This window comes from Paenarthrobacter sp. NPDC056912 (assembly GCF_042786555.1).
GTDB lineage: Bacteria > Actinomycetota > Actinomycetes > Actinomycetales > Micrococcaceae > Arthrobacter.
Map to the genome: position 1 here is coordinate 1 of NZ_JBHUCD010000025.1, position 57,548 is coordinate 57,548.

The 57,548-nt window shown below is 63.6% G+C and carries 50 protein-coding genes (1 of these 50 running past the window's edge); 26 read left to right on the plus strand and 24 right to left on the minus strand.

The genetic code is table 11. The annotated features are described in order from the left end of the window. Positions 1-206: 206 nt before the first annotated feature. The 8 genes from ACFRJ9_RS21090 to ACFRJ9_RS21125 all read left to right on the plus strand — a co-directional run bounded on the left by ACFRJ9_RS21090 (position 207) and on the right by ACFRJ9_RS21125 (position 11,288). Positions 207-623 (plus strand): acyl-CoA thioesterase, encoded by a 417-nt coding sequence (locus tag ACFRJ9_RS21090; protein ID WP_377672110.1) that lies wholly within the window; start codon positions 207-209, stop codon positions 621-623. A 31-nt stretch (positions 624-654) separates the two neighbouring features. Further along, on the plus strand, positions 655-1,422 hold the full coding sequence (locus ACFRJ9_RS21095) for a copper homeostasis protein CutC (RefSeq protein WP_377672112.1): 768 nt from the start codon (positions 655-657) through the stop codon (positions 1,420-1,422). 252 nt (positions 1,423-1,674) lie between these two features. Further along, on the plus strand, positions 1,675-4,761 hold the full coding sequence (locus ACFRJ9_RS21100; protein ID WP_377672115.1) for a glycoside hydrolase domain-containing protein: 3,087 nt from the start codon (positions 1,675-1,677) through the stop codon (positions 4,759-4,761). A 1-nt stretch (position 4,762) separates the two neighbouring features. Next, complete coding sequence (locus ACFRJ9_RS21105) at positions 4,763-6,700, plus strand: DUF5107 domain-containing protein (RefSeq protein WP_377672118.1); 1,938 nt, start codon at positions 4,763-4,765, stop codon at positions 6,698-6,700. A gap of 85 nt (positions 6,701-6,785) precedes the next feature. Continuing rightward, positions 6,786-7,388 carry a DUF1349 domain-containing protein gene (locus ACFRJ9_RS21110; RefSeq protein ID WP_377672120.1) on the plus strand — a complete coding sequence of 201 codons (603 nt, stop codon included), beginning with the start codon at positions 6,786-6,788 and terminating at the stop codon, positions 7,386-7,388. Between the two features lie 62 nt (positions 7,389-7,450). Then, positions 7,451-9,685: an McrB family protein gene (locus ACFRJ9_RS21115; RefSeq protein WP_377672123.1), complete on the plus strand. Its 2,235-nt coding sequence runs from the start codon at positions 7,451-7,453 to the stop codon at positions 9,683-9,685. A gap of 115 nt (positions 9,686-9,800) precedes the next feature. Further along, positions 9,801-11,009 (plus strand): McrC family protein, encoded by a 1,209-nt coding sequence (locus ACFRJ9_RS21120; RefSeq protein ID WP_377672259.1) that lies wholly within the window; start codon positions 9,801-9,803, stop codon positions 11,007-11,009. Positions 11,010-11,042: 33 nt separating this feature from the next. Beyond that, positions 11,043-11,288: a PLDc N-terminal domain-containing protein gene (locus ACFRJ9_RS21125; RefSeq protein WP_377672125.1), complete on the plus strand. Its 246-nt coding sequence runs from the start codon at positions 11,043-11,045 to the stop codon at positions 11,286-11,288. Between the two features lie 13 nt (positions 11,289-11,301). On the opposite strand, the gene ACFRJ9_RS21130 is transcribed toward ACFRJ9_RS21125, so the two are convergent. Then, positions 11,302-12,972, minus strand: coding sequence for a sensor histidine kinase (locus ACFRJ9_RS21130; RefSeq protein WP_377672128.1), 1,671 nt, complete (start codon positions 12,970-12,972; stop codon positions 11,302-11,304). 99 nt (positions 12,973-13,071) lie between these two features. On the opposite strand from ACFRJ9_RS21130, the gene ACFRJ9_RS21135 reads away from it, so the two are divergent. After that, the gene (locus ACFRJ9_RS21135; protein WP_377672131.1) at positions 13,072-13,815 is read left to right on the plus strand and encodes a response regulator transcription factor; all 744 of its coding nucleotides are present in this window, start codon (positions 13,072-13,074) and stop codon (positions 13,813-13,815) included. A gap of 10 nt (positions 13,816-13,825) precedes the next feature. Here ACFRJ9_RS21135 and fdxA read toward each other — a convergent pair whose 3' ends face one another. From fdxA to bioB, 16 genes are all read right to left on the minus strand, one after another. Then, positions 13,826-14,110, minus strand: coding sequence for a ferredoxin (gene fdxA / locus ACFRJ9_RS21140; RefSeq protein ID WP_144647967.1), 285 nt, complete (start codon positions 14,108-14,110; stop codon positions 13,826-13,828). Positions 14,111-14,116: 6 nt separating this feature from the next. Further along, a complete protein-coding gene (locus ACFRJ9_RS21145; protein ID WP_377672133.1) occupies positions 14,117-15,601 on the minus strand; it encodes an aldehyde dehydrogenase family protein in 1,485 nt (494 codons plus the stop codon). A 25-nt stretch (positions 15,602-15,626) separates the two neighbouring features. After that, complete coding sequence (locus ACFRJ9_RS21150; RefSeq protein WP_377672136.1) at positions 15,627-16,439, minus strand: SDR family oxidoreductase; 813 nt, start codon at positions 16,437-16,439, stop codon at positions 15,627-15,629. After that, positions 16,439-17,374, minus strand: a complete 936-nt coding sequence (locus ACFRJ9_RS21155) for a dihydrodipicolinate synthase family protein (RefSeq protein ID WP_377672139.1) — start codon at positions 17,372-17,374, stop codon at positions 16,439-16,441. The genes ACFRJ9_RS21150 and ACFRJ9_RS21155 overlap by 1 nt, the downstream gene beginning before the upstream one ends. A gap of 32 nt (positions 17,375-17,406) precedes the next feature. Further along, positions 17,407-18,213 carry an enoyl-CoA hydratase-related protein gene (locus tag ACFRJ9_RS21160; protein WP_377672141.1) on the minus strand — a complete coding sequence of 269 codons (807 nt, stop codon included), beginning with the start codon at positions 18,211-18,213 and terminating at the stop codon, positions 17,407-17,409. After that, positions 18,210-19,493 (minus strand): CaiB/BaiF CoA transferase family protein, encoded by a 1,284-nt coding sequence (locus tag ACFRJ9_RS21165; protein WP_377672144.1) that lies wholly within the window; start codon positions 19,491-19,493, stop codon positions 18,210-18,212. The genes ACFRJ9_RS21160 and ACFRJ9_RS21165 overlap by 4 nt, the downstream gene beginning before the upstream one ends. Beyond that, positions 19,490-20,854, minus strand: coding sequence for an FAD-dependent oxidoreductase (locus ACFRJ9_RS21170; protein WP_377672147.1), 1,365 nt, complete (start codon positions 20,852-20,854; stop codon positions 19,490-19,492). Before ACFRJ9_RS21170 ends, ACFRJ9_RS21165 begins: the two co-directional genes overlap by 4 nt. Positions 20,855-20,864: 10 nt before the next feature. Then, the gene (locus ACFRJ9_RS21175; protein ID WP_377672149.1) at positions 20,865-22,193 is read right to left on the minus strand and encodes an MFS transporter; all 1,329 of its coding nucleotides are present in this window, start codon (positions 22,191-22,193) and stop codon (positions 20,865-20,867) included. A gap of 164 nt (positions 22,194-22,357) precedes the next feature. Then, positions 22,358-22,957 carry a helix-turn-helix domain-containing protein gene (locus ACFRJ9_RS21180; RefSeq protein ID WP_377672152.1) on the minus strand — a complete coding sequence of 200 codons (600 nt, stop codon included), beginning with the start codon at positions 22,955-22,957 and terminating at the stop codon, positions 22,358-22,360. Between the two features lie 90 nt (positions 22,958-23,047). Next, a complete protein-coding gene (locus ACFRJ9_RS21185; protein WP_377672154.1) occupies positions 23,048-23,428 on the minus strand; it encodes an Hpt domain-containing protein in 381 nt (126 codons plus the stop codon). A 336-nt stretch (positions 23,429-23,764) separates the two neighbouring features. Continuing rightward, entirely contained in the window at positions 23,765-24,247 is a 483-nt protein-coding gene (locus tag ACFRJ9_RS21190) for a very short patch repair endonuclease (protein WP_377672156.1), read from the minus strand. Positions 24,248-24,256: 9 nt separating this feature from the next. Next, positions 24,257-25,414 carry a cytochrome P450 gene (locus ACFRJ9_RS21195; RefSeq protein ID WP_377672159.1) on the minus strand — a complete coding sequence of 386 codons (1,158 nt, stop codon included), beginning with the start codon at positions 25,412-25,414 and terminating at the stop codon, positions 24,257-24,259. Then, positions 25,411-26,094 (minus strand): dethiobiotin synthase, encoded by a 684-nt coding sequence (gene bioD, locus ACFRJ9_RS21200; protein ID WP_377672161.1) that lies wholly within the window; start codon positions 26,092-26,094, stop codon positions 25,411-25,413. The genes ACFRJ9_RS21195 and bioD overlap by 4 nt, the downstream gene beginning before the upstream one ends. Further along, positions 26,091-27,248, minus strand: coding sequence for an 8-amino-7-oxononanoate synthase (locus ACFRJ9_RS21205; protein ID WP_377672261.1), 1,158 nt, complete (start codon positions 27,246-27,248; stop codon positions 26,091-26,093). The genes bioD and ACFRJ9_RS21205 overlap by 4 nt, the downstream gene beginning before the upstream one ends. 8 nt (positions 27,249-27,256) lie before the next feature. After that, positions 27,257-28,591: an adenosylmethionine--8-amino-7-oxononanoate transaminase gene (locus ACFRJ9_RS21210; RefSeq protein WP_377672163.1), complete on the minus strand. Its 1,335-nt coding sequence runs from the start codon at positions 28,589-28,591 to the stop codon at positions 27,257-27,259. 193 nt (positions 28,592-28,784) lie between these two features. Continuing rightward, positions 28,785-29,819 (minus strand): biotin synthase BioB, encoded by a 1,035-nt coding sequence (gene bioB / locus ACFRJ9_RS21215; protein WP_377672166.1) that lies wholly within the window; start codon positions 29,817-29,819, stop codon positions 28,785-28,787. Positions 29,820-30,014: 195 nt separating this feature from the next. On the opposite strand from bioB, the gene ACFRJ9_RS21220 reads away from it, so the two are divergent. Then, a complete protein-coding gene (locus ACFRJ9_RS21220) occupies positions 30,015-31,742 on the plus strand; it encodes a purine-cytosine permease family protein (protein ID WP_377672168.1) in 1,728 nt (575 codons plus the stop codon). A gap of 74 nt (positions 31,743-31,816) precedes the next feature. Here the strand turns inward: ACFRJ9_RS21220 and ACFRJ9_RS21225 are convergent, their stop codons facing one another. Next, positions 31,817-32,002, minus strand: coding sequence for a CsbD family protein (locus ACFRJ9_RS21225; protein WP_018777112.1), 186 nt, complete (start codon positions 32,000-32,002; stop codon positions 31,817-31,819). Between the two features lie 186 nt (positions 32,003-32,188). Here ACFRJ9_RS21225 and ACFRJ9_RS21230 point away from each other — a divergent pair, with 186 nt between their 5' ends. The 13 genes from ACFRJ9_RS21230 (at position 32,189) to ACFRJ9_RS21290 (ending at position 44,111) form a co-directional block, all read left to right on the plus strand. Then, complete coding sequence (locus ACFRJ9_RS21230; RefSeq protein ID WP_377672264.1) at positions 32,189-32,611, plus strand: hypothetical protein; 423 nt, start codon at positions 32,189-32,191, stop codon at positions 32,609-32,611. Between the two features lie 123 nt (positions 32,612-32,734). Next, entirely contained in the window at positions 32,735-33,166 is a 432-nt protein-coding gene (locus tag ACFRJ9_RS21235; protein WP_377672170.1) for a hypothetical protein, read from the plus strand. 27 nt (positions 33,167-33,193) lie between these two features. Further along, positions 33,194-33,817, plus strand: coding sequence for an SIS domain-containing protein (locus tag ACFRJ9_RS21240; RefSeq protein ID WP_377672173.1), 624 nt, complete (start codon positions 33,194-33,196; stop codon positions 33,815-33,817). 106 nt (positions 33,818-33,923) lie between these two features. Then, the gene (locus tag ACFRJ9_RS21245; protein ID WP_377672175.1) at positions 33,924-34,592 is read left to right on the plus strand and encodes an SRPBCC domain-containing protein; all 669 of its coding nucleotides are present in this window, start codon (positions 33,924-33,926) and stop codon (positions 34,590-34,592) included. Positions 34,593-34,671: 79 nt separating this feature from the next. Next, a complete protein-coding gene (locus tag ACFRJ9_RS21250; protein WP_377672177.1) occupies positions 34,672-35,742 on the plus strand; it encodes an alkene reductase in 1,071 nt (356 codons plus the stop codon). A 114-nt stretch (positions 35,743-35,856) separates the two neighbouring features. Continuing rightward, the gene (locus ACFRJ9_RS21255; protein WP_377672179.1) at positions 35,857-36,555 is read left to right on the plus strand and encodes a GntR family transcriptional regulator; all 699 of its coding nucleotides are present in this window, start codon (positions 35,857-35,859) and stop codon (positions 36,553-36,555) included. 274 nt (positions 36,556-36,829) lie between these two features. Then, positions 36,830-37,831 (plus strand): sugar phosphate isomerase/epimerase family protein, encoded by a 1,002-nt coding sequence (locus ACFRJ9_RS21260; RefSeq protein ID WP_377672182.1) that lies wholly within the window; start codon positions 36,830-36,832, stop codon positions 37,829-37,831. Between the two features lie 3 nt (positions 37,832-37,834). Further along, positions 37,835-39,583, plus strand: coding sequence for a dihydroxyacetone kinase family protein (locus ACFRJ9_RS21265; protein WP_377672184.1), 1,749 nt, complete (start codon positions 37,835-37,837; stop codon positions 39,581-39,583). 2 nt (positions 39,584-39,585) lie between these two features. Beyond that, on the plus strand, positions 39,586-40,068 hold the full coding sequence (locus tag ACFRJ9_RS21270) for a ribose-5-phosphate isomerase (protein ID WP_377672186.1): 483 nt from the start codon (positions 39,586-39,588) through the stop codon (positions 40,066-40,068). A 2-nt stretch (positions 40,069-40,070) separates the two neighbouring features. Further along, on the plus strand, positions 40,071-41,051 hold the full coding sequence (locus ACFRJ9_RS21275; protein ID WP_377672188.1) for a 3-hydroxyacyl-CoA dehydrogenase family protein: 981 nt from the start codon (positions 40,071-40,073) through the stop codon (positions 41,049-41,051). Between the two features lie 19 nt (positions 41,052-41,070). Next, positions 41,071-41,835: an SDR family NAD(P)-dependent oxidoreductase gene (locus ACFRJ9_RS21280; RefSeq protein WP_377672191.1), complete on the plus strand. Its 765-nt coding sequence runs from the start codon at positions 41,071-41,073 to the stop codon at positions 41,833-41,835. A 143-nt stretch (positions 41,836-41,978) separates the two neighbouring features. Beyond that, on the plus strand, positions 41,979-43,328 hold the full coding sequence (locus tag ACFRJ9_RS21285; RefSeq protein WP_377672193.1) for an MFS transporter: 1,350 nt from the start codon (positions 41,979-41,981) through the stop codon (positions 43,326-43,328). A 39-nt stretch (positions 43,329-43,367) separates the two neighbouring features. After that, entirely contained in the window at positions 43,368-44,111 is a 744-nt protein-coding gene (locus ACFRJ9_RS21290) for a triose-phosphate isomerase family protein (protein WP_377672267.1), read from the plus strand. Between the two features lie 28 nt (positions 44,112-44,139). Here ACFRJ9_RS21290 and ACFRJ9_RS21295 read toward each other — a convergent pair whose 3' ends face one another. Next, positions 44,140-47,700 (minus strand): TM0106 family RecB-like putative nuclease, encoded by a 3,561-nt coding sequence (locus ACFRJ9_RS21295; protein ID WP_377672195.1) that lies wholly within the window; start codon positions 47,698-47,700, stop codon positions 44,140-44,142. A 106-nt stretch (positions 47,701-47,806) separates the two neighbouring features. Here ACFRJ9_RS21295 and ACFRJ9_RS21300 point away from each other — a divergent pair, with 106 nt between their 5' ends. Continuing rightward, positions 47,807-48,262 (plus strand): nucleoside deaminase, encoded by a 456-nt coding sequence (locus ACFRJ9_RS21300; protein WP_377672198.1) that lies wholly within the window; start codon positions 47,807-47,809, stop codon positions 48,260-48,262. Between the two features lie 89 nt (positions 48,263-48,351). Here the strand turns inward: ACFRJ9_RS21300 and ACFRJ9_RS21305 are convergent, their stop codons facing one another. After that, positions 48,352-50,580 carry a hypothetical protein gene (locus ACFRJ9_RS21305; protein WP_377672201.1) on the minus strand — a complete coding sequence of 743 codons (2,229 nt, stop codon included), beginning with the start codon at positions 50,578-50,580 and terminating at the stop codon, positions 48,352-48,354. 349 nt (positions 50,581-50,929) lie between these two features. Between ACFRJ9_RS21305 and ACFRJ9_RS21310 the strand changes: the two genes are divergently transcribed. Beyond that, entirely contained in the window at positions 50,930-51,364 is a 435-nt protein-coding gene (locus ACFRJ9_RS21310; protein WP_377672203.1) for a CBS domain-containing protein, read from the plus strand. Between the two features lie 66 nt (positions 51,365-51,430). On the opposite strand, the gene ACFRJ9_RS21315 is transcribed toward ACFRJ9_RS21310, so the two are convergent. Beyond that, positions 51,431-51,727 (minus strand): hypothetical protein, encoded by a 297-nt coding sequence (locus ACFRJ9_RS21315; RefSeq protein WP_377672206.1) that lies wholly within the window; start codon positions 51,725-51,727, stop codon positions 51,431-51,433. An 87-nt stretch (positions 51,728-51,814) separates the two neighbouring features. Between ACFRJ9_RS21315 and ACFRJ9_RS21320 the strand changes: the two genes are divergently transcribed. Further along, positions 51,815-54,172, plus strand: coding sequence for a Tex family protein (locus tag ACFRJ9_RS21320; protein WP_377672208.1), 2,358 nt, complete (start codon positions 51,815-51,817; stop codon positions 54,170-54,172). A gap of 44 nt (positions 54,173-54,216) precedes the next feature. Here the strand turns inward: ACFRJ9_RS21320 and ACFRJ9_RS21325 are convergent, their stop codons facing one another. From ACFRJ9_RS21325 to ACFRJ9_RS21335, 3 genes are all read right to left on the minus strand, one after another. After that, positions 54,217-55,407, minus strand: coding sequence for an MFS transporter (locus ACFRJ9_RS21325; protein ID WP_377672210.1), 1,191 nt, complete (start codon positions 55,405-55,407; stop codon positions 54,217-54,219). 196 nt (positions 55,408-55,603) lie between these two features. After that, entirely contained in the window at positions 55,604-56,680 is a 1,077-nt protein-coding gene (locus ACFRJ9_RS21330; protein WP_377672212.1) for an AAA family ATPase, read from the minus strand. Continuing rightward, on the minus strand, positions 56,670-57,548 hold the 3' portion of the coding sequence (locus ACFRJ9_RS21335; RefSeq protein ID WP_377672214.1) for a ThiF family adenylyltransferase. It continues 219 nt past the right edge of the window; only the last 879 of its 1,098 coding nucleotides appear in the window; the start codon falls outside the window, past its right edge — the gene reads right to left on this strand; it ends in the stop codon at positions 56,670-56,672. Before ACFRJ9_RS21335 ends, ACFRJ9_RS21330 begins: the two co-directional genes overlap by 11 nt.

Below are 57,548 nucleotides of genomic sequence, written 5' to 3' on the forward strand. Positions count from 1 at the left end.
GGCAAGATCGTGGAGCAAGGCAACCACACCGAGCTACTCACCCTCCAAAGCGCCTACTACCGGCTATACATGTCCCAGTTCGCCGGTGAGGAAGAGACCGCAGTGGACGACTCGACGGCGGTGCACAGCTGAGCACGGTTCCGCTGAGTACTGAGTCGGCAGACCCGGCATCCACGGCACCCCGGCGCATAGAGGTCCTTGTACCCATGCGCTGGGGTGACATGGACGCTTACGGTCACATCAACAATGTCCAGATTGTGCGCATGCTCGAGGAAGCCCGCATCGCCGCCTTCGGGCCTCCCCGCGGTGCCGGTCTTCCCGGCGTAGAGCCACCGGCGGCCCTCTTCAACGATGTTGAGGAGGGCACCATGACCCTCGTGGTGGAGCACAAAGTCCGGTACGTCCGGACGTTGGAATACCGCAACATCCCGGCCGTCGTGGAGATCTGGGTGGGCGCCATCAAAGGCGCGAGCTTCGATCTCCACTACGTCATCAAGGACCCCGTCACTCGGGAAGAGTGCGTCAAAGCCACCACGCACCTGGCATTCGTTGCCGAGGCCACGGGCAGGGTCCTGCGGCTCACGCCGGAGCAGAAGGAGAAGCTGGAGCGGTGCCGCGCCTGACGCCGCGGCCCGGGGCCCGTAGAGTTTCAGCATGAAACTTGAAATTGCCGTGGTGAGTGCTGCTGGTGCCGGGACAGCCGCGTCCGAAGGCGCAAATCGTGTTGAGCTCTGCAGCAGCCTTGAGCTGGGAGGCATCACACCCAGCCAAGGACTCATGGAAGCCAGCATGGAGCACGTGGACGGGCGCCTGGAGATCCATCCATTGATTCGCTCCAGGCCCGGTGATTTCCAGTACTCCGCATCGGATGTGGACACCATGGTGCATGAGATCCGGCACCTGCTTGCCCAAGGGGCGCACGGCGTGGTCATCGGAGCGCTGACCCCCGAAGGCAATGTGGACACCCGCGCCATCCGGCGTCTGGTGGACTCGGCCCGGGAAGCCAACGCGGACGCCCAGGTGACCTTTCATCGCGCCATTGACCAGTCCCGTGATCCGTTCGCGGCACTGGATGAGTTGTTGGATCTCGGCTTCACCAGGGTCCTCACGTCGGGGCACCAGGCAACCGCGGGCGCTGGTCTGGAAACACTGTCCGACATGGTGGACAGAGCAGCCGGTGCCTTGGAAATCATGGCCGGCGGGGGACTGTCCCTGGACGATATCCCGGCGATGCATGCAGCGGGCCTGTCCGCCGTTCACCTTTCTGCCAAGAAGACAATCTCCACGCTGGGCGTCGGGGCCATTTCGCTCGGCGCCCAGGACGGTGCCGACCCCACGGCGTACACCGTGACGAATCGCGAAATTGTCCGTGCAGCGAGGGCCGAGATCAACGCGCTGGAGTTGGGTGCACCGCCGGCGTGAAGGCTTTCCCACAGGCCTGGCCCTTGCTGGACCTTTGTGCCGACATCATGAGGCTGTTTTTGCGGACCCGCCCCACATACGTGGACAGGCGCGTCTTGCTGCTTAACGAGCAGGCTGCAAGTTCCCGTGATCGCTGAATGCCAGTGAGTACGCATCGTAATGACCCTTTACGATTCCACGGAACGCCGGGATGATGTAAGGATTCACCAACTCGGTGAAAAGCCTCGGAAGCTACCTTCAGGAGTCCCAGCGATGCCGCTGCCCTCGCCGGTTTCATCGGCCACCATTTCCTCTCCGGCAACCAGTCGAAACGGCAAACCCACAACGGGCCACCCGGAGGTGGATTGTGGCACCGGGACGTGGGACAAACTGCTCTACGGGAACCACCGGTTCGTGGTGGAAGTGCCGAAACCTGGAAGCACCGGAGTAACCCCGGCCCACAGGGTTGTCCTGCCTTGGCGTCGGCAGGACACGGACCCTGCCGCTGTAGAGGTCATCGTCATCTCGGAAACAACAGGCACCAGGGTCCGGAACATTCTCGTGGAAGAAGCCACGCGGGAGTCGGGAACCATCGTTTTCGAAGCCATTGACGGACCAGGAAGCTACTTCTTCTACTACCTGCCCTACGCCATGCTCGGAAAGCCCCACTATCCGCAGGCGCAGTACCTCCCGCGGCGTCCAAGCGCAGAACCGGCGTGGGCCGCCGTCGTCGGGGCTTCCGCATGGTGGTTGAACACGCAACCGGAGCTGCCCAACGCCACTGCCCTCCGCTACGAGGCTGCCAGCGAGCGTGACTCCTTCGCGCCCATGAACTTCACGGCCCGCGCTGACGAGCTGGAAAGCCTTCACAGGAGCTACGCGGACAGTGCTTTCCTGGTCTTCCCGGAGGACCGGCTGAACCCGGTTTCCCTGCGCGGCGAAGTCCCGGCGCACTGGGCGATCAACGGTCCGGCGCGAACATTCCACGGGACAGCCCAGCCCGGGGAGGACTACGTGGTCCAGCTTGGGCTGTACGCGCTGGTGGACCTGGAGAGCATCACGGTGGACGTGAATGCCCCGTCAGGCGGGCACTGCATCAACACCGACGGCGTCGATCGCCTTGGCGAGCCATGGCACAGGAGCCTGGCCGTTCGTGGGGGAAAGGTGCAGGCACTGTACGTCATCCTGCCCGTGCCGCGGGACGCGACCGGCCAGACGCTCACCGCCGTGGTCACCATCAACGCGGCCGGGCATGCCGGGTACGCCGGGCAGGAGATCGAGGTTGCGTTGGACGTGGCTGCCGGCGAGGAATCCGACCCGGCAATCCTGGCGGGCGGCTTCGGCGACCCGCGATTCCTGCGGCGGTTGGCGTGGCTGGATTCGAAGGTGGCCCAGGACGCGGAATTGGTGCACCCCTTCACAGCCGTCACGCTGGATGAACCGGCAAGGACGCTGGGGATCCTGGGCAGGGAGCTTCGGCTGGCCGAATCCGGGCTGCCGGCGCAGGTGACGTCCACGTTCACCGCCGCTGTCACAGCCACGGACGGTCCCGCCGTCGAGCTTCTCGCCTCTGAAACGCGACTGGAGGTGGAGGGCATCCACTGGGCGTACTCACCGCTCCGTTTTACGGTGGAAGGTCCGGCACGGATCTCCTGGCGTTGCCACTGGAGCGGACAACAGGATGGCAAGGCCGCGGCCTTGCTGGAGCTGACTGGCGTCCTCGACGCCGATGGTGCAGTGTCGTACTCGCTGCGGCTCGGTCCGGCGCGGACTTTGGATGTGCCCGACGTCGGCTTGCAGCTTGGGTTCCATAAAGCTGCGGTACCGCTCGCCATGGGTTTGGGGGTCCCGGGTGGGCGACGACCGGAGACCCTGGACTGGACGTGGGACGTGGCGTCGAAAAACCAGGACGCGTTGTGGCTCGGTGGCACCAACGCCGGGGTTCAGTTGGCTCTGCGCGATGGCAGCTACGAACGGCCGCTCAACACCAACTTTTACCGGGAAAAGCCGCTGCTGGAACCGGCCTCGTGGGCAAACCGGCAGGAGGGCGGTGAAGGCACTGTCCGCGGCGGGGTCACGCTCCGAACCACAGACACCACCGTGCAGCTCAGTGCTTCCAGCGGCCCCCGAACGCTGAAAGCAGGCGAGCCACTCGAGTTCGATTTCCGCCTCCTGTTGACACCGTTCAAGCCAATCCAGCCAAGCGCGCACCTGGGCAAGCGCTATTTCCATGAGCCTGCCGAGCCAGCACTTATCAAGGGCACCGGGGCCACCATGGTCAACATCCACCACGCCACAGCCCCGGCTCCATACATCAACGACCCCCTGCTCACGGAGGGTTCGCTGCGGAGTTACGTGGCCGAGTGCCATCGGAACGGACTCAAAGCAAAGATCTACAACACGGTCCGCGAGCTCACCTTCCACAGCCCCGAGCTGTTGCCGCTGCTGCAACTGGACCACGAGATCTTCAGCGATGGTCCGGGAGCAGGCCACATCTGGCTGCAAGAGCATGCCGGAAGCGGCTATGTTTCGGCATGGTTCGCGCCGAACGTGGAGGACATCGCCGTGGTGACTACGGGCGAGTCGCGGTGGGAGAACTTCTATGTGCGCAGCCTCCAGGAACTTGCCAGCGGCGAGGACGGGATCGACGGCATCTACCTGGACGACATCGCCTACGACCGGCATGCCATGCTGCGCGTCCGCAAGGTCCTGCAGCGTGCTTGCGAGGCACGCGGGGTGGAAGGCCCGGAAATCGACCTCCACTCCGCCAACCAATTCACGGCCCATGACGGCTACGCGTCATCGGCCAACCTGTACATGGAGCAGTTGCCTTATGTGGACAGGCTATGGCTGGGGGAGTACTTCGACTACGACACCACCGATCCCGACTACTGGCTGGTGGAAGTGTCCGGCATCCCGTTTGGACTGATGGGCGAAATGCTGGAAGGCGGCGGCAACCCATGGCGGGGCATGGTGTTTGGCATGACCGGCCGGGCGCCCGCCGTGGACAACCGTCCCCTCTGGGAATTCTGGGCAGCCAACGGACTGGACCGCGCGCAGATGGTGGGGCACTGGGACCCGCAAGCGCCGGTCCGGACCAGCCACCCCGACGTCCTGGCCACCACCTGGCTAACGGAGCGCGGCATAGTTGTAGCGCTGGCCTCGTGGGCCGAGCACACTGAGCATGTGACGTTGATTTTCGACGACGCTGCCGCCACCGCGAGCCACCTCAAGACCGCAGCAGCGAACCCCATGGAAGCACCCGCGATCCGCGGCTTCCAATCAGCCGCGGCCTACGCGCCGGGCGAATCCCTCACCATCGAGCCGCAACGCGGCCTTCTCCTCCTGATCGGATACTGACGTGGCAGACACAACAACGGCCAACCTGACCGTCACCACCATCTCGCTGACCATGGCAGAGATCGGACTTCTGAATCCCCTTCCAGTGGTCGCAGCTGAACTGGACCAGCCGTACACCGTGGGCGAGGGCGTGCCGGAGGAACTCCAAGCGTCGGCCCGGTACGGCGTGGTCCCCAACGTCTACCCCTACCTCATGCAGGACGGATACAGCCGCGAGGCAGCACCCCGGGAGGTGCCCGCCGTCGTGCTTGAAAACTCCAGGATCAAGGTGACCGTCATCCCGTCCTTGGGTGGACGTATCTGGGAAATCTTCGACAAAGAGACCGGAAAACAACTCCTCCACACCCACGACGCACCGCAACTGGCCAACATCGCACTGCGCAAGGCGTGGTTTGCCGGCGGGCTCGAATGGAATATCGGCACCCGCGGCCATTCGCCCACCAGCTGTGATCCGCTGCACACGGCGATCGTCCACACCCCCGACGGCAAGCACATCCTGCGCGTCTGGGAGTACGAACGACTGCGCCAAGTGGTGTTCCAAGTGGACATCTGGCTGCCTGCCGACTCAGCGGTGGTGTTCGCCGCCGTCCGGCTGCGCAATCCGAACGATCACGACGTTCCCATGTACTGGTGGAGCAACGCCGCCATCCCCGAGACCAACCGCACCCGCGTCATCGCCCCCGCTGATGAGGCTTTTGGAAGCGACTACACCACGGACATCACCAGGGTCCGGCCCACCGCCCACAACGGCTACGACGGCACCTGGCTGGTCAACAGCCCGCACGCCGCGGACTACTTCTTCGACATCGACCCCTCCGAGCGGCGCTGGGTGGTGGCCGCCGACGACGACGGCGACGGGCTGGCGATGCTGTCCACGGGGTTGCTGAGGGGCAAGAAACTCTTCGTATGGGGCCAAGGACAGGGCGGCAAACGGTGGCAGGAGTGGCTAAGCCCCGGAGCGGGTCCCTACGCCGAGATCCAGGCGGGCCTCGCCCAAACACAATTCGAACACCTGGTGATGCCCGCCGGTGCGCAGTGGGCCTGGGTGGAGGCCTATGGCAACGGAAAACTGGACCCGGACACCTCCCACGGCACTGACTGGGATGCCGCCGTGGCCCAGGCCAGCCAACGCCTGGAAGAACTCCTCCCGCACGAGGAACTCGAAGCCATGCTCCCGGAGGCCATAGGGAACGCCGACGTACCGCCGTCGAAAATGCTGTTGCACGGCAGCGGATGGGGGGTGGTGGACCGTGAAAGGCGCCGGAAGGCCGGATTGGCCTGGATCGATGAGAGCGGCACGCCGTTCGTTGACGAGAGCGTGACGGAGGAGCAGCAACCCTGGCTGGACCTCCTGGCAGGAAAAGCGTTCGACGGCGCGCCCGGTTTCGTCGCCGGTGCGGACTGGGAGGCGCTCCTGTCCGGCCAGGACAGCCCCGAAGCGATCTTCCACCTGGCCACCATGAGGCATGCCCGGCAGGACCTGGAGGGTGCCAAGGACGGCTACGGACAAGTAATCGCCGCAGAGGGTGCCAGGCCCCGGACCATAGCGCTCGCACACCGCGGCCTGGGACTGGCCCTGCTCGCAGCCGGGCAGGACCCTGAAGGCCTCGCCGAGCTGAGGAATGGCGTGGAAGCTGACTCCGCCAACACGGCGCTGCTCACGGAAGCCATCACACTCAGCATCCGGCACGGCGATCCGGCCCTGGCGCTGGAACTCAACGAATCGGCACCCAAGGCCGGTGCCGGCGTCGGACGTATGACGTTCCTCAGGGCGCTGGCGCTTGCACGAACCGGGCACGCCGCGGAAGCCGCCGCGATCCTGCGCGAGGGCGTCGAGATTCCGGATCTCCGGGAAGGGGAGGACGCGCTGGCGGACCTCTGGCAAGAGGTGTGCCCGGACGACGCTGTGCCGGCGGCGTACCAGTTCGGAATGCATTGACCGGTGCTCCGGTGTGGCCTCCCGCACATCCGGGGCAACCTCTGAAAGCGTGTTCTGGACGCAGCCACGACGAACGGAGCACGCCTTGATCCCCGAAGTAGCCGGACTTCCACCCTTGGAATGGACGTCATCGCCTGGCCACTCGAGCTATGACCAAGCGGAGGGAACCTTGACGCTCACGGCAGCGCCCGGCGTCGACTGGACCAACGATTCCCTCGGGGGAGAGGCCCAGCACGGCGCCACCGCGCTGGGCTTCCAGGCCCCGGCCGCCTTCTCGCTCTCGGCACGGGTACTGGTGGCCTCGCCCAGGACAACGTTCGACGCCGGCGCGCTGAGTCTGTGGGCGGACAGCGAGCACTGGGCCAAGCTCTGTTTCGAATACTCTCCGCAAGGGGAGGCCATGGTGGTCAGCGTGGTGACCAACACGTACTCGGACGACTCCAACGGGCCCGTGGTGACGGCTCCCTGGACCTACCTGCGCGTCAGCAGGGTAGGCCAGGCCTGGGCGTTCCACTCCTCAGCCGACGGCCGGGAGTGGTCCTTCGTGCGCCTCTTCAGGCTGGACACGGACAAGCCCGTGCACGTTGGTTTCTTGGCCCAAGCACCCTTGGGGGAGAGCTGTGAAGCACGTTTTGACGTCATCGAATTGAGGGCGGAACCTCCAGCGGATCTGCGGGACGGCAGCTAGCCGTCCCGCAGTCGGGCTGTGGATATCCAGATGCTTGGCTAATCCAAACAAGGTAAGTTGGCATGGTGACCCCCTCCGTGAAGCCTGCCATTGACCGTGCCACCGGAATCTCCAAGGAGATCGAGGATGCGGCCTGGTATGTGCTCGGTCCGGCGCTTCAGGGGAGACCGTCAGCGCTGGACGGAACCACTCTGACGTGGACCGCGGACGCGGCCGGGGAGCTGCTGGAACGGCTTGAGCGCGGGGTGGCGGATTCCAAAGCCCCCATGATGACCAACCTCCGGCAGAACCTGGACGGCGCTTCCCGCGAAGCCAAGCTGTTGGCAGTGGAGCTGCTGTTCCTGCAGTCCTTGCCCCTGGCCCATGAGGTCAAGTCCCTGCGGGTCAAGCGCGCCCGCGTTGCCGAGGCAGCGTCCTGGGTTGAGCCGTCCATCGAGCTGCCCGAAGAACTGTACGAGGGCATGACGGACCACGGCGTGATCCGCGACCGCACCGCCGAGTTCAACTGGACCATCTGGGACCACCTCGCCTGGCTGTGCCGCTTTGTCGCCCACGTGGACAGCCAAAGCACCCAAACCATCAACCACGCGCTCGCAGATCCCTTGGCGTTCCATGAACTCGCTGTCGGCACGCCCGAGGACCAGCCGGCCCTGCGTCGGAGCATCGAATACCTGGTGTGGCCCAGCTATTTCGAACCCGTGGTGGCAGACGTGGAGCGCCGGGAAATCCGAGACGCCTTCGCCTCGCTCGTTGGCGGTGCCAAAGGCGATACGGACGAGGACACCACGGCGGACATCCACCGCATCCGCCTGCACCTCGACGAGCAGGCCGGGCAACGTATCGACTGGTACGCCCGCCAGCTGGTGAGCCAGTGGCGCAAGGTCGGCGACCCCGGCCGCCGGTCGTGGCTTTTGAGGACCCACCAGGACAATGCCGAGCTCCTGGCCGCGTGGGTGGCCGAAGAAAAGGCCACTTTGGACGTCCAGCACCTGCGCGCACTCACAGCAGGCGTGACGGCGGGCGTTGTCCAGCATGCCGTGGACGAGGACTACAAGCACCTTGGCTACGTGGAGCGGGAAGACACCAAGACGGCCGTCTTCGCTTTCCTGACGGTCATGAAGCCCGGTGACCTTACCCTGTACCAGCACGCCGGGAGGGTTCGCGTAGGCGTGGTCCTTGGCGAGCCTGAGCACGATGAGGACAACCGGCGCATCCGCCGCAAGGTCCGCTGGTTCGATGACAGCTACGCCATCCCCGAGCTTCCCCGCCATGCACAGCGCCAGCTCTCCACCCCGGGCATCCTCGTGGACGTCACCAGGGTCATCCAGGCCCTGCAGGAACTGCTCCCCGTAGAAGCCGAAACCGACGGCGAGGACGAGGCACCGCCCACCGCCGTCGTCGAGGTTGTCCAGCAAGGTTTCCGTCCCCTGACCGAAGAATTCGCAGCATCGCTGCACATGGATCTGGAGCCGCTGAAGGAGATCGCGGAACTCCTGGAAGAGAACCGCCAACTGGTCCTTTACGGCCCTCCTGGTACAGGCAAGACCTACCTGGCCAAGCACCTTGCCGCCGAGCTGGCGGGCGACAGCACCGACGAACGCGTGAAGCTGGTGCAATTCCACCCCTCGTACGCGTACGAGGACTTCTTTGAGGGCTACCGGCCGGACAAAACCGACGACGGCCAGGTCTCCTTCAAGCTGGTGGCCGGTCCGCTGCGCAGGCTTGCCGAGGAAGCCGCCAAGCCGGAAAACTCGCACAAGCCGTACTTCCTGATCATCGACGAGATGAACCGCGCCAACCTGGCCAAGGTCTTCGGTGAGCTGTACTTCCTGCTGGAGTACCGCGACGATCGCATCTACCTGCAGTACAGCCCCAACGAGCCCTTCAGCCTCCCGGACAACCTTTACATCATCGGCACCATGAACACGGCTGACCGCTCCATCGCCATGATGGACGCCGCCATCCGCCGCCGGTTCGCGTTTATCGAACTGCACCCCAATGTGCAGCCCGTCCAGGGAACGCTGCGCCGCTTCCTTCAGGCGCGCGGGTTGGACACGCTCAATGCCGATCTCCTGGATGCGCTCAATGCCGCCATCGACGATTGGGACAGGGACCTCATGATCGGGCCGTCGTACTTCATGAAGAACGCCGCCCAAAATCCTGTTGGCTTGCGCCGCATCTGGAAGTACGAGCTCATGCCGTTGCTGGAGGAGCACTACCACGGGCAGCTGAACCGGGCACAGTTGGAGGAACGCTTCGGCCTGGACCAGCTGCTGGGACGACTTGCGGCCCGCTAAGGCCATCCCGCCGCGGCCGGGAAGGGCGCCGGCAAGCGCTGTGGCGGGCAGGGTGCCGGCCACCGCCACGGGCACCAGTGCCAAAAAGGTCAACGCCGGGCCCCGGCATATCGTCATGGACGAGCTCTCCGGCGGTGTAGTGGACAAGCTCGATCCCGAGTCGGCGGCGTTCATCAACGCCAGCGGCCTGGCCAAGGCTTCGCCCATGGGCATGGGCCTCTTCAGGATCGAACCCGTGGGCAAGGTGGGCTCGGTCAGGACCGCCACCGTGCAGCTGGAAGTCCGGCCCAAGGACCGGCTTGGGCTCAGCCGCCTGCTGTTCCTCCTTAGCTACGCCGGCGAGCAGGGCTTCCGCGACCATTCAGTGGAGGCCGTGGAGCACCCGGATCTATGGAGTGCACTCGCTGAGTCACTGGCACAGTTGGCGGACAGGGCCCTTAGCCGCGGTGTCCTGCAGGGCTACCTGACCATTGACGAATCGCTGCGCACCGTCAAGGGCAGGATCCGGATCTCGGACCAGATCTCCCGACGACCCGGCATGATGGTGCCGCTGGAGGTGTCCTACGACGAATTCACCGAGGACATCGCTGAGAACCGCATCCTTCGGGCCGCTTTGGAGCGGATGGGCCAAGTCCCGGGGGTACGTGCGGACGTCCTGAGCCGCTTGCGGCAGCTCAAAGGAAAGCTCGACGCCGTGACCCGCCTCCAGCCGGGGGCACCACTGCCGCCGTGGCGGGCCAACCGGATGAACCTCAGGTACCACGCCGTGTTGCGCTTGGCCGAAGTGATCCTGCGCAACGCCTCCGCTGAGGCCGGCCAAGGGAAACAGCAGACAGCCTCGTTCGTGGTGGATATGGGCCAGGTCTTCGAGGAGTTCGTGGGAACGGCGCTTCGCCATGCCATGGCTGCCCACCCGGGGGAGATGCGCCTGCAGTACGGTGCCCTGCTCAACGAGGCAGTCCGCGACAGCGACCGCCTCACGGTCCGTCCCGACGCCGTGCACTTCCTGGGCGGCCGGCCCGTGGTGGTCTACGACTCCAAATACAAAGCCGCCTCCGACCATGGTGCGTCCCTCAACGGCGACCACTATCAGTTGCTGGCGTACTGCACGGCGCTCCGGGTCCCCACCGCTTGGCTGGTGTACGCCGGCCCGGGGGAAATGAAGCTGCGGCGCATCCTGAACACGGACATCGACATTGTGGAGTACCCGCTGGACCTGTCCATGCCGCCGTCGGAGATCCTGGCCGCGGTGGCCGACCTCGCCGAACAATCCTGGGGCGAGGTAGTGCGCCACGCTGTGGCGGGTCGCTCGGCGTCGGACTAGCCTGATACATAAACCTACGCAGATGGAGGCATCATGGCTCGCAGGAAATCATGGCGCGATATGAGCAAGGGCCAACGAATTTCCGTCATGGTCAGCGGTGTGGTGAACATGGCCCTGCTTGTGGCTGCGCAGCGCAGCATCGCCAAGACCCCCGACTCGACCATCAGGGGCAAGAAGGCAGTGTGGCGCGCTGTCTCGTTCATCAACTTCTTTGGTCCCGTGAGCTGGTTTGTCTTCGGCCGCCGTCGGGATGCCGCCACACTCAAGCCGGCAAGCTAAGAAACCCTGTAGCTCAGGCGGGCATCTTCACGGTGAAGGTGGTGCCCCGCCCTGGTTCGCTCTGAAGCGTGATGGTACCGCCGTGCGCTTCAACGATTGCCTTGCTGATGGGCAGGCCGAGACCGACGCCGGGGATGGTGCTGTTGCGGACGCCGCCAGCGCGGAAGAACTTGGTGAAGGCTTCGGCCTGCTCTTCCTCGTTCATGCCCATGCCGGTGTCCGTGACACGGCAAAAGACAAAGTCCGAGTCCTCCCAGGCAGCCACTTGGACGTCCCCACCGTCGGGGGAGTACTTGATGGCGTTGGACACCAGGTTGTCCAGCACCTGGGCTATGCGTGACGAGTCAACATGCGCTTCCAGGGCGTCCGGAACGTCCATGGAGAGCCGGATGCCGGCTTTCGCGGCGCGGGGTTCGGCGGAATTGACGCTGCCGCGCACCAGCTCGGCCACGTCCACCGCATGGGGCTGGATGACGATCTGGCCCGACCGCACGGCCAACAGATCCGAGACGAGCGTCAGGAGCCGCTCCGCGTTCCGCCGCACAATGTCCAGTTGATTGCGGGAGCCGGCGTCGAGTCCGTGGGGTTCATCGAGGATCAGCTCCACGTAGCCCAGGATGGACGTCAGCGGAGTGCGGAACTCGTGGGAAACATTGGCAACAAAGTCGTCCTTCGCCGCCAGCGCGTTCACCAGGTCCGTGACGTCGCTGAACACCACCACCGAGCCCGCGAACTTTCCGGAGTCCTCCACCATGGGCCGGGCGCTGGCGGTGAAGGCCCGCTGGTCCTTTCCGCTGCCGAGCCACACCAGCTGATCGGTGAAGCGTTCGCCCAGGACAGCGCGACGCACCGGGCGACGATCCACCTGCAGCGGCGTGGTCCTGTCCGTGTCGAAGACCAGCAACTGGGATTCGTTGGGGTCATCGTTGTCCGGCGGACTTGCCAGGCCGTGGGTCTGGCGTTGGCGGCGATTCATGAGGATGTCATGGCCATCGCCATCCACGGCCACCACGCCCAGGGGCAGGGCTTCCATCACGGTGTTAAGCAGGCGTTCCTGCTTGGTGCTGGCATTCAGCATTTCCTTGAGTGCCTCGTCCTTTTCCTCCAAAGCACGTTGCTGGCGCACCATGCTCAGCGTCAGCACGCTGACGGAGACGCCGATGCCGAGGATCAGGATAGGGAACAGCAGCGGCTTGGTGAGGGCCTGCTCGGTGACGGTTCCCCGGATAAACAGGGGAATCCAGACGATGGCCAGCGGGCCAAGAAAAGACAAAGTAATGGCCAGCCTCGGGTAGAGGCCAGAGGCGCACAACCAAATAACGGGAAGCACCACCAGCACGCTGAGGCCCGTCAGAGCTTCCTGGCCCCCTTCGCGTCCGAAGGCAATCGAGACCATGTCAAGAATGGGAATAGCCAGGAAACTCGCGAAGGGCAGCCGGTGCCACGGCACAATGATGCAGAGCGCCAAGAGGAGTGCCTGGCTCAGCAGGAAGATGAGAAACAGCGGATTTTCGAGGGTGGCAGGGAAAAACAGCCAGACCAGGACTGCCGAAATGCAGACACACACGGACAACGGCAATTGACTGAGGACAACCCTCATTCGCAAGGTATGTTCGTGGAACGAGCGCTGAAACACCAACAATTTCTTCTTTTCGCCAATATCCCAGGTCGAGGGGTGGGTCATGGCACAACCACCAAGGATGCAGAAGAAAGTCGGTTCATGAGATCAGCCTAACCATAATGGATATACTTCTGAGGTTATCGAAGGGGCTGAGGGGCTGCGATGAGTGAAGCACGTGTGGGTCTGGTCATTGAAGACGATCAGGATATTCGCGAATTAGTACGTGTAGTTCTTTCCCAAGCGGGATTTGATGTGCATGTTGCATCCACGGGATCTGCAGGTGTGACGTCTGCGCGAGAGCTGAATCCGGACGTTATTACCTTGGATCTGGGGCTTCCGGATATCGATGGTTTCGAGGTCGCGCGGCAGATCCGGAAATCGTCCGACGCTTACATCATCATGCTGACGGCACGTGCCGAGGAACTGGACACCCTGATGGGCCTGGAGGCCGGTGGTGACGATTACCTCACCAAGCCGTTCCGTCCCCGCGAACTGCGCGCCCGGGTTGAGGCCATGATGCGAAGGCCGCGCGCGTCGTCGGACTCCAAGAGCGTCCCGGAAGAAGTGGATCCTGAGGTGACCCACAACGGCTTGGCAGTGTCCGCAGGTTCACGCACCGCCGTCCTGAACGGGACGGAGCTCAAGCTCACCCGGACCGAGTTCGACCTTTTGCTGGCGTTGCTGGAGACCGGGCGGATCGTGCGGACCAAGGCAGATCTCGCCCGCCGACTGCGTAACGAACCCTACGACGTCGGCAGTTACGTCAGCGACGCGGACGAGCGCGCCGTCGAGGTACATATGGGCAACTTGCGCAAGAAGCTTGGCGACAGCATCCAGGCCCCCCGCTGGCTCGAAACCGTCCGCGGTGTCGGATACAGGCTCGCGCCCTTGGCCGTCAGCAACTAGCCGTCAGCCACTAGCCCACGCGCAAGGGTTCGGCCGCGACCACAGGATGGTCGCGGGCCGAATCCTCGAAGAACTCCGCGTTCGCACGGACATAGTCTGCCCACTCGTCCGGCACGTCGTCCGCGTAGTAGATCGCCTCAACGGGGCACACGGGATCGCACGCACCGCAGTCCACGCACTCTGATGGGTGGATGTAGAGCGAGCGTTCGCCCTCGTAGATGCAGTCCACCGGACATTCATCGATGCATGCTTTGTCTTTGACATCCACGCAGGGCTGGGCGATCACGTAGCTCATGGTGTACTAAACACCCGTGTAAACGGTCTTGCCCCACGTGAAGAAGTCCAGTGCGGACCGTCCTTGCTCGCGGAACGTGTTGGTGGAGGAGTCCTTCACGCCGCCGAAGGGCACGTTCAGGTCCAGGCCTGCCGTTGGACGGTTGACCTTCACCACGCCAGCCTGGGCGCGGGCGGCAAAGTCCGTTGCGAGGGCCAGGGAGTCCGTGCAGATGCCGGCGGTGAGGCCGTAGCGGGAATCGTTGATGGCGGCCAGGCCTGCTTCGTAATCGGGCACCTCGAGCACGGCAACTACGGGCCCGAAGATCTCCTCAGTCACGGCTGCGTCATCAAACGGCAGCCCGGTGAGAATCGCCGCCGGGAAGAACAGCGCGCCCGTGGGGTCGCCGTCGTATTCTCCGTGCAGGAGCGTCGCACCGCGTTCGACGGCGGTACGCACCGCAGCCTGGTCCTGTTCGAACTGCTGCCGGCTCACCACGGCACCTATGCGGGCAGTGCCGTCAAGGCCATCCCCGGTGGTGTAGGCGGCGGCTTCTTCCGTGAGCGCCTGCAAGAACGCGGGGCGGATGCCCGGGGTGACGTAGACGCGGGAGGTCGCCGTGCAGGCCTGGCCGGTGAGCCCGAAAGCACCTGCGGCGACTACCTGCGCGGCCTTGCGGGCATCGGCGTCGTCCAGGACCAGGACGCCGTTCTTTCCGCCCATTTCCAGCTGGACACGGGCGCGGCGGGCATTGAGGATCTCCTGCAGACCAAGGCCCACATTCGTGGAGCCGGTGAAGGACAGGCCGGCGATGCGGGGATCGCGGGCCAGGGCGTCGCCCACCACGCGGCCCTTGCCGTGCACCACATTGAACACGCCTGCAGGCAGTCCGGCGTCCTGCAGGGCCCGGGCCAGGTGTGTGGCGGACAGCGGGGTGAGCTCGGCGGGCTTGATGACCACGGCGTTTCCGCTGATCAGTGCCGGGGCGGTCTTCCACGCCGGTATGGCGATGGGGAAGTTCCACGGCGTAATGAGTCCCACCACGCCCAATGCTTCACGCCGGGTGGTGATGGTGGTGTCCGGAAGTCCGCTGGGCAGTACTTCGCCGGTGGCGGCCCAGCCGAGGGAGCCGAAGAAACGCAGCACGTCCGAGGCACGCTTGACCTCCCCCTTGGCTTCGGCCAGGGTCTTGCCTTCTTCGCGGACCAGGTCCTCGGCGATGGCGGTTTGGCGTTCGATGAGCAGGTTGCCGGCCGTGATGAGGATGGCGCCACGGGAAGGTGCGGGCAGGGCAGCCCACGCGGGCTGGGCTGCGGCGGCGGCCGTGATGGCGGTGTCCACGTCCTGGGCTGTACCGCTGGGCGAGAGCGCAGCGAGTTCGCCGGGCCTGGCCGGGTTCATCCGTTCGGTATCGGCGGCGCCGAGCCATTCTCCGTTGATGAGGTGCTGGGCGGTGATGTCGCGCTGCGAGCTGAGGCTGTTGGCTTCGGGGGCAAGGGCTGTGGACGTCATGGATTTTCCTTCGAAAGTGGTGGGGCTAGAGGCTGCGGATCAGGCCGCCGTCGCACCTGAGTGCGACGCCGGTGATGTACGACGCCGGTGCGCTGCACAGGAACGCGGCAGCGGCACCGAACTCGGCGGGTTCTCCGTAGCGGCGGGCAGGGATGGTTTTACGTGACTCGAGCCGGATCTCTTCCAACGTTGTGCCGCGCCGCTTGGCCGCGGCGTGGTCCAGCTGGGCCACGCGGTCCGTGGCGATCCGGCCGGGGAGGAGCAGGTTCACAGTGACCTCGTCCAAGGCGACTTCGGCGGCCAGGGTCTTGAGGTAACCCGCCAGGGCCGCCCGACCCGTATTGGACACAGCCAGGTTGGGCAGTGGGGCCGTGACGCCGCTGGAACCAATGGCAAGGATCCGGCCCCAGCGCCGTTCCCGCATCCCGGGCAGGACGTGGGAGACCAGCGCATGGTGGGGTTTGACCAGGAGGTCGAACGCCGCGGCCATTTCGTCTGAGCTCAGTGTCGCGGCGGCACCGGGCTTGGGGCCAGGGCCGTTGAGGACCAGGATGTCGATGGGGCCCAGATCCGCCACGGTCTGTTCCACCGCGGATTCGATGCCCTCGGCAGTGGTGAGGTCGGCTTCGATGGCAACGGCGTCAAAGCCGCTGGCACCCAGTGAGCCGCTTCCGTAAGCAGTTTGCAGTTCAGCGACGATCTCCTTGGCACGGTCCCGGCGACGGCCGACGATTGCCACCCGTACGCCTTCGGCGGCCAAGGCCCGGGCAACAGCCAAGCCGAGCCCGCCGGTGGAAGCGGCGACTAGTGCGGTCTTTCCGGCGATTCCCAGATCCATCAGAAGCTCCCCACTGTGGACTTCGCGGCATCGAGTGCCGCTGCGGCCTCGGTGAGGTGCGTGCCCATGCTGCCTCGGAGGCCTTCAGGGAAGCCGGCAGCGGGTGCGCGCACACCGGAGTCTTTGATGAGGCCGCGTTCACGCAGGCATTCCTTGCGGATGGCCAACGCCACTTTGGCCTGCTGCTCGAAGTTGATCAGCGGCAGGTAGGGGAGCAACTCGCGCTGCGCTGCCTCGTAGCCGTCTTCCTGCCAGGCATGAACACAGGCGATGAGGGCTTCGGGGTAGGAGAATCCGGTCATGGCTCCGGCGGCTCCGGCCATCAGTTCGTCCAGCAGTCCTTGCCCGCCCAGCCCACCGAAAACAGAAACCCCGACGCCGGCAGTCAGCTCAGCGATCGCAACACTGGTGGGGGGTGCCTCGGCCTTGACGGCAATGACGTAATCGCAGGCGGTCACCACGGAGGTCAACGCCTTGGTGGGCATGCTGACGCCGCTGGCCAACGGATAGTCCTGCAGGACAACCTTGGCGCCGGTGGCCCGGTGGATTGCGTCCAGATGGGCGATGGCCGTCTCGGGCTTGGCTGAGTTGGCCTGCACCATGACGGCTGCGAGCCGGGTTCCGGCCACGTCCTGGGCTGCCAGGACTTCTTCGATGGCCGGCCGGGTGGCCAAGGCGGTCACGCCCACCACCAGGGGAAGCGAGGTGCACTCGAGCACAGTTTCCAGGACCTGGCTGCGTTCCTGCACGGTCAAGGCGGCTGCTTCGCCGAAGACGCCCAGGACGGTGAGGCCGGTAGCCCCGATGGCTTGGTAGTGCTCCACGAGCTCCGACAGGCTGTCCAGGTCCACGTCCAGCGTGCTGCCTTGGAACGGTGTGGCAACAACGCCCCACACGCCGGCAGCCAGGGATTCGCGCGCAGAAGTCTGCTTCATCGGTATCTCCTTGTGATCGTTGGTGTCTTGCATCAGCGCCCCGGCCAGACCGGCGGGCGCTTTTCCTGGAAGGCTCGGACGCCTTCGGCTGAGTCTTCGCTGTCCAGCGCCGCCATCAGGGCGGGCAAGCGCAGGCCTCGTGCTTCCTTCGCAGTGAGGTGGGTGGTCTGGGTGACCATCTGCTTCACGGCCCGGACCGAAGTGGGGGCGCAGGAGAGGATCTGGTCCACCCAGCGCTGCACTGCGGCGTCGAGCTCCTCCGCGGGAACTACCTCATTGACCAGCCCCATGGACTGCATCTGGGCAGCGTCGGCTTTTCGGCCGGTCAACAACATGCCCATGGCCTGCGTGTACGGAATCCGCCGCACTAACTGGTGGATGCCGCCGTCGAGCGCCAAGCGCCCAACCCGAGGCTCGGTCAAGCCGAACTTCGCGGTACCGGCTGCCACCACGATGTCCGAGCCGAGCACCATCTCCATGCCGCCGCCCAGGGCGTAGCCGTTGACGCGCGCGATCACGGGGATATCGAGTGTGGTGCGCAGGCTCAGGCCGCCGAAGCCGTTGGGATCCAGTCCGGCCCAGTACTCCAGGCCGGTCTTGTCCACGGCCGAGGCGGACATGTCCGCACCGACTGAGAAGGCACGGGATCCGGCGCCCGTGATGACCACGGCACGCACTGAAGGATCACCTTCCAGTTGGTCCCAGATGTCGTTGAGCCTGGCCTGGGCGGTGGCATCGACGGCGTTGAGCACGTGCTGGCGGTCGATGACCACCGTTGCCACGTGGTTCTCGATGGTGAGGGTGACGGTGTCGACGCGCTCTTCAACTGACGCGGTCATCGCAGGACTCCCAACTGCTGCAGGCGTTCGATGGTTTCCTTATCGAAGCCGTTCTCCAGCAGGACCTCCACGTTGTGCTCGCCGAGGCGAGGTGCGGCACGGCGGATAGTGGGCGGCGTCGCCGAAAGCCGGATGGGCGCGTTCAACATGCGGACAGTGCCCACGGTGGAGTGTTCGGCTTCCACGATCATGCCGTTGGCCTCTGTCTGCGCATCGGCCAACGCCTGCTCCAGGGTGTGCACGGGAGCATTGAGCAACCCCTGCTCCTCGAGCTGGTGCGTCCAGTACTCGGTGGAGTTGGTGGCGATGTGCTCGCGGAAGATCGCCTGCAAGGCGGGCTTGTTCTTGAACTGCTGTTCCAAGCTGGAGAACTCCGGACGCTGCGTCAGGTCCTCGTCCAGCCCCAGGGCGTCGGAAATCCGGGCCAGCGGGTCAGGGGTAAAGCCGCCCACCATGCACACAGCGCCGTCGGTGGTTTCGAAGACGCCGCTCAGAGGCATGGCACCCCAGTTGACCTCGTAGCCGCGGTTGAGCTGCATGCACGCCTCTTGCATCTGCAGGTGCAGCATGGAGTCGTACATGGTCACCTCCACCTTTTGGCCGGCGCCAGAGGTCTCCCGGGTGCGCAGCGCCAGCAGGATTCCCTGCATGAGGTGCATGCCGGTGATGTAGTCGCAAAGCGTGGTGGGGTAGATGGCAGGCTTGGCGTCCTCGGACTCCCGGCGCCACATCACACCGGAGTAAGCCTGCGCGATCGCGTCCTGGCCGCCTTTGTGTGAGTACGGCCCAACAGGTCCGAAGCCCGTGCCGGATGCCCAGATGATTCCGGGGTTGCTTGCCTTCAGTTCCTCGTAGCCGAAGCCCATGCGTTCCATGACGCCGGAGCGGAAATTGCTGACAACCACGTCCGCGTCAGCCATGAGCCGGTGCAGGACCTCGCGGCCCTCCTCGGTGCGCGTATCCACGGAAACGCTGCGCTTGTTCCGGTTGATGGACAGGAAGATCGGGTTGTCCTGGCCGTCCTGGTCCGGGAACGAGTTGCGCGAAATGTCGCCTGCGCCCGGGCGTTCCACCTTGATGATGTCCGCGCCGTAGTCACCGAGCAGTTGCGTGCAGGACGGGCCCATGAACACCTGCGTGAAGTCCACGATCTTGATCCCGTCCAGCGGGAGCGGAACCGGCGCGGCCTCCGGGGAGGCGAGTGCCGCCGTCGTGCTTTCAGCGGCCTGTTCCAAAGTCACGGTATCCAAAGTCACGGTATCCAATGTCACAGCGCTCATGCCGGCACCGCTGCGGTTGCGTCGACGGTGGCGTTCGACGACGGGACGTCGCCCGGGTCTGCACCGTGGCGGCGCATGCCCTGCTGGATGTCCAGGGCTGAGACGTCGCGGACCAGGAGGTTGTTCTCCACTGCGAGGGCTGCTGCGACACCGACGGCCTGGCCCATGGCCATGCAGGGGGGGATCTCGCGGGACATCTTCTGCGCCTCCGGAGTTGCGGAGTAGTGGCGGCCGGCCACCAGGAGCTGGTCCACTTCCTTGGGCAGCAGCGAGCGGTACGGGTAGTAGTAGTCGCGGCCGCGGGCCACGGTGTCCGCGAAGTGGCGGCGCTGGGTGACGTCGTCCTTGGTCATGACGTACTCGCCCTCAAGGAGCCGCGTCTGGCGGACACCCATCTGGGAGGCGACGTCCAGCATGTAGCAGTTTTCGAAGCCGGGGAGGTTGGCGCGGACGTAGTCCACGGCCTCGGAGATGCGGTCCCGGGCGGCGAATTCCGCGGCCGTCATGTCGGCGGGGTCGACGCCGTCGAAACCTGACATGTGCGGGGCGTTACACCAGACCACGCCGTCAATGGGCGTCTTGAGCCACCACAGTTCCCAGGCGCCGCCGAGGAGGCGCTTGATCTTGCGGTTGATGGCGCGGGCTTCCTTGGGGTTGGCTTGCTCGAAGGCTTCTGCGGCGTTGGTGTCCACGTTGCCCAGGCGGAAGACCAGCGTGGTGAGGTAGTTGTCCTTGGCGTAGCTGGCGCCGGCACGTGAGGCGACGTCGATGTCGCCGGTGGTGTCGATGACGACGTCGGCCATGAAGGCCTGCGGGCCCAGTTTCGTTTCGCAGATAACGCCCTTGATGACACCGTTGTCCACGATGGGACGGGAGAACCAGGAGTGGAGGCGGAGGTCTACGCCGGCCTCGCGGACGAGGTCGTTGGAGACGCGCTTCCAGCCGTCAGGATCGAAGGCCGCGGCGTAGCAAATGGGTTTGGGGTTGGTGTGGGAGTGGAAGTCGAAGGTGCCGTAGCGGCCCCACTTGTTCCAGAGTTCCTCGGAAGTCTTGCGGTCATCGGCGGGCGGGACGATTGCCAGGCCCAGCTTCTGCAGGCGTTCCACATACTCGGAGACGATTCCGGTGACGGTGATTTCCTGGCCGTTGATCATGTCGTCGAGCACCAGGACCATGCCGCCGGAGGCCAGGCCACCCAAGGATGAGTAGCGTTCCAGCAGGGTGACCTTGGCGCCGGAACGGGCGGCGGTGACGGCAGCGGCCACGCCTGCGGGGCCACCTCCGACTACCAGGACGTCGGAGCGTGAGATGACCGGGGCGGTGAGGTCCGCAGTGGTGGTGCTGAGTTCAAGGGAGTTCATTTGGGAGTCCTTACTTTCCGACGAAGATGCCGTTGGAGCGGCGTGCGGCGAGGTAGAAAACGATGCTGAGGATAGAGAGGGCGGCCACGTAGACCGGGAAGACCCAGCTGATGTTCAGGGATTGGAACCACACCAGCAGGTAGGAGGCGGTGCCGCCGAAGAGGGCGACGCCGATGCCGTAGCCAAGGGCCACACCGGTACCGCGGATGTTCTTGGGCATGAGGGACGAGCTGACCACGTTGTAGAGGGTCATGTTCAGGACCAGGACAATGGAGCCGCCCAACAGGACTGCGGCGAATCCGCCGATGCCTGGCTGGACGTACATCAGCATGAGGAACACTGACGGGATGGCGAGGATGCGGGTGACCAGGAACCACTTGGACATTGCCTTGCCGTCGGCCAGTTTGCCGATGATCCAGCTGCCGACCACCAGGATGACGCCCAGGATGGTGGTGAGGGCGAAGACGGCGGTGGGATCTTCCTTGAACCCGCTGCGTGCTGCACTGGGGAGGCCAACGTTCCAGGCGTAGTTGTAGGCCTGTGCGGCACCCACCACGAAGATGATGGCCAGGACGGAGAGCCAGTGCTTGCGCACTCCGGACCACACAGCCCGGGGAGTGTTGGTGGCCATTTCCTCGGCCTTGAGGGTTTCCGGCAATGAGCGGCGCAGGTACAACACCACGAAGCCGAAGAGGGCACCGATGATGAACGGCACGCGCCAGCCCCAGTCCGCCATTGCTGCGCCGCCGAGGACCAGGCTGCACAGGAAGCTGACGAGCGAGGCCAGCAGGATACCGATGTTCACGTAGAAGGACATGATGCCTGCCACGTAGCCTTCGCGGCCTTCCGGCGCGAGTTCCACGGCGTGCGAGGTGGAGAGCGGAGCTTCGATGCCGGTGGAGATTCCCTGCAGGACGCGGCACACAAGCAGGATGATGCCTGCCGCGGGGCCGATCGTTTCGTAGCTTGGCGTGATGGCAATGACGAGGGTTGTGCCGGCCATCAGCATGATGGAGAGCAGCATGACCCGTCGGCGGCCGACGCGGTCGGCCAGGGTTCCCAGGAGGATGCCGCCTAGCGGACGGAAGGCGAAACCTACGGCGAACACAGCCAAAGCGTTCAGCGTTGCTGAGAGGGGATCGGTGTTGGGGAAGAAGTTCGGTCCGATGAAGGCGGACAGGAGGCCGAAGACCATCCAGTCGTACCATTCCAGGGCGTTGCCGAGGCCGAGGCCAAGGAGGCCTTTTCGGACTTCGGGAGTGAACTTTGCGTTCTTTTGGGGCGATGCTTGGCTTTTGGGTGACGGGACTACGCTGTCCGTCGTTTGTGTGTCGAGCATGGAAGTGTCCTTACGCTGACGCCCCGGAGGGCGTGGGAGGGTATGACGCAGCAACGCCTGTTTCAGGAGGCGTTTGATGCGAAAGTGGCAAGGAGTGTCGGCGGCCACGGTTTCGTGTCCGGACAGTTAAGGGAAAACGCTGGCGCCGGTTGGTGGCGGCAGGGTTACCACGCGTGTGGTGCGTTGACCCAGATGGCTACGCATACCTCTTCGTAGCTGTTTTTGTACCAGTGGGGGATCTCTGAGGAGTAGGTGATGGAGTCGCCCTCTTCGAGGCTGTAGCAGACGCCATTGAGGTAGACGTCTTTACGGCCGGAGATGATGTAGCAGAACTCTTCACCGCTGTGGGTAAAAGGGGTGTCGCTGGTGTCGTGCCCTGGGGGCGTGCTGATCCACTGCGCTTCGATGCTTCCGTCGCGGTTGGGAGTCAACAGTTCGTGGACTGCTTCGCCCACGGACTCGCGGGTGACGTTCTTTAGATTGCGTCGATCGGATCTGCGGACCACGGGGGACTTGGATTCATCCTGGCCGATGAAGAATCTTCCTACCGGGATGTCCAAGCCGTGGGCCAGCTGGGCCAAGGTGGTGAAGGAAGGGTTGGCCATGCCGCGTTCGATCTGGCTGACGATCGCCTGGCTGAGGCCTGTGATGTCCGAGAGCTGGGAGAGGGTCATGCCCTTTGCCTTGCGCATGGTGCGCACCTTGTTTCCCACAGTTGCCAGCAGTTCACTGGTGGCTGGGGGAGCAGGAGTCTCGGTGGTCATTGCCGCATCCTTCGTTGGTGAGCTAACTCACACAACTATAGTGAAGATCTTTAGCGAGTCAATGTTTTTTCTTCATTAAGGTGAAGAAATTTACGAAAGTGGTGTTTCGAGAGCGCAGATAGTGCCGAACACGAACTGGTCGATGGCGCTGACCTGGGGGCGAAGCTCGTCCAGGTGATCTCCATTGGGCAGGAGCCGGATGCTGATTTCCAGCTCGGTGGCCAAACGGTCCATGCAGACTGCCCCCACCATCTGGCTGGAGGTCTTCAGGCTCAACACCGCGTCCATGGCGTCTTCGAGGTCCAGGTTTTCCAAGGCACGATGCAGGCGGGAAACCCGCCACGGCAGCAGGGCTACATAGTTGCGGACGAATGCGCTGATGATGGCGTGGTCCCCACCAAGCTCGGCCTGAAGTTCGGTGAGGACGGTGTGATCCACCAGGGAGTCTGTGCACTCGTCATACTCGGACACCAAACCCCTCCCGCCTCGAAACAATAGATTCACGATTCAACATTAGGACCCCTTGAACGGCCCAAGTGCCATATAGGGAAAGCTTGATCCAATCTTGAGCGGACTCAGAGGGAGTCTTGATCGGCGACCCCGAAAGTTGTGATGAGCAGCTGAAACAACGCGGATCCGGGGGGACTCCAACGTGGAAAAAGGAACGGGAAACAGCATGAATAGTGGTGCGCGCCCGTCACCGGGACTTATGGTCGTCATCGTCGTATGCCTGACGGTCTTGTTGGGCATCGGTGGCACATCGGCGTACGCACTGTGGGACCAAAGCACCCGTGGATCCGGTGTGGATCACTCTGTTGAGTCGGCGCCGTCCAAGACCACGTCTCCATAGCCGGGCCACCCTCCCTCCAGAAACGTTGTGAGCCGGCCTTCCAGCTGTAACCGGTCCTTGAGTTCGCACTCCCACACCGTCAGCACTGTCCAGCCGGAAGTCCGCAGTTGCTCGCGCTGCCGGGCATCGCGTTCCCGGGTGCGTGCCCTTTTGGCCGCCCAGAACTCCGCATTAGCCGCAGGAGCATGCCGGCCCGCTGGACAGTCATGGCTATGCCAGAAGCAGCCATTGACGAAGATGACCTTGTGACGGCCCGCGAACACCAGATCCGGGTGCCCCGGGAGTTTGGTCCCGCCCCACTGCCCATGCAAGCGGTACCTGTACCCCTTGGCGTGCAGGAGCCTGCGGACCAACATCTCGGGTTTGGTGTTCTTGCCGCGGATCTTGGACATATTGCGGCTGCGCTGCTCCGGCGTGAGGAGATCCCGGCTCTCGCCCATGAAACCAGCCTACGCCCGCCGTCCCACGGTGACTGTCCGGGGCGCTTGGAAGGACAACAGCCGGAGCCAGTCCGGGTTGGAGTCCAGCAGCCGGACACCCTTCAGCGCCGCTGCCGTTTCATGAACAAGGACGACGGCCTCCAGCTCGGCGAGTTTGGCGCCAAGGCAGCGGTGGATCCCGGAGCCGAACGCCAAGCCGTAGGGTGTGGGGCCCTGGCCATCCCTTCCAGCAGGATCGGTGTTGCCGCCGTCCGCCCACGGGAATCCGTGGTTGCCCGTCAATTCCAGCAGGATCTCTTCCCCCGCAAGGACTGGCCGCCCGTGCAGCTCGGTATCGCGCAGGGCCATGCGGCGCCAGGTCGGCACGGAAGACTCCGTTGCCAACACGTGGCGGACCAGGTCCCGGGCTTTGGTGGCCGACGATCCTTCGCTCCAGGAGATGCCCCGCGAGCCTTCGGCCAAGCGGAACAGCGTGGTGCTGATGAGCTGAGTGGTGGTTTCCTGACCGGCGATCAGCAGGAAGTACCCCAACGAACAGATCTCCGGAGTCCGCACGCCGTGCTGTGCCAGAGCCTTGAACAGGTTTGCCTCCGGTGATGCCACGGAGTCCAGCACCAGTTCGCGCAGCCATCTGTAAAAGTCGGCTGCGCTATGGGCTAACTCCAGTTGCCGATCGGCATCCGGCCATCCCCAGAACAGCTCCAACGAATCCAGGCTCCACGACTTCAGCTGCGGCAGGTCGCGGACCGGCAGGCCGAGAAGCTCCAGCATGACAATTGCCGGGGGATTAGCGGCCACGGCCTGCACCAGGTCCACGGTTCCTCGGGCCTGGACCATGAGTTCCGCGCTCGCCGCCGCCTCGCGGGCCAGCCCCCGGATCCGAGGTTCCATGGCCGCGACCTTTGCGGGCGTGAAGAATCCGGCAACCACCTTCCGGATTCCGGCATGGGTTTCGCTGTCATTGCTGGCAAGCACAGCCGGCAGCGCGAATCGGGCCTTCTGCAGCACTCGCAAGGACTGGGCGCTCAACGGCGTCACAGCAAGGAGGGCATTGGTCGGACTGAACTCCTGGGGACGGTGAAGGACCTCACGGACGGCGTCAGGATCGCGCAGCACTGTGTAGGAACCCTGCCCGGTGTACGGGCACGTTGCGGCAGCCGCGCTCATGCGGGCAGCCCCGCAAGCCACACGTGGGCTTGCGTGCGGAAGGCCGCTGGCCCTAGCCCGGACGCATGGGCCGGAACAGCGCCCACCCAAGGAACAGGCCAGCCGGCCATGGTTGAACGGTTGCTGAGTTCCACCGACCCCGGAGCCGCCGGCCAGCTTCCCAGCACCACCCCAACCACCGGCACCGCGCGCCGCTTCAACGCTTCCAGGGTCAGCGCAGTGTGATTCAACGTCCCCAGCGACGGTCTTGCCACCACGGTGAAAGCAGCGGCATTGCCAAGGTGGGCACCGAGATCAGCCAGGGTACCGCCGTCGTGGTCCAACTCCACCAGCAGGCCACCGGCGCCTTCCACCAGGACGTGATCATGGGTGGCGGACAGTTCACGGATCCGCTCCGCGTGGGTCGCTACCGGCGGCAGCTGAACCGCGTCCAGCTCCGCGGCGGGCACAGGCGCCATGGGCTCTTCGAGGACGACGCCGGGCTCGGCCGTGAGCGGTCCGGCCAACCTCACCACTTCGGCGCAGTCCGAATCGCCCTGGGCGTTGCCGGACTGGCACGGCTTATAGACGGCCACGGTGCGGCCGCGACCGTGCAGCGTTGCGGCGAGCGCCGCCGTCGTGATGGTCTTGCCGACGCCGGTATCGGTACCGGTCACCAGGACTATGGGAGGCAGGTTCATGGTGTTCTCTCCAGGATGCGGCGCAGCGTTGCGCAGGCTTGCTCGATGTCGGTTGCGGTGAGGGTGGCGCGTGCTGTCAGGCGGAGGCGGGACACACCGTCCGGGACTGACGGTGGGCGGAAACAGCCGACGCGGACGCCGGCAGCAAAGGCCGCCTGGCTCGCGGCGAGGGCGGCCGGAGCGGTTGGCAGGGGGATGGATTGGACTGCACCGGCGGAGCGTTCGACGGCGGTGCCGAGCCTTTCCAGCGTGGGCTTCAGTTCGGTGGCAATCTCTGCGGAGTTGCGGTGTACTGCCGCCGCACGCCACGGTTCGTCGCGGATGATGCCGACGGCGGCCAGCGCAGCGGCTGCGGCCGCCGGCGCGAGTGCGGTGTCGAAGATGAAACTCCGTGCACGGTTAACCAGATGCTCCCTCAGGAGGGCTGAACCAAGGACTGCTCCGCCTTGGCTGCCCAGCGCCTTGGACAGGGTGGCAGTGAGGACAACGCTGGGATGGCCGGCCAGTGCAGTGCCGGCTATGGCGCCGTGGCCTTGGTGTGTGCCCGTTCCCGCCACGCCCAGGCTGTGTGCCTCATCCACCAGCAACATGGCGTCGTGTTCCTCGGCCACCTTGAGAAGTTCGGCGAGGGGAGCCGCTTCCCCGCCCACGCTGTAGATGGATTCCACGGCGATCAGTGCCCGCGGCTGGGTTCGTTGGGCCAGTTTCGCGGCCACGTCCTCCACACTGTTGTGCCGGAATTCCGTCACTTCGGAGCGGCTGAGCCTGAAGCCGTCGATCAGCGAGGCATGGCAGTGCTCATCGGCAACGATCAACGTTCCGGGACCGCCCAAAGCCGTAACCACGCCTACGTTGGCGAGGTAACCGGAGGAGAACACCAAAGCAGCCTCCATTCCTGTGAGCCTCGCGAGTTCGTGTTCAAGCTCTACATGAAGCTCCGTGGTCCCGGTCACCAGCCGCGACGACGAAGCGCCAGTGCCCCAGCACGTGATCGCTGCACAGGCGGCCTCAGCCAGGCGCGGATCCGTAGCCAGGCCAAGGTAGTCGTTGCTGGCGAGGTCTATGACGTGCCGGGATGCTGTGCGAACCAACGGCGTCCGCACCAAGCCCCGGCGCTCGCGGACCCGGGCCTGATCTTCCAGCCAGTCCGTCATGGCCGCGCTCATCCGGCAACGGTCTGGTTGTTCGCGTGGACTGCCCCGGTTACTGCTGCCACCATTCCCGCTGCCATCACGCCAACGTCGGCCGCCGAGCTGATGTACGGGGGCATGGCGTAGACGAGGTTCCGGAACGGGCGCACCCAGACGCCATGCTCGACGGCGGCCCGCGTCACGGCGGGGACGTGCACGGCGTCCCTCAACTCGATGACGCCCACGGCGCCGATGGTGCGGACATCTGTTACGGCGTCGAGCTCCATCGCGGGAGCCAGGCCAGCTGTGAGTCCAGCGTTGATTCGGGCGACGTCCACCCGCCAGTTGCCATCGCGGAGAATGCCGAGGCTGGCGTTGGCAGCGGCGCAGGCGAGCGGGTTGGCCATGAAGGTGGGCCCATGCAGGAGGGCTCCCGCGGCTCTGTTGGACACCACCCGGGCAACCTCGCCCGTGCACAGGGTCGCCGCCAGGGTCAGGTAGCCGCCGGTGAGGGCCTTGCCGACGCACAGGATGTCCGGGACAACACCGGCTTGCCCGGCGGCAAACAGCTCGCCGGTGCGGCCAAAGCCGGTGGCGATCTCGTCGAGGATGAGGAGCAAGCCGTGGTGGTCCGCGATCTCGCGGAGGATGGTGACGCATTCAGCCGGGTAGTTGAACATGCCGCCGGCCCCTTGAAGGATGGGTTCGGCGATGATCGCGGCGAGTTCGTTGGAAGACCTTCGCGCCAGGTCTTCCACTGCGGCCCTCCACTCCTGGATGGCCTCGGCGGTGGCTGTCGCGGCTGCTGGGGGACGCGGTGCGAAGATATTGGACGCAAGCAGCCCGGGGAATGCTGAATGCATCCCGTCCACGGGATCGCACACACCCATGGCTGCGAATGTGTCCCCGTGGTAGCCGCCGCGGATGGTCAGGAAACGCTGCCGCCCGGGCCTGCCGGACGCCGTCTGGAACTGCACCGCCAGCTTGAGTGCGACTTCCACGGAGATGGAACCGGAGTCGGCCAGGAAGACGCGCTCCAGGCGTCTTTCCGGTTCAAGCGGCACCATGGCCAGCAACGTTTCTGCGAGCTCCACGGCCGGTTGGTGCGTCAGCCCGCCAAACATCACGTGGCTGAAACTGGATAGTTGGCGCTGGATGGCAGCGTCCATGACGGGATTCCGATACCCGTGGATCACTGCCCACCAAGAGGACATCGCGTCCAGCACCTCATGCACGCGGCCGTCGTGGTCGCGTAGCCGCAGCGCCACGCCGTCGGCCGCTTCAACTTCCCACAAGGGCAGCGCTCCCGAGGCCGGCGCATAGGGGTGCCATAGCGTTGCCCGGTCCCGTTCGATCAGCGACGGCATGACGCCACCACTCCGTGCCGGGAACACTCCGCCGTCCAACCCAGCGGCGTGACCTGCACTTTCATGCGCCTGCGGCACTGCGCGCAGTAGCGGGGCGGCTCCATCGCCAACTGCTGCTGGCAGCTGGGGTGAGGGTCCGACGTCGGGCTGTCACCGCCGCAGTGTCCGCAATAAGCCGCTACGGTTGCCGTGGTCACAGCGACTTCTGGAATTCCTTGATGGGCATGTTGAGCTCCACCAGGAGGTTGAGGTCGGCGTTGGCAGGCCGGCCCAGCGTCGTGAGGTAGTTCCCGACGATGACGGCGTTGATTCCGCCGAGCAGGCCTTCGCGGGTGCCGAGGTCCCCGAGGGTCAGTTCGCGGCCGCCGGCGTAACGGAGCACGGTGCGCGGCATGGCCAAACGGAACGCGGCGATGGCTCGGAGGGCGTCCTTGCCGTCCATGATTCCTTGGTTCTCCAGTGGCGTGCCGGGGCGGGGATTGAGGAAGTTCAGGGGGACCTCGTGCGGTTCAAGGGCGGCGAGCTGGGCGGCCAGTTCCGCGCGTTGCGCCAACGACTCACCCATGCCGATCAGGGCGCCGCAGCACAATTCCATGCCGGCAGCCTTGACCATGGCGCAGGTTTCCAGCCGTTCCTCGTAGCTGTGCGTGGTGACGACCTCGGGGAAGTAGCTCCGGGCCGTTTCGAGGTTGTGGTTGTAGCGGTGCACGCCCCACTCGGCCAGCTGGTCCACTTGCCGCTGCGTGAGCATGCCCAGGGAACAGGCGATGTTGATGTCCACTTCTTCGTTGATGCGGTCGATCGCGAACTTGATCTGGTTCATGAGCTTGATGTCGGGGCCACGGACAGCGGCCACGATGCAGAACTCCGTGGCACCCGTTGCGGCGGTTTCCTTGGCTGCCTTCACGAGTTCCGGGATATCCAGCCACACGCCGCGGACGGGGGAGTCGAACAGTCCCGATTGGCTGCAGAAATGGCAGTCCTCGGGACAGCCGCCGGTCTTGATGGAGATGATGCCTTCCACCTCCACGTCCTCGCCGCAGTGCTTGAGGCGGACCTCGTGGGCGAGTTGCAGGGCCGCGGGGATGGCGTCGTCGGGGAGCTCCAGAATCTCGACGAGCTGGCCCTCATCCAGGCCTTCCCCGCGTTCCAAAACTTGCTCGCGGGCAGTGTGAAGGATGGCGTAGCCAGTACTTTCCCGGGTTCCCCGGGGTGGTTGGGTGGTCATGTCCTTGACGGTATCCGTGCTGGTGACGGGCAATTTTGTGGGGTGCGCACAAACCATGGCGCTGGATTTTGGTGCTGCGTGCGCGGGGCGGCTGGTGCAGAAGTTACAGCTGTGAAACATGGACGTGACGGAATTGACGCGCTGCGTGGCTAGCGTCGTGGGCGAGGCACCCTCCCCGGACGAAAGCGACCACGCATGAGTGACGACAAGACGAGTACGGCAACATTGGAGCCGACGACGGCGGTGCGCACCGCCGTCGGAATCGGCGGCTCCGTTTCAACGGCGCAAGGCAACGCCGATGCCATGAGCGCCGCGAAGGAGAGCCTGGAGGACTACACCCTCCGGTTCGCGCCGCGCTCCTACCGGAAGTGGAGCGCGGGTGTCGTGGCGACCAGCGCCCTGGGCGGCATCGCCTACCTGGCCGACTTCTCCATTGGTGCGAACATCGGCATCGCGTACGGAACGGTGAATGCGATCTTCGGCATCATCGTCGCCGCGGTGATCATCTTCGCTACAGGATTCCCGCTGGCTTACTACGCAGCCCGGTACAACATCGACCTCGACCTCATCACCCGTGGCTCGGGTTTTGGCTACTACGGCTCCGTGGTCACCAACATCATCTTTGCCACCTTCACGTTCATCTTCTTCGCCCTTGAAGGCTCCATCATGGCGCAGGGCCTGCAGCTGGGCCTCGGCATCCCGCAGTGGATTGGTTACGCCGTATCCACCATCATCATCATTCCGCTGGTGATCTACGGGATGAAGACGCTGGCCACCTTGCAGGTGTGGACCACGCCCCTGTGGTTGCTGCTGATGGTGGTCCCGGTGGGCTACCTGCTCCTGTCCCACCCCGAGAGCATCGATGCCTTCTTCGCGTTCACCGGTGCTTCCGGCGAAGGCGGACCCAACCTGGCCTCCGTTATGCTGGCCGCCGGCGTCTGTCTGTCCCTCATGGCGCAGATCGCCGAGCAGATCGACTATCTGCGCTTCATGCCGCCCAAGACCGCCGAGAACAAGGGCGCCTGGTGGCGTGCGGTGATCCTCGCGGGGCCGGGCTGGGTCATCTTCGGTGCCATCAAGCAGATCATCGGCCTGTTCATCGCGATCTACCTCATTGCCAAGCTCGACCCCACAGCCGCTTCCTCAGCGAATGAGCCGGTCCACCAGTTCCTGGGCGTCTACGAAGAGATGATGCCGGCCTGGCTCGCCATGACGCTCGCAGTGGTCCTGGTGGTCATTTCGCAGATCAAAATCAACGTCACCAACGCCTACTCCGGCTCGCTGGCCTGGACCAACTCCTTCACCCGTATCACCAAGACCTACCCGGGCCGCATGGTGTTCGTGGTGGTCAACCTGGTGATCGCGCTGATCCTCATGGAGTCGAACATGTTCGAGTTCCTCAACACCATCCTGGGCTTCTACGCCAACTGCGCCATGGCCTGGGTAGTCACGGTGGCCTCGGACATCGCGATCAACAAGTACCTGCTGAAGATCTCGCCGAAGGTTCCTGAGTTCCGCCGCGGCATGCTCTACGCCGTGAACCCGGTGGGTTTCGTGTCTATGCTGGCCTCCGCAGGTGTCTCCATCGCAGTGTTCTTTGGAGCTTTCGGTTCCGATGTCCAGCCGTTCTCGCCGATCTTCGCCGTGGGCCTTGCCCTGGTGCTGCCGCCCGTGTTGGCTTTGGCGACCAAGGGCCGCTATTACCTGCGACGCAGCGACGACGGCATAGACCTGCCGATGTTCGACGCCGACGGGAACCCGAGCGACGCGAAGCTCCTTTGCCACGTGACGGGTCTTGAGTTCGAACGCCCGGACATGCTCCGGTCAGGTCAGGACGGGCCCGACGGCGAACCCCGGTACATCTCGTCCCTCGCCTTGTCCACGGACAAGTCGGGCGAGCTGGTGCTGCCGGCGCAGAAGTAGTCGGGACGCGCAAACGCCCCGGCCTCCGTTGATGGAGGCCGGGGCGTTTGGCTATGTGGTTGGTGCTGTGGGGCTTACTTGTCGAAGGCGTCCTTTGCGGCGTCCTTGACGTTCTCGCCGGCCTGCTTGGTCTTGGCGGCCGCTTGGTCAGCGACGCCTTCCGCCTGCAGTTTCTCGTTGTTTGTGGCGTCTCCCAAGGCTTCCTTTGCCTTGCCGGTGACTTCCTGGGCCTTGTTGCTGATCTTGTCTCCGAGTCCCATGGGCGCTCCTTCGAATTAGTCCAACACTGACAATTACTAGACTAACGAGCAATTCTGGGTACTTCCTGAGTGCTGCGATCCTTGGCTCGAAAATGAAACTAGTAAGCAATCTGAGTATTAGTTACGATATTAACGAGGGGAGAGTTGTCGGCCAGCGTTGACCGAGGAGTGATCACATTGTCCACCATGAAAAACCCGCTGGTTCCGGGAGGGGCATCGCGTCCTCAGGCGGAAGCCCTCAGGTGCCCACGCTGCCAGTCTGCGGATCATTTGGACCTGCAAACCATAGAGTCCATCGAGCCGCATTCAGGCGAGCTCCTGGTATCAGTGGCCTATACGTGCATGACCTGCGAACAGTCGTACTCGCGCACGGCAGCATTCCATGAGGTAGCCGCGGTTCTCAACCGGAACGGAAACGGGGCAGGCCTGCTGCAATTCGGGGGCGAGTACTTCCACTGCGGCGAACCCATGCGCTACTCAACATCGTCAGCCCGGAGCGTGTACGCACCCCTCTCCACGGAAGACGTGGAGGACGGCCTGCTCGATGTCTATCTGAAGACCCGGGTGCTCCAGTGCCGGTGTGGCTTCCGGATGGAGTTGCCGGCCTGAGGACCCCATTGTTGAGGACACCATTGTTCGGTAAGCCATTCTTTGGGGGCTGCCGGACGACGGATTACCAGTGTGGGTCACGAGCGGCGCCCCTAAAAGCCGCTCACCAGGGAGGTAATCCGCATGGACACGGGACAAGTGGTGCTGATCATCGTGGTGGCCGTAGTGGTCATAGCGGCCGTCATCGTGGCGGTCATGATGGGTCGACGCAAGAAGGCCGAGGTCAATCGCCTGCATGCAGCCGAGCTGCGCGAAAAGGCGGATGAGGAAGCGGTCGGGGCACACCAGGCGAAGGCCGAGGCGGCACGGGCTGAAGCTGATGCGCTGCAGGCCGAAGCCGATGCCGCCAAACTCCGTCGCGAAGCGGAGCGGCATGCGGATAGTGCCAATGAAGCCAATCAGCGCGTGGAGGAGCACCTTCGCGACGCCGACAAGCTGGACCCGGCCGCACGTCCGGCACCTGACAGTGCACATGCCGCCGAGGGCGAGTCTCTAACGCGGGACCGTTCCGGGCGCGATGCCGGTCCCACGCGTGATACTGAACGGAACGCATAGTTTTCACCACGGAAACGGAGGCAGGAAGTGAGCATCGAGGCGAAGCGGACAGGTGAAGCGGTGCCCTCTACGAAGTCGAAGGCCACCCGGCATGCAGTGGACGTTGTTCTGGGCCATCTGGGCGAAATCGGTCCGGCCGTGGCAGCCCTGCGGCGCGAGTCTTCCAGGCTCGCCGAATGGGGTGAGGAGCTGGCCCGTGTGCGGCGTCGTGGTGGCAGCGTCTTCGCCGCCGGCAGTGACGGGTCGGCCCATGAGGCCCAGAGGTTCACTGCCGAGTTGGCGGCCCACGACCCCCTGGACGGGTCCGGGTTCAAGGCGATTTCGATCAGCAAGAACGCCAGCCCTGGCGCCGGTGATGCCGGAAGCATCCACGCCCAGGTCTCAAGTCAGGTGCGCCGCGGCGACATCGTGGTCCTCCTTGCTGCCAAGGGAATCACCGAAGACCTTCGCGACGCTGCTGCCGCCGCGAAATCCGCAGGCGCCCAGGTGTGGGCCCTTACTGGCAAGGAGTCCAAGGACCTCGCCCGATCGGTGAATGAAGCGATCTGCGTCGACACCGATCCCGCCCATGCCGAGGAGGCACACCTCGTTGCGGTCCTAGCGCTCTGTGAATGCTTCGACGACGCGCTGAAGCAGGCAAAGCTGCGTTAATCCGCTCCACCTGCGCGTTGCTTTGACGGCTTAGGACCAGAATCTCTACCGCCAGTCAGTTGGGTTTCTCCCCCTGAGTGGGGGACGCCTATGCCACTGTTGTTTCGTGAAGAATCTGTTGCATGCTTTGCTGGGCATTCTCTTGGTGGCCGTCCTCCTGTTGCTGGGCGTCTTTGGCGTGATGCGGATGCGTGCCGATGACCCGAGTGGTGTCGTCGCGTTGGCCACTGGCTGCGCTGGCTTGCTGGCGTTCCTCGTTTACCTCGGACTGCCGGAAAGCGAAGCCCGGGCCCGCCGCCGACTCACGGTGAGGGAGCCACTTCCGGAACAGACATCCAGCACCACGGTTTCCGCAGAGTACCCGTATCCCCCATCCGCGGTGTGGGCTCTCATACGGCCCGCTGAGGCCGCACTGTATTTCGGTGATGGCGACGTGATTGAGGCAAGCAAGGTACCGGGCACTCCCGATGGGCCAGGCGAACAGCAACGCTTCGTCTATCGCAACGGGTTCGTCTCCGTCATCGAAGTTGTGAGCGAGATTCCAGAGCACTCTGCTGTCACCCAGCGAATAGAGCCCCCAGGCGATGCGTCATTTCGGACGACGTACCTTCTGGAGCCGACTGCTGGGGGCTGTCGGTTCACCATGGAAACGGTGGTGAAGGCCCCATTCGCCGTGAATCCAGGTCCCGTGCAAGAGTTCGGCGCATCGTTCCTCGTCAGAGTAGGGGAGGCACTGGGGACCATCGAGCCTCCTCGGGCTGACGCTGACGTGTGATCTGACACTCAACGGGAATAGTTGCAGACGCCGCCCAGTTGGGGAGGGTGAACCTGTTTCACTCTGAAAGGAACTGCGCATGCTGTTTTCCCCTCTGGCCCTCGGCGAGCTTGAACTTTCCAACCGACTGGTGATGGCACCCCTGACGCGCCTCCGCGCAGGTGACAAAGGTGTTCCGGGTTCGTTGATTGCCGAGCATTACCGCCAGCGGGCCTCCCTTGGACTGATCGTCAGCGAGGGAACCTACCCGATACCTGCGGGCCAGTCCTACCCGGGCCAGCCCGGACTCGTTACTGAGGAACAGATCGCCGGCTGGAAGAAAGTCACCGACGCCGTTCACGCCGAGGGTGGCCGCATGTTCGCGCAGGTCATGCACGGCGGCCGTGTCTCACACGCCGACATCACAGGAGGCCACGAGATCGTGGGCCCCAGCGCTGTCGCCATTGAAGGTGAAGTCCGCACCCCCAACGGCAAGCAGGCCTACCCGGTGCCGCGCGAACTCCGCACCGACGAACTCCCGGGTGTCATCCAGGAGATCGTCACCGCTTCCAAGAACGCCATCGAGGCGGGATTCGACGGCGTGGAACTTCACTCCGCCAACGGGTACTTGCTGCACGAATTCCTTGCCCCCAACTCGAACGTCCGCACCGACAGCTACGGCGGATCCCCGGAGAACCGCGCCCGCTTCGTGATCGAGACCGTCAACGCCGTGGTGGAAGCACTGGGCGCCAACCGCGTGGGCATCAGGATTTCCCCGGAGCACAATGTGCAGGGCATTGCTGAGACTGATCCCGCAGACGTCCGTGCAACGTACGAGGTCCTGGTGGACACCATCGCCCCGCTCAACCTGGCCTACCTGAGCATCCTGCACCACGATCCCAAGAGCACTTTGGTCCAGGATCTCCGCGAACGCTTCAACGGAACGTTCCTGGTCAACACCGGCTTCAGCGAGATCACCACGCGTGATGAGGCCTTCGCCATCATCGAAGACGGCCTTGCCGACGCCGTGGTGGTTGGCCGCCCGGCCATCGCCAACCCGGACCTGGCCCGTCGCTGGCGCGACAGCCTGCCGCTCAACGAGCCGAACGCCGCCACGTTCTACGCCGACGGCGCCGAGGGGTACACGGACTACCCGTTTTACGCGAGCTAAAACCACCCAACTGACTCGCATTAGTGGTTGTTCTGAGCCCTGAAAACAACCACTAATGCGAGCTACTTGGAATGTGACCCGGTCAGGTGCCCGCGTTCCTATAGGATTTGTGGCATGGCTGATCCTTCCCCGTCCGCTGGCCGTGCTGGCTTCCCCGTCAGCCGCCAAGTACTGGCCGACCACGTCTACGAAGCCCTCTTGGAATGGCTCATGGACGGCAGGCTGGAACCCGGAGCGGCAGTGAGCATCGACGGGATGGCTCGCGAACTCGACGTTTCGCCCACGCCGGTGCGGGAAGCGTTGGCCAGGCTGGAGCACACAGGTATGGTCCGGCGCGTGGCGCTTAAGGGGTACCGGGTGGCCCCCGTTTTCACCCGCGAAGACTTCGCCGAGCTCATGGAGGCCCGGCTGTCCATCGAGCCGGTCAATGCTCGATTGGCCTGCACACGTATGACGCCCGACGGCTTGGATGCACTGAAGCAAGCCGTCGAAGACCTGACCACCGCTCCGCGTGGAGGGACGTTTGCCGAGTATCGCAGCTACCTCGAAGCAGACGAACGCTTCCATCAACTCATCGCCGCACAGGCCAACAACCAGTTCCTTCTGGCGGCCTACAACACCCTCGGCGGCCAGATCCAGCGGTTCCGGCTTTTCGGGGGAGTGGGCATTACTGACGCGGAGCAAGCCATCGCTGAGCACCAGGCCGTGCTTGACGCCATGACCAGTGGCGACCCGGAGAAGGCCGCCCAAATGATGACCGACCACGTGGAGAACGTCCGCGGGCGGGCCATGGCGGACGCTCCGGAGGACTAAGCCTCCACTCGGGTGTTCGGGGCGCCAGTTCGGCATGGTGGCGCACCCTTTTGCGCCGGGTGCGCCCGTGGTTACGGGTGCGCTCGGCGGGAAGTGGTGCGCCGCGCACCGGCACCCACCCACGCACTCCAGCACCCGCCCACGCACACAGGTGACCCCCTTCACAGACATATGTAAGACATATAGGATCTAGGAAGTTTCACGAAAAGGGTTGACAGCTCTCGATTGATCGTAAATCCTATAGGAAACAGGATTCCACGAAGGAGTGATCATCATGGCGTACACCGCCGAGAATTGGCCCATCACCGCGGCCCTCCTGCAGTTCCCCGGCACCGACGCTGCGGGGCAGCACGTCAACGACGCCGATGCTTCCGTTTGGGAGTCAGTCCTCCAGGAGGTGAAGGAGGCAGGTTTCGCCAACGCGGACCTGACCGACAGCTGGGTTCGTCCCGGTGACCTCAGCAAGGAACGCCTCGCCGAGTTCAAGCAGACGGCGGACCAGGTAGGCATCGGTGTACCGGTGATCTCCGCCATTCGCCGCAGCGTCATCCACGCCACCGACTGGGCCGACAACCTGGCCTACAGCCACCGCACCATCGACGCCGCCGCGGAGCTCGGCTGCGAAGTGGTGTCGTTCGGACTCCATCAGGCCATCACCCCGGAGCAGCAGAAGCAACTGTGGTTCTGGACCGTAGAGGGCTACAAGGATCCGGTGGGGGACAAGGAAGTGTGGGGCAACGCCGTCTCCCGTATCCGTGAACTCGGCAAGCACGCGGCAGAGGCAGGCATCCTGCTCTCCCTGGAAATGTACGAGGACACGTACCTCGGCACCGCCGACTCCTCCGTTCAGCTGGTCCAGGACATCGGCTTGGACAACGTGGGCCTTAACCCTGACCTCGGCAACCTCATCCGCCTCCACCGGCCCATCGAGGACTGGCGCGAGATGGTGGCCAAGACGCTGCCGTACTCCAACTACTGGCACATGAAGAACTACATCCGCGACGAAGACGTGGCCCGCGACAGCTACATCACCATGCCGGCCCCGATGGAAAGCGGACTGATCAACTACCGCGAGGCCTTCAAGCTCGCGCTGTCCGTGGGCTTCCAGGGCATCCTCTGCACCGAGCACTACGGCGGCGACGGATTGAGCGTCACGGCCAGCAACCAGGACTACCTCCGCAGGCACGTCCTTCCGAAGACGGACGGCTATGCACACGGACAGAGCCAGGTTGCGCAGGGACGCCAGCAGCCCGCGACCGAATTCGCAGGAGTCTAGGAAGTGACCCAGATCTTCGACAACCCGGCAGACTTTGCCGATGAAGCCCTGGACGGTTTCGTGGCCGCCAATCGCGGCTACGTGGCACGCGTCGATGGTGGCGTGGTCCGATCCACCGAAGTCCCCAAGGGGCAAGTCGCGCTGGTGGTTGGCGGCGGTTCGGGACACTACCCGGCCTTCGCCGGGCTGGTAGGCCCAGGCCTTGCAACGGGTTCGGCGTGCGGCAACATGTTCGCCTCTCCGGCGGCCGGCCAGGTCTACCGTGTAGCCAAGGCGGCCAACGCCGGTGGCGGTGTCCTGCTCAGCTACGGCAACTACGCAGGCGACGTCCTGCATTTCGGGCAGGCACAGCTCCGGCTCAACGCAGAAGGCATTGAAACCCGCACTGTCACCGTCACGGACGACATCGCCAGCGCTCCGATCGAGCAGCTCGAGAAACGCCGCGGCATCGCGGGGGACCTCACCGTTTTCAAGATCGCCGGTTCAGCCGCCGAAGCGGGACTGGACCTTGACGACGTCGAGCGTTTGGCCATCAAGACCAACTACCGGACGCGTTCGCTCGGTGTGGCCTTTGACGGGTGCACGCTCCCTGGTGCCGCTGACCCGCTGTTCCACGTACCGGCCGGACAGATGTCGCTGGGTCTGGGAATCCATGGCGAGCCGGGCATCTCCGAGCACCCGATGCCCACCGCCTCCGAGCTGGCCGAACTCCTTGTTTCAAAGCTCCTCAACGACAAGCCCGATGACGCCGGGGACCGCGTGGTCGCCATCGTCAACGGCCTGGGCACTGTGAAATACGACGAACTCTTTCTGCTGTTCGGCAAGGTCGAGAAGCTGCTCACGGCCGCCGGGCTCACTGTTGTTGAGCCCGAGTGCGGTGAGCTGGTGACCAGCCTGGACATGTCCGGACTGTCGCTGACCTTGCTGTGGTTGGACGAGGAGCTTGAGCAATATTGGGCTGCCCCAGCTGACACGCCTGCTTTCCGCAAGGGCAGCATGGCGCCCCGCGCACCTCGCGCCGAGGCAGCAATCGACGACGCCGAAACAGCCGACGTCGAACTTCCCACCCCCGCTGCCGCTGAACTCGGGCGGCAGGCCGTGGCGATTCTCGCCCAGGTGCGGGACGTCGTCGTCGAACATGTTGAGGAGCTCGGCAGGCTGGATGCGATCGCCGGCGATGGCGACCACGGTATCGGCATGCGCCGCGGCGTCGATGCTGCTGCGGCGGCCGGCGAGGCTGCGAGCGGTTCTTCGGTGGCGCGCGTCCTGACGACAGCCGGCGAGGCCTGGAGCGAGCGGGCCGGCGGGACGTCCGGAGCCCTATGGGGTTCGGCAGTCATCGCGGCCGGGCAGTCGCTCGGAAACCGCGAAACGTACGCGTCGGAGGACGCAGCCGCCGCGGTGAAGGCCTTCGTCCGGGCCATCACGGAACTGGGCAAGGCCGAGCCCGGGGACAAGACCATGGTTGACGCGCTCCTGCCATTCCGGGACGCGTTCCTGGCCGAGCTCGACGGCGGTGCGCCAGTTGACCGGGCCCTGGCAGTTGCTGCTGCGGCCGCCGAGTCCGCTGCCGCCGGAACCGCCGGACTCAGGCCGCTCAGGGGCCGGGCGCGTCCCCTCGCGGAAAAAAGCCTTGGCCATGCCGATCCCGGTGCAGTCTCCTTTGGACTGATCACCGCCAGGATTTCGCACTTCATCGACGCACAACTGGCCACCGCTTCTTCAGCGGCACCGGCCGGAAACGGAGCTTGAACATGAGCAACACCCAAGGCTGGCGCATTATCGTCGGCAACGACGAAGCCGGCGTTGAATACAAGCAGGCACTCGTGGCCTTGCTGGAAGCGGATCCGCGCGTGGCGTCCGTAACCGACGTGGGGGTTGGCCCCAACGACTCCACTGCCTACCCGCACGTCGCCGTCGACGCCGCCCGGAAGGTGGCCGAGGGCGAAGCCGACCGGGCACTCCTGATCTGCGGAACCGGACTTGGTGTGGCCATCGCAGCCAACAAGGTCCCCGGCATCCGCGCCGTCACAGCCCACGACAGCTACTCCGTGGAGCGGTCCGTCCTCAGCAACAACGCCCAGGTCCTCACGCTCGGTCAGCGGGTGATTGGCTTGGAACTGGCCAAGAAGCTCGTTGGCGAGTGGCTCGACCACCGCTTCGATGAAACCTCATCTTCCGCCGCCAAGGTGGACGCCATCTGCTCGTACGAGCCCGATTACACGAAGGCAGTCTGATCATGACCAATCCCGAAGCAACTGAAGGCACCCAAGCCCGGAAGATCGCCGTCGTAGGCTCCGGCTACATGGGCGGCGGCATCGCACAGGTGCTGGCGCTCGGCGGCGCACGTGTTGCGCTTGCGGACGTGTCCGCCGAAGTGGCGCAGAAGAACTACGACCGCCTGCTGGAGGAATCGGACCAGTTCATCGCGGACGGCCTGTTCCCCGAAGGCGCCACGGAGATCTTGAAGCAGAACCTGTGGGCCGCCAAGGACATTGAGGAAGCCGTTTCGGATGCGGACTTCATCGAGGAATGCGTTCCCGAGGTATTGGAGATCAAGCACCAGACCCTCGCCCGGATCAGCGCCGCGGCCCGCCCGGAGGCCGTGATTGGTTCCAACACCTCCACCATTTCCATCTCGTCCCTTGCCGAAGCCGTGACCAACCCGGAGCGGTTCCTGGGCGTGCACTTCTCCAATCCGTCGCCGTTCATTCCCGGCGTCGAGGTCATCCCGCACGCCGGCACCTCCGCGGCAACGGTTGCAGCCTCCCGCGAGCTGGTCCATGCGGCCGGCAAGCAGACCGCCGTCGTCAAGGATGTCACCGGTTTCGTGCTCAACCGCCTGCAGTACGCGCTGTTCCACGAAGCCGCGCAGCTGGTGGAGCAGGGCATCGCAACTGCGGACGACGTCGACACCCTGGTGCGTACGACGTTCGGCTTCCGCTTGCCGTTCTTTGGTCCGTTCGCCATTGCGGACATGGCCGGTTTGGACGTTTACAACTTCTGCTACAAGTCGCTGCAGACGGGCTTCCCGGAACGCTTCGCGACGCCGAAGATCCTGTCGGACCTCGTGGAAGCAGGCAAGCTCGGCACCAAGACCGGCGCCGGCTTCCTCAACGTCCCCGCCGAGCGCACGCCCGAACTCATCGCCTACCGCAACAAGGCCTACGTCGCCATGCAGAAGCTCATTGAAGAGCTCGGCCCGGCCCCCATCAACTGATTCTTTACAGGAGAAACACATGACTTTCCCCGCTGAACGCACCGCCATTGTCACTGGCGCTGTTTCTGAACGCGGCATCGGCCGCGCCACCGTCAACTACCTGGCCGCCCAAGGCTGGAACATCGGCATCATCGACCTCGACGACGCCGCCTGCAAGGCCGCAGCCAAGGAAATCGCCGCAGAATATGGTGTCCAGGCCCACGGCGTTGGCGCGAACGTTGCCAGCGAAGCCGAGGTCCGTGCCGCGGTCGATGAACTCGAAGCCGAACTGCCGCAGATCGTAGCCCTGGCGAACGTTGCAGGCGTCAGCTCACCCGTCGGCTACCTCGAACTCGAACCCGCTGAGTGGGACCGCGTGCTGAACATCAACCTCAACGGCGTCCACTACGCCACCCGTCGTGTGGCCGAGTCCATGGTGAAGAACCGGATCGGCCGCATCGTGAACATCTCCTCGGTCTCCGCGCAGCGCGGCGGCGGCACCTTCTCCAAGACCCCGTACTCCGTAGCCAAGGCGGGCGTTATCGGCCTGACCCGCGCAACGGCCCGGGAGCTCGGCGAATACGACATCACGGTCAACGCCATCTCACCTGGCCCCATCGACACCGACATCATGGGTGGCACGTTGAGCCAGGAACGCAAGGACGAACTCACCAAGGACCTCGTGGTGAACCGTGTGGGCTCTACCCGTGACATCGCCGCCGCTATCGCCTTCCTCATCAGCGAGGACTCCGGGTACATCTCCGGCCAGACGCTGAATGTGGACGGCGGACTGTACATGCACTAGGCCGTCATGCAGACCTGGACACGAGAACGCAAGATCTACCTTGTCGTGGGCGTTTTGGCCTGCGCAGTGGGCCTGGTGCTCATCTTCTTCCCGCGCTGATCGCGCCGCATTAGTCATTTCCTGTTGCTCAAAGAGGAGTTTCAATGTCTGTTGCCACCAATTCCACCCAGGAGTTGCTGGATACGCCGGTTCTCAAGTCGGCAATCTCCAAAGCTTCACGGCGGCTCATGCCTATGTTGGTCATCCTGTACGTGGTGGCCTTCCTTGACCGCACCAACGTCGGCTTCGCCGAAGCGGCGCTCGAGGTAGACAGAGGCATCACCGCCGGTGCCTACGCGCTTGGCGCCGGCATCTTCTTCATCGGTTACGCACTGTTCGAAATCCCCAGCAATCTGCTGCTGACCAAGTTCGGCGCCAAGGTCTGGCTCGCCAGGATCGCGATCACGTGGGGCATCGTGTCCGCGTGCTTCGCGTTCGTGCAAGGAGAGACGTCCTTCATCATCCTGCGGTTCCTGCTGGGTGTTACCGAGGCCGGACTGTTCCCCGGCGTCATCATGTTCCTGGCGGCCTGGTTCCCCAACAAGGTCCGCGTGAAGATGTTCGCCATCTTTTACCTGGCCCAGCCGTTCTCCCAGATGATGGGGGCACCCCTGTCAGGTTGGCTCATCAACATCGGTGATCAGGTTCCCGGCGTTGCCGGGTGGCAGGTCATGTTCTTCGTGGAAGGCATGCTGGCCGTCCTGGCCGGTGTCGCCGCCTACTTCTTCCTGATCAACAGCCCACAGGACGCAAAGTTCCTGAGCAAGGAAGAGAAGGCCGCGCTCACCAACGTCATGGCCCTGGAAGACACCGTCAAGGAAGAATCCGGCCCCCGCGGCGTTCTCGCTTCGATGCGCAACGGTCGGGTCTGGTACTTCACGGTGATCTACTTCTGCCTGCAGGTAGCGGTCTACGGAGTGACGTTCTACCTTCCGCAGCAGGTGGCGCAACTGACCGGCCAGAAGGTGGGCATCGCCGTCGGACTGATGGCCGCAATCCCGTGGTTCTTCGGCATCTTCGCGTGTTATTTCATCGGCAAGACTGCCAACACCGTTGAACGGCGTCGCCGCTGGGGGACTGCCTTGTTCATCTCCACGGGCCTGTGCATCTTCGGTTCCGCGTGGGCCGGCGCGAACCACCTGCCGGCGCTGGGCATCATCTTCATCACCTTGGCGGTGTGCAGCTTCCTGTCCACCGGTCCGATTTGCTGGTCATACCCGACGGCGTTCCTCACCGGCACGGCCGCGGCTGCAGGTATCGGCCTGATCAACTCCCTGGGCAACCTGGGCGGCTTCGTGGCGCCGATCCTGCGCACCACGGTCAACGAGGTCACGGCCTCAGACACCGGCACCATGGGCGTCTATGCGCTTGGCGTCCTGCCTTTCCTGGCCGCCGTCATGATGTTCGGTACCAGGCGCTTCAGCAACAAGGCCGACGAACTGCTGGGGAAGTAAATCGTGACGCTGCCTGCTCCTGGCGCCGGCCTGAACACTATGTTCGTGGGGGTCAGCACCAAGATGTACATGGGCTACGCGCAGTCCCTGGCGTGGCTGGAGCAGTTGGTAGCGGAAGTGGAATCCCGTCCGGCCCTCATGGCCGGGCGGGTTGTCCCGTTTGTGATCCCATCGTTTCCGGTGTTGTCCGAAGCCGCGCGGCTGGTGAACGGCACGCTCTTGAAGCTCGGCGCGCAGAACTGCGGCTGGGCCGACGGGCCGTGGACCGGCGAGGTTGCGCCTTCCATGCTCGCCGAGCTTGGCGTTGGCCTGGTGGAGATCGGTCATGCCGAGCGGCGACGCTACTTTGCCGAAGACGAAGCGATGATCGCGCTCAAAGTTCGGGCCGCCGTCGATGCTGGGCTAACGCCGCTGCTGTGTGTGGGGGAGGCCTTGGCAGGGGAGCCGGAGGCCGCCGCGGAGACGGTCTTCCTGCAGATCAAGGCGGCCGTGTCCGGTGACTGGTCCGTTGCCTCCCGCCTGGTCATTGCTTACGAGCCCGTGTGGGCGATCGGTGCCCCGGAGCCCGCGTCCGCACCGTATGTATCCCGCGTGGTGGCGGCCTTGCGTGGATCGCTGTTGCAGCACAGCCTGGCTGGCCTGCCCATCATTTACGGGGGCTCCGCGAAGCCGGGCCTGTTGCCGCAGCTGGACGGGGTTTCCGGTTTGTTCCTTGGCCGCTTTGCGCACGACGCCGCGAACTTCGGCCGGGTCCTCGACGAAGCCATCGCTGGCCGAGGTTAGCTCACCGCGAGGTTAGCTCACCGCGAGGTTAGCTCACCGCGCGCTGGCAGAGCGCCACGAAACCACCCAGGTTTTCCAGGCCTTCCGGATGCGTCGGCAGGTAGTTGGTCAGCTCGGGCGAACGTACGACGACGGCACGCCACTGTCCGCGCGAGACCGCCACGTTGATGCGGTTGCGTGAGAGCAGGAACTCCATGCCGCGGGGGACTTCCCCTGCTGCGGAGGCGGCCATGGACGCGATGACCACAGGCGCTTCCTGGCCTTGGAACTTGTCCACGGTACCCACACGCACCCTGCCCAGTCCGGCTGTTCGAAGCTCGTGCTTGATCAGCTGGACCTGCGCGTTATAGGCGGCGACCACCAGGATGTCGGTCTCCTCCAAGGGCCGGGTTTCGGGGGACTGGGAGGGGTCCAGCCACGCCAAGCCAAGGTGGGCCTGGACCTGCCGGACCACTTCCGCAGCTTCCTCGGGCGAGTTGGTCGAGTTGCCCGCGTGCGGGACGTAGACGCAGGAAATCCCCGGACTGGCCCCCTGTAAATGACGTTCCTTGGCCGCTGGTGCTGCTTCCAGCCTGTTGTCGTAGGAGAGCTCCGAAACCGCGTCGCACAGCGCCGGATGCATGCGCCACGAGAAGGCTAGGAAGTAGCCAAGTTCTGAGGGCAGTGTGTGGTGGCCGTCAGACAACCAGCCCAGAGCCGATTCATCCACGGGCTCAGGGTGCGTTCCCTGGGTCACCTGCGGAAGCTGCTGCGGATCACCGAGGAGGAGAAGCCGTTTGGCGGCCCGGCTCACGGCCATGGTGTTGGCCAGCGAGAACTGCCCTGCTTCGTCGATGACCAGCAGGTCCAAGGATCCGGCCGGAACCGAGCTGCCCACCATCGTCCAGGCTGTTCCGCCGATGAGGGCGCCGCCGGGTTCGGACAACAGCTCTTCGACGTCGCCCTTTCCGCACTGTGCCCACGGCACGGGCTCGTTGTGTTTGACTTCCTTGGCCACCCGCTGCGGATCCACGCCGGCCTTCTCCACGGCGGCACACAGCATGTGCTCCACCACGGCATGGGACTGCGCCACGACGCCCACTTTCCAGCCGTCGGCCACCAGCCGGGCCAAAACGTGGGCCCCGACGTACGTTTTCCCACTGCCCGGGGGTCCTTGGACTGCAAGGTAGGAATGGTCGAGTTCCTTGACTGCCGCGGTGATGGCGTCCACGTACGCGTCCGGTCCCTGCGCCACCCGGGGAAGCTCTTCGAGTGTGCGAAGCCGCGGTGGCTTGCGGCGAACCAAATCCAATGCGGGATCCTTGGGCCATTCCGGCAAGGAGGCCCGGAGCTTCGTGGCCAGCGCCGCCAGCGCTGCCTTTTGGCCGTTGGTTGGGATCGGGCCGTCCGGGGTCAGCGCCATGGGAGTCTGGGCGAACTCCGTCGAGTCTTTGCGAAGCCCCTCGGCAATGGTGACGGACTCATAGTCCCCGTCTTCGCCGACCTCGATGACCTTGGTGTTGCTCCAGCCGGCGCGGCCAAGCACCGCGGATTCCTTCGCTTGCAATGCATCCGGCAGTGGGGACCCGTACATTCTGAAGTACGTCTTGCCTGGATCCAATCCCGCACCATCCCCGGACCGGCCGAGCAGCTTCACGATCCGGGCAGGGTTGCTGCGTGGTGTCGGTTTGGCCCAGTCCTGCAGCACCTCTGCGTGGTCTACGACGAAGATGTCCCGGGCATCGTCCCATTGCGACGTTGGCTTCTCCAGACGGTCAAAATGCCCCCACCAGTGTTGCTTGTCCTCGCGGCGGTGGTACCCGACGCCGGCCGCAACAATGCCTATCGCCCGCGAATCGCTAGACGAGCGTTCCTCCTCGGACAGCCCGCCCAGATACTCGAACAAGGCCGCTTCTTCGGGCGCGGCCTCGTACTTCTGTTGCGGCTCCTCGGACGGCGGGACGTCCTCAACCAAACCTCCCGGCACGATGGAGCGCTCAGCGGCGCGGGCCAACAGCCAGTTACGCAGCTCGAGCGTCGATAAGCAGTCGTATTCGTTGTAGTCCCTAATGCTTTCCAGGATGGCGGCTGCGTCCTCCGAACGATCCGTGTCCCTGGCCGTGCAGTAGTCCGCGTAGGCAACCACGGAAGCACCGGCGTCGGTGACATCACCGGAGCGCAGGTGCTGCCCCATGTAGAGGGGTTCGAGCTTCTTGAGGCTGTACGAATTTTCGGAGACCCGGATGCTGTGCCGGACGGCGTCGTAAAGGTCCACCAGGACGCCCTGGCGCAGGAGGTCGTCGACGGCGGATTCGCCCACCACGTGCGTGAGGGACAGGTTTCGCAGTGCCGTTTTTTCATATGCGGCGTAGTGGTAGATGTGCATGCCGGGGTACGTGGCACGCCGCTTGGCCACGTACTCCAGGAATTCCACGAACGCGCGGCCTTCTTCGGCCCGGGAGTGCGCCCAGAACGGCTTGAACACAGGTTCCGCGCCGGGTTCCACCGGGTTTTCGACCACGCCGAAGAGGTACTCGAGCCCCCACTTTCCTGTTGCCGGGTCCTGCCACAGCGGATCGCCTTCGAAGTCGAAGAAGATGTCGCCCGGGTCCGGTGCCGGGAGCCTCCCGAGGGTGTTCTCCGGCAAGATCTTGTAACTGACGGCTTTGGCCTCGCCAGCCTTGTTGGTGTAGTTCACTGTCCCGTCGGAAGAGCCTGTGCCCGTCTGCAATTGAGCTTGCTCTCGCAGCCGCTGGAGAGTGGGGTCGCCGCCGGCGGGCATGGCTGCGAGTTGGTCGATGGTGGTGATCTCGGCTTCGATCAGCTTCTTGCGCCGGCTGATACGCATGCCCGCCACCATCAGGAGGTCCCTGTGCAGCAGTACTTGTTCGGCGCAGTAGTCACAGCGGCCGCACGCCGAATAGCGGGGATCGCCCCACTCGACGGGACCGGCGGCGGCCACGTGCGCTGCGGTCATGCCAAGGAACCTGGCGCGTCGCTCTTTGAACACGGGGAGGATCTGCGCGAGCGGATGGTCGCTGTGGACCCGGTTTCCCAGTACCAGGGTGACGGTGGGGTCCGGGGTGATGCCGGCCTGGACCAGTTGATCCCCATAGGCCGCGAGCTGCAGGAGCGCTGTGACCTTGGCATGGCGGGCAAGCTTGGTGTCGAAGACGGCGTACCGGCCACCGGTCCGCTTCACCAGGAAGTCGGAGCGGCCGTGGAAGGTGCCGTCGAAAAAGGCCGCCTGAAACACGACATCGGCACCGGAACGCAAGGCGTCGATGGATTCCGCGTGCTTTGCCGAAAGGCTGGCGCGGTCCATCGCCGTGGCGGGGACGACGTCGTAAACGCCGTGGCCGGTAGCCGCATCCCAAGGCCCGAACTCAGCCACGAACTCATCCAGGACGCGGTGCTCGTGGACGTCACCCAACTGCGCGGTTCGCTGGAGCATGGCATCCGCGGCGAAGACGGGCTTGGCCGTACGGCCGAGCTTCTCGTCCAGCTTCCGGAGCAACTGGTACTCGCAGGTGGCGGCGATGACGAGGTCGCTGGCCGAGAACACCAGGTCTTGCGGGGCGCCCGCTGTCTCCGGATCGAGAAAGAACACCGACCCACCTACCCTTCAATGCCATGGTTGAACCGTTGAAGCCAAGCTACCAGCGGCCCCTGACAATTTAGCCGCGCATCAGTGGCACCCAACCTAGACTGCACCCATGACCGAAACATCGCGAACCACCACGGACCATGCCTTCGAAGCCGCCTACCAAGCCGCCCAAAAGAGCCTCAGCGAGGGCGGCATCCCCATCGGAGCCGCCCTGGCGCGTGGCGGGGAGGTCATCGCCAGCGGCCACAACGAGCGGGTCCAGCACGGAGACCCGATCGCGCACGGCGAGATGTCCGCGCTGCGGGCCGCCGGACGCCAGAAGAGCTACCGCGACACCACGCTGTACACCACCCTCGCGCCGTGTGCGATGTGCACGGGAACCATCATCCAGTTCAAGATTCCGCGCGTGGTGGTGGGAGAAGCCGAAACCTTCCCAGGCGAATTCGACCTCCTCCGCTCGCGAGGGGTTGAAGTCACGGTCCTGAACGACCCCCGCTGCGTGGAGATGATGCGAACGTTCCAGGAGGAACATCCGGAACTGTGGGCCGAGGACATCGCGGAGTAACCGCAGAGAGGAGCGACGGCGGCACCCAAGGGCGGGGTGCCGCCGTCGCCGGCTTCGGAGGAGCCACATGCCAATGAGCCATCCGACGGCTATTTGGCAGGCTTCCTCGGAGCCGACCGGCGGGAACGGGCCGCCGGAGTTGGTGGGATCAATTCCTTGACCCGGGCCAGCACTGTGGCGTTGGCACCGCGGGTACCCAGGTCCTTCGCGAGGGTTTCCACCTCTGTTTTCGCAGCCGCGGCGTCGTCGGCTTTCACATGGAGACCAGTGCGCAGTTCCACCAGGTTCCTGTACGCCAGGTTGTTCGCGGCCCCCGTCCCTTCCTGGTAGCTGGCCAGCCCCGGTGCGGTCAGTGAAAGTGCCCGCTCGGGGTCGGCGCTGTGGTGCTTGACCATCTTGTCTTCCTTGCGGCGGTAGAAGTCATCTCCCACAGATTGCGCGACGGCGGTGGCCGCCTTTACGCCCAAAGGCTCGCCGGTGAAACGCTCGGCTGCTTCGGTGAGGGCGTCCAATCCCTTGCTGAGGTATGGCGACATGGACCCCTCGAAGGCCAAGGTCAGGCCGACTTCCCGGGTGAAGAACTCGGGCGCGAACCTGTCCTCCTCCCGGGTGACGGGGTACCCGACGCGCAGCGGCAAGGTGTTGGAGGCCTGGATGATCCCGTCGGTGCTGTAGACGGCGCGAACCAGGTACTGTCCAGGTTCGTCGAAGGCGAAGCCGCCGGTTCCGTAGGCCAGTTGGATCAGTTGGCTGTAGCGGTCGCTGCCATCGCTGTGGGGGCCCACCGCGGGTGCCAGGGTGACCAGCTCCGGGATGCCATAGAAGCAGACCACGGATTCGTGCAGCACCACGGTCCCGTTCGGTTTCTGCACATACACCGTGGTGTTGCCGAACCTGGGATCGAGCCGCCCATCCACAGTCACCGGGGCGTCGCTGGTATTCCTCAGCCGGAACTCGACGGCCACCGGTTCCATGTAATCGAACTGGCTCTTGGCAGTGAGGCTAAGCTCCACGTCGCTTCCCGGACCGGACACCGTCATGGCCCCCGGAGGGGATTCCAGGTGACCGCCAGATGCCCACGGATCTCCGCCCATGATCACGGAGGCGCGGTCGCCGTGCCTCATGTGGAGGAGTTCGTCGTCGTCGAAACGGAAGCGGAAGTTGCCCCAGAAGGTGTTGGCGCCGTTGCGCTGATCGTACTTCCAGTCGTAATTCATCCAGGATAAGGAATCCGGCCGGGCCTTATCCCACGCGTGCAGGAAGTTGAAGGCGTGCCCGGCTTCGTGGACCCAGGTGTACAGGAAATGCCGCATGGCCCAGGCCTGGTCCTGGGTGGTGGGGTTGGATACGAGGTTGGTGAACCAGGAGTGGTTGCGGAAGACGGCAAAACCCTGGCGATCCGGTCCGCGGCCTGCGCCGCCAAAGCCTGCAGCGGCGTCGAACATGATGCCGCCCACGCCGGCGCTGTCGAACAGGCCGGCCTGCACGCCCCAGAGGTTCCAGGCGGGCCAGCCGGAGTTGAACTTGCCGAACGAGGTCTCCATGGCGTCGTGCAGTTCGCCCACGTTCCAGGACGCAAAGCCTACGGCGCTGTCATCAATGACGGTATGGACGGGATCCACAGTGACCGCGATCCCGGCATCCTTGTACGACGATTCGATGGTGATAGTCCGGTCGGCGAGGTCGGCGGGCCGGTTGTTGTGCGCATGGCTGTTGTACACCGGCACCTTCGGTTCGATATCTACGGATGTGCAGTAATCCAGTTCGAAGTTGACGTCCCGGAAGCAGTCCGACCGGTACGCACAGGAATAGGGCTGCCCGGCCACGCCCCCTGCTGTAAACGTGGCTACGGCACCGGTAATCGCTCCATGGGCCCACGTCACCATGATGTCCACCGTCGTGGCCGGATGCACTCCCTTCCAGAACCGGACTGTGCCTGAAATGTGGGCATCGGACCGGGTGGTCATGACCACCGGAGTATCCACGATCCAGGACTCCACGTACGTCTTCACGAGTTGGTTCACGCCTGCTACCTTGACGAACCGCGTGCTGTAGAAATCGCCGCTCACTTTGTTCAGCACCGGTGATTCCACGCCTTGGCGGGGATCGACGTCCAGCCGGAGATCCAGTGAGCTGCCGACAGGGCCGCTGCCAGCCTGGTTTCCTTCGTATCGGCCACTCAAAGCCGCGGACCGCCAGCAGCGCCACCAGTCTTCAGAAGGCCAGGAGAAGGAAGCCGTCTGCGGGGGAAACGGAATGGCGGTGGGGTTGTCGGGGACAGGGATGTAGTGGGAACTGGGGACGTTGGGGGTGTCCATGGGGGGATCTTTCTCGCTCTGCAAGCACTCAAATATGCGTTCGCCCTTGCCCTACGGCGGATAGGCGGCATGACGGTTCAGGGCGGGGGCGGTGCGAGTGATGAGTCCCAAAGAGGGTGAGAGGCCTATGCCCAGAAGCCGTGTGTAACCCAAAAAGAGGATACTCCAGCGAATGGATTATATCTAGGGAAACCAAGCGTTTTTCCTGCCATGGTTGCGGCGCCTGCTGCGTTTCCCGGGTACACCGGGATCGTCTGGTCAGGCGTACCCGCCAAGCGTAGGCTGGCATCATCGGCGTCGGTGCCGAAGGACCCCGCGTCGATACACCCCAATCGATGAAGGAGGACCCATGAGTGTCGTACGTGAATTCATGACCACTGATGCGCAGTGCATCGCCGAGGACAAAACGCTTCAGGAAGCCGCCATGCTCATGAGGGATCTGGACTGCGGTTCACTTCCCATCTGCGGGCACGACGGTAAGCTCACCGGATTCATCACGGACCGCGACATTGTGGTCAAGTGCCTGGCCGAAGGTAAGGACGCCCGCGAAGTCCTCGCCCGCGAACTCGCCACCGGCAAGCCCTACTGGATCGACGCCGATGCCAACGTTGACGAGGCCGTCACCTTGATGGAGGAGCGCCAAGTGCGCCGCCTGCCCGTCATCAGCGACCACAAACTGGTAGGCATCATCAGCCAGGGCGACATCGCACGCAACCACTACGCAGAGCAGCGTCTCGGTGAAATGGTGGAGCACATCTCCGCCAAGGAGCACCTGGCCCACTAGGGCGCACCCGGTCAGGGCGCATCCGAACCAGCAAATCCGGACAATGCCAGCCGCCGCGAAGCGCTCCTAGAGGAACGCTTCGCGGCCCGTTCCTTCACGCAACACGAGTTGGCCGTCTTCAATCGAGACGATCAAGCTCTTGGGCTTGCCCGCAAGCTTCTTCGTGGCGCTGAGTTTTCGGCTGCTGACTTCGACGCCCACGGTGGCGCCTTTAGCCGGCAGTTCCACTGTCAGTTCGTCGGCCATCCCCAACAGCATCTTGGTGGAAACATCCCGTTCGGACACGGCTTCCTTGCCGTTGACGGTCACGGTCACGTCATCGGAAACAAACCCGTCCTGAAGGATGATGAGCAGTTCCTGCATGGTCCAACTACAGCACTAACAGGCCCGGCGGGATAGGGCCTGCGGGTATCCGGACCTGAAAGTGTCAGCCAGTTGAGGCAAACTGTCATGGTGACTCAATCTCTTCAGCACCAGTCCGCAGACTCCGCCATCCACGCAATGATCGCCGCCGAACTCGGCGTCAAGGCCTGGCAGGTCAAGGCCGCGGTGGAACTGCTCGACGCCGGATCCACCGTCCCCTTCATCGCCCGCTACCGCAAGGAAGTCACCGGGACGCTCGATGACACCCAGTTGCGCGATCTTGAGGAGCGCCTCCGCTACCTGCGTGAGCTGGAAGAGCGGCGCAAGAGCGTCCTCGAGGCGATTGCCGCCCAAGGAAAGCTGACCCCGGAACTGGAAGCCGCCGTCGTCGGCGCCGATACCAAAGCCCGGCTGGAAGACATCTACCTGCCCTTCAAATCCAAGCGCCGCACCAAGGCTCAGATTGCCCGCGAAGCCGGCCTGGAACCCCTCGCTGATGTCCTGCTCGCCAACCCGCAACTGGACCCCGTGGCCGAAGCTGCCAAATACTTGAACTCCGAGCACTCGATCGACGATGCTCCGGCCGCGCTCGCAGGCGCACGCGCCATCCTGGTGGAGCGGGTGGGCCAGGACGCTGACCTCGCCGAGGATCTGCGCGAACGGCTCTGGAAGCAAGGCCGCATGGCCTCCCGCGTCAAGAAAGGCATGGAGGCCGAGGGCCAGAAGTTCAAGGACTACTTCGAGTTCACACAAGTGCCGTCCGGCATGCCGTCGCACCGTGTGCTCGCGCTGCTGCGCGGTGAGAAGGACGGCGTCCTGGAACTGGACCTCGCCGAGGCAGACCCCGCCGACGACGCCGCCCTGGCCGCCGCCCGGGGCCGCTACGAGAACGCCGTGGCCAAGTGCCTCGGGGTCTCCAACCAGGGCCGGCCCGCGGACGCGTGGCTGACGCAGACCGCCCAGCTCGCTTGGCGTGGACGCATCCTGGACCGCCTCACCACGGACCTCCGCGGACGCATGTTTGCCGACGCCGAAGACGAGGCCGTGCGCGTGTTCGCGGCCAACCTTCGGGATGTGTTGTTGGCTGCTCCGGCGGGAAACCGGTCCACACTGGGGCTCGATCCCGGTCTTCGCACCGGTGTGAAGGTGGCTGTGGTGGACGGCACCGGCAAGGTGGTCACTACGGACACCATTTACCCGCATGCACCGGCCAGGAAGTGGGACGAGGCCCTGGCCACGCTCGGCCGGCTCGCCAAGCAGTACAACGTGGAGCTCGTGGCGATCGGGAACGGTACGGCTTCCCGTGAGACGGACAAGCTGGCTACAGAACTCATCAAGTCCCTCGAGGCTGCCGGTTCCAAGGGCATCCAGAAGCTCGTTGTTTCCGAGGCCGGAGCTTCCGTGTACTCAGCCTCGGCATTGGCCGCCTCCGAACTCCCGGGCATGGATGTGTCCCTCCGCGGTGCTGTGTCCATTGCCCGCCGGCTGCAGGATCCCTTGGCCGAGCTGGTGAAGATCGAGCCGAAGTCCATCGGTGTGGGGCAGTACCAGCACGATGTCACGGCTGCCAAGCTCGATCGTTCCCTGGAAGCCGTAGTGGAAGACTGCGTGAACGCCGTGGGCGTGGACGTGAACACGGCTTCTCCTGCGCTGCTGAGCCGGGTGGCTGGCGTCGGGCCGCTGCTGAGCGAGAATATCGTGGCCTACCGGAACGAGAATGGCCCGTTCGCCAAGCGCAGCGACCTCAAGAAGGTTCCGCGCCTGGGGGCAAAGGCCTTCGAGCAATGCGCAGGCTTCCTGCGGATCACCGGGGGAGCCGAACCGTTGGATGCCTCCAGCGTGCACCCCGAGGCGTACTCCGTTGCCCGCAAGATCCTGGTCGCAGCAGGCGGCGGACCTGCAACGGCGTTGGATCCCCAGACGTTCGTTGACGGTACTTTCGGGCTGCCTACGGTCAAGGACATCATGTCCGAACTGGAAAAGCCCGGCCGCGATCCCCGTCCGGCGTTCAAGGCGGCGTCGTTCTCCGAGGGAATCGAGAAGATCTCCGACCTCAAGCCCGGAATGATCCTGGAAGGCACAGTGACCAACGTTGCCGCGTTCGGCGCCTTCGTCGACGTCGGAGTGCACCAGGACGGCCTGGTCCACGTGTCCGCGCTCTCCAACAAGTTCGTCTCGGATCCGCGGGAAATCGTGAAGTCCGGGCAAGTCGTCCGGGTCAAGGTCCTTGAGTCGGACCCCGAACGCAAGCGCATCTCCCTGACGTTGAGGCTCGACGACGAACCCGGCACTGCGCGAACCGGTGCTCCGCGCGAGGGCGATCGCCATGGAAACCAGGGCAAACAGGAGGGGAATCCTCGCCAAAACCAGCCCCGGCAGTCCCATGCCGCTCCCGCCAACACGGCGATGGCCGAGGCGCTGCGCCGGGCCGGACTCGGGAAGTAGGAGCGAACACTGGTGTTGGGAAGCTTCCGGCCGCCCACCGTTCGCTAAACAGCAACCTCAACTGGCTTTGGGGCAAACTTTCGCATTAGAGCGGCTGAGACAACCGAAAAGAGAACCAGAGATGCGCCCATGGTGACTTGGGCGGATACAAAACTCATTAGTAGCGAAGCCAAACCAAGTGAGAGAAGTCCGGCTACGGCGGTTACCGTGCCGCTCAAAGACCCAATGGTGGACATAACCCGTGATGGTATGGCTGATTGCAGCGTGGTGTGCAGGCTTCCCAGATAGATGAACAACGGAAGCGGAAGGATCAGCAGTGCTGCGGCTAGCACAGCAGCATCCTCAATTATTGCACTGACGATGCCAATAAGGAGAAGCAAGCCCAATGCCACATAGTTATGCCACTGATGACGATGAAAGCGACTGAAAATGTAGTTTGCAAGAACATTCACAACTTGAAAGGCAACAAAAAAGAGACCAAAGATGCTGGGATTGAATCGGGAGTCGAGGAGAATCATTTGCCAAAGGTGAAAGAACGGATTGACAGCAAACTCGGTGATAGCTAGGAGCAGTACTGCCAGTAGGATCCGTGAATCCTTCAGGGCGAACCGAAGACCGTCACTGAGTTCGGCCCGGAAATTACTTGCGTTATTCTCGCTAATCTCATCATTCTTCTCGGGTGAGGTGTCCCTCGGGAGGAAAGCAATGCCCAACACAATGCTTAGGACGAAGAAGAACGCCGAGATCAAATAGATTTTTTCACCAAATTGACCGTAGAGGAAAGTGCTGCAGAGGGCAGCCATTATGCTCGTGGCAAGCATTACATTCTGATCTGAAGAATAAAAGCGCTTCAGGGCCCGTTCGTCGCTTCTGAGCCGCTCGGCAAAATAGTAGTCCAGCGTCGAACTCTGGGCCGCCGCGGATGCCCCGTAAATGACCCAAGCAATACACATGACCCAAAAGCCAGCGCCCAGAAATACAACAGTGTATGACGAAAGCGTCAATGCTATGGAAAGAATATAGACCAGTGTTTTGGATGTTCTGTCAGCCAATATTCCGAAAGGAAACTCAAAGAGGAGGGTGGCAATGGTGAACGCAATCTGGACCAAGATGATCTCGGAAAAATCCAGGCCCTTCCCTACGAGCACAGGAGTCAATATGGCCTGGGGCAGTACACGCCCAAAGTTCTGGATAGCGTTGACGCTGAAGTAGCTGCGTATTTGTCTGGTCAGCATGCATGGGTCCTTGAAATTGAACAGGGTGGAGCCAACTCGGGCGTCAGCTCCACCCCATTTGAGCTACTACAAACTACTTTGCGAAGTTGGCAGTACGGCAGGCGGCTACCGTAGCCGGCTTCGTCTTGGTGATTGTCATCGAAGTCATTTCTCCTCCTTTCATAATTTGGTCGGTACCCCCGCGCTTGGCAGGGAATTATACAAACCTGTTTCGCAGGAAGCGATTCATGGAAGTAGACACCAAATCACCGGCCGCTAAGCGGGACGGACCAAGGGTGGTTTGGAAAGACTCTGCATATTCCAGGTAGTCGATGAGCTTCTCCGGGTAATTCCTGTCAGGAAGCATTGAGTCGAGATGAGTCACTATTTCGTCAAACGACCCCTCGACTTCATTGCCTAGTCTTGAGTTACTGAGAAAATTTTTGAAGATGGCATATTGCTGCGATCTGGTTAGGTCCTCCAGTCGAAGGAAGGCGAATCTCCTCGAAAAGGCAGCATCTTGTCTCAGACTGTGTACTTCCTCGGGGGTCGTCGCACCAATCATTCTGAAGTCCGTTCTGACCAAGTAAGGCTTGAGGATGTCAAGGAGATTTACTCCACCTTCAGCATTTCTCGTTGTTGCCAGTGTGTGGATTTCGTCGACAAACAAGATGAACTTCTCAGAAATCGAAGCTTCAATGATAGCGATGAGCTTGGATTCGAGCTCACCTCTGTACTTGGTGCCAGCAATGATGCGCGGAAGATCCAGGAGGAAAATGTCGACCTGGCAGATGTCCGAGACCGCAAACGACTCCACAAGGTGGGTCTTTCCGACTCCGGGTGGTGCGCAAAGGATCACGTTGTTGACGGTGCGCTTGTTCAGGATTATGGCCAGCTCATCCAGCTCATCGTGTCGATTCGTGTCAGATGATGACAGGTTGGCACCCAGAAAGAAGCCCAAGGACGAATAGCGCGAGGTTGTCGGGCCATTCCTTCGACGGGGCTCGTCTTGCACAGCAGGCGTCACGTTTTCGCTTCCTTGAACATTTGAATCCGGTGTCAAGGTTATGGCGCGTGACAAATCAGAGTCCGAAGCTCTGAGCACACGCACAAAGTCCGCTAGTGTTCTACTCTGATCAACCAGCATGTGTAACTTTGCTCTATCATTTACATTCTTATAGAACCCAAATGCGTCTAGACGCACTTGATACTCGGGATGTTGGCCAACGATCTCGAGGGCGCCGTAAATGTTTGGTGATGCGGCGAGCTGTTCAATCACGGGTTCAGTAGTCATGTCGGCTAACGTTCCATGAGGAGGTATTTAGCGTGATGGCTGTATTTAAGATTGACGGCTCCTGGTAGCCAGTAATGAACTTTACCGCTTCGATCACCCCCATCTTCGCCACCATGGCATTGTACGGGTCCATGATGTTTGGGCTAAATCTGTTATTTATGTGTTGCACGCTCGAGTTTTGATCGATCATGAAGGTTTTCGGAGCGCGTTCGGAATAGGAGGGGGTTACGCCGGGAACGCTCATTGGACCGATGGTCAACTCGCTGAATCCGTGTGGACCGAGATTGAATGAAGGAACCCCGCGCCTGTAACAGCTTTCGTCAACTAGGTAGTGAATCAGCCCGCGCGGAGTGTCGGCGGCAATGAAGAGCAGGTCAGGAAGCGAACCCGTTTCTGCAGCGATTTGATCCAAGATCGAGTCGACGTCCCCGTGCGTGTTCACCTGCCGATTCACGGCTGTTACGTTTGTACGCGGGTTGTGTTTTTGGATTTCCACCTTTGCCGCATCAACTTTCAGCTGTCCTATGCTATCTTCCGTATATAGAACCTGACGTGAAGTGTTGCTTAGTTCGATGCTGTCGAAATCAATGATGGATAAGGTACCCGTGCCCATCATGGCCATGCCCAAGGCGACATAGCTTCCTACTCCACCCACCCCCAAGACGGCAATGTGAGAATCCTCGAGTTTCCTCTGGAATTCGACGGCTTGCTGATCGTCGACTTCAGGAAGACTTCCAAAGTTTCTGATCTGTCGGTCCCATTTTGTGTAGGAATACTCATCAAGCTTGACTCGTTCGCTTCGAAGCTCTGAATAGACACTGCTTTTGATGATATTCTCATCGAAACAAAAACTGAGGATCTCTTGGAC

Excerpts from the sequence above, each read along its gene's own strand:
- ACFRJ9_RS21090 (WP_377672110.1), top strand. The coding sequence starts at position 207 with ATGCGCTGGGGTGACATGGACGCTTACGGTCACATCAACAATGTCCAG.
- ACFRJ9_RS21095 (WP_377672112.1), top strand. The coding sequence starts at position 655 with ATGAAACTTGAAATTGCCGTGGTGAGTGCTGCTGGTGCCGGGACAGCC.
- ACFRJ9_RS21100 (WP_377672115.1), top strand. The coding sequence starts at position 1,675 with ATGCCGCTGCCCTCGCCGGTTTCATCGGCCACCATTTCCTCTCCGGCA.
- ACFRJ9_RS21115 (WP_377672123.1), top strand. The coding sequence starts at position 7,451 with ATGGTGACCCCCTCCGTGAAGCCTGCCATTGACCGTGCCACCGGAATC.
- ACFRJ9_RS21120 (WP_377672259.1), top strand. The coding sequence starts at position 9,801 with ATGGACGAGCTCTCCGGCGGTGTAGTGGACAAGCTCGATCCCGAGTCG.
- ACFRJ9_RS21125 (WP_377672125.1), top strand. The coding sequence starts at position 11,043 with ATGGCTCGCAGGAAATCATGGCGCGATATGAGCAAGGGCCAACGAATT.
- ACFRJ9_RS21130 (WP_377672128.1), bottom strand. The coding sequence starts at position 12,972 with ATGACCCACCCCTCGACCTGGGATATTGGCGAAAAGAAGAAATTGTTG.
- ACFRJ9_RS21135 (WP_377672131.1), top strand. The coding sequence starts at position 13,072 with ATGAGTGAAGCACGTGTGGGTCTGGTCATTGAAGACGATCAGGATATT.
- fdxA (WP_144647967.1), bottom strand. The coding sequence starts at position 14,110 with ATGAGCTACGTGATCGCCCAGCCCTGCGTGGATGTCAAAGACAAAGCA.
- ACFRJ9_RS21145 (WP_377672133.1), bottom strand. The coding sequence starts at position 15,601 with ATGACGTCCACAGCCCTTGCCCCCGAAGCCAACAGCCTCAGCTCGCAG.
- ACFRJ9_RS21150 (WP_377672136.1), bottom strand. The coding sequence starts at position 16,439 with ATGGATCTGGGAATCGCCGGAAAGACCGCACTAGTCGCCGCTTCCACC.
- ACFRJ9_RS21155 (WP_377672139.1), bottom strand. The coding sequence starts at position 17,374 with ATGAAGCAGACTTCTGCGCGCGAATCCCTGGCTGCCGGCGTGTGGGGC.
- ACFRJ9_RS21160 (WP_377672141.1), bottom strand. The coding sequence starts at position 18,213 with ATGACCGCGTCAGTTGAAGAGCGCGTCGACACCGTCACCCTCACCATC.
- ACFRJ9_RS21165 (WP_377672144.1), bottom strand. The coding sequence starts at position 19,493 with ATGAGCGCTGTGACATTGGATACCGTGACTTTGGATACCGTGACTTTG.
- ACFRJ9_RS21170 (WP_377672147.1), bottom strand. The coding sequence starts at position 20,854 with ATGAACTCCCTTGAACTCAGCACCACCACTGCGGACCTCACCGCCCCG.
- ACFRJ9_RS21175 (WP_377672149.1), bottom strand. The coding sequence starts at position 22,193 with ATGCTCGACACACAAACGACGGACAGCGTAGTCCCGTCACCCAAAAGC.
- ACFRJ9_RS21180 (WP_377672152.1), bottom strand. The coding sequence starts at position 22,957 with ATGACCACCGAGACTCCTGCTCCCCCAGCCACCAGTGAACTGCTGGCA.
- ACFRJ9_RS21190 (WP_377672156.1), bottom strand. The coding sequence starts at position 24,247 with ATGGGCGAGAGCCGGGATCTCCTCACGCCGGAGCAGCGCAGCCGCAAT.
- ACFRJ9_RS21195 (WP_377672159.1), bottom strand. The coding sequence starts at position 25,414 with ATGAGCGCGGCTGCCGCAACGTGCCCGTACACCGGGCAGGGTTCCTAC.
- bioD (WP_377672161.1), bottom strand. The coding sequence starts at position 26,094 with ATGAACCTGCCTCCCATAGTCCTGGTGACCGGTACCGATACCGGCGTC.
- ACFRJ9_RS21205 (WP_377672261.1), bottom strand. The coding sequence starts at position 27,248 with ATGACGGACTGGCTGGAAGATCAGGCCCGGGTCCGCGAGCGCCGGGGC.
- ACFRJ9_RS21210 (WP_377672163.1), bottom strand. The coding sequence starts at position 28,591 with ATGCCGTCGCTGATCGAACGGGACCGGGCAACGCTATGGCACCCCTAT.
- bioB (WP_377672166.1), bottom strand. The coding sequence starts at position 29,819 with ATGACCACCCAACCACCCCGGGGAACCCGGGAAAGTACTGGCTACGCC.
- ACFRJ9_RS21220 (WP_377672168.1), top strand. The coding sequence starts at position 30,015 with ATGAGTGACGACAAGACGAGTACGGCAACATTGGAGCCGACGACGGCG.
- ACFRJ9_RS21225 (WP_018777112.1), bottom strand. The coding sequence starts at position 32,002 with ATGGGACTCGGAGACAAGATCAGCAACAAGGCCCAGGAAGTCACCGGC.
- ACFRJ9_RS21230 (WP_377672264.1), top strand. The coding sequence starts at position 32,189 with ATGAAAAACCCGCTGGTTCCGGGAGGGGCATCGCGTCCTCAGGCGGAA.
- ACFRJ9_RS21235 (WP_377672170.1), top strand. The coding sequence starts at position 32,735 with ATGGACACGGGACAAGTGGTGCTGATCATCGTGGTGGCCGTAGTGGTC.
- ACFRJ9_RS21250 (WP_377672177.1), top strand. The coding sequence starts at position 34,672 with ATGCTGTTTTCCCCTCTGGCCCTCGGCGAGCTTGAACTTTCCAACCGA.
- ACFRJ9_RS21255 (WP_377672179.1), top strand. The coding sequence starts at position 35,857 with ATGGCTGATCCTTCCCCGTCCGCTGGCCGTGCTGGCTTCCCCGTCAGC.
- ACFRJ9_RS21260 (WP_377672182.1), top strand. The coding sequence starts at position 36,830 with ATGGCGTACACCGCCGAGAATTGGCCCATCACCGCGGCCCTCCTGCAG.
- ACFRJ9_RS21270 (WP_377672186.1), top strand. The coding sequence starts at position 39,586 with ATGAGCAACACCCAAGGCTGGCGCATTATCGTCGGCAACGACGAAGCC.
- ACFRJ9_RS21275 (WP_377672188.1), top strand. The coding sequence starts at position 40,071 with ATGACCAATCCCGAAGCAACTGAAGGCACCCAAGCCCGGAAGATCGCC.
- ACFRJ9_RS21280 (WP_377672191.1), top strand. The coding sequence starts at position 41,071 with ATGACTTTCCCCGCTGAACGCACCGCCATTGTCACTGGCGCTGTTTCT.
- ACFRJ9_RS21285 (WP_377672193.1), top strand. The coding sequence starts at position 41,979 with ATGTCTGTTGCCACCAATTCCACCCAGGAGTTGCTGGATACGCCGGTT.
- ACFRJ9_RS21290 (WP_377672267.1), top strand. The coding sequence starts at position 43,368 with ATGTTCGTGGGGGTCAGCACCAAGATGTACATGGGCTACGCGCAGTCC.
- ACFRJ9_RS21300 (WP_377672198.1), top strand. The coding sequence starts at position 47,807 with ATGACCGAAACATCGCGAACCACCACGGACCATGCCTTCGAAGCCGCC.
- ACFRJ9_RS21305 (WP_377672201.1), bottom strand. The coding sequence starts at position 50,580 with ATGGACACCCCCAACGTCCCCAGTTCCCACTACATCCCTGTCCCCGAC.
- ACFRJ9_RS21310 (WP_377672203.1), top strand. The coding sequence starts at position 50,930 with ATGAGTGTCGTACGTGAATTCATGACCACTGATGCGCAGTGCATCGCC.
- ACFRJ9_RS21315 (WP_377672206.1), bottom strand. The coding sequence starts at position 51,727 with ATGCAGGAACTGCTCATCATCCTTCAGGACGGGTTTGTTTCCGATGAC.
- ACFRJ9_RS21320 (WP_377672208.1), top strand. The coding sequence starts at position 51,815 with ATGGTGACTCAATCTCTTCAGCACCAGTCCGCAGACTCCGCCATCCAC.
- ACFRJ9_RS21325 (WP_377672210.1), bottom strand. The coding sequence starts at position 55,407 with ATGCTGACCAGACAAATACGCAGCTACTTCAGCGTCAACGCTATCCAG.
- ACFRJ9_RS21330 (WP_377672212.1), bottom strand. The coding sequence starts at position 56,680 with ATGACTACTGAACCCGTGATTGAACAGCTCGCCGCATCACCAAACATT.